Here is a 57,671-nt window from a genome sequence, read left to right as displayed (position 1 = left end):
ATGCATGTCATCATCCCAAATTTTTATAGAACAATTTGCTCTACGGCGAAGGATCTTCTGATGTGTGCATTTTATTTCCCATGCTGAAGATCCTCGCGCTGTTCGAGATAATGCTATCTGCTTGAATTAATTGCTCTCGATGTAAACTTCTTTTGTCATTAATCCTAAACCTTGTTTGTAGCTTTTACACGCAAGTGCTTCTTCACCCAGTTTTTCATGCAGTTGTCCCTGAATTTCGTAGGCAAGAGCCGTAGGTTCAATCTCATTGGATTTTTCAAGATAATATTTAGCTTTTCCCCACAATTTACGTTTCATGCAAATTTGTCCTAAACATAAATAGAGTGCTGCTGAATGAGCATGTTTTTTCAGTAATCCTTCAGCAAAAGTGAGTTGTTTTTCATCCGTGGGTAATAAACTATAAAGCCTAATCAATTGGGGGCTAAGGTCTTTACGTAATGCACGCCGCAATAAATCATTGGCGGTTGTGTAGTCTGCCCTCTTTATTAAGAAGCCAATGTATTCGGCGATGATATTGGGTTCATCGCTCAAACTTTTAGGTAGTGAATGAAAAAAAGTATGTACGGCTTCTGCCTGATTTTGCCTTACCAGATCAATCATTCTTTGTAAGTAAGCGGTATATTGCAATAAAGCAAACTCCTGGGGATTAACAACTTGGTATTTCTTTAAATCAGGGAGAATAGTAATGAGTTGCGGCCAGTCTTTTACCTCTTGATAAAGTTGCATGATAAGTTTTAAAACATAGGGATGACGTGGTGCGATATCATGTAAATGTTTTAAGGTTGCCAGAGCCTGTTCCCATTGATGATTTGCAAGTTGCAATTCTGCTTGCGTCAATTCCACCGCAATTTTGGCTTCAGGCATTGATTGCTGTGCTTCACGCAAATAATCATCGCGTAATTGGTTGTCGCCCATTTTTTGGGCTGCTCTGGCAGCCGTCAAATAATTAAGTAAAGGGGTATCCGTGTTGGGTAAGGCCTGAATTAAATGTTTTTTTGCTTTGAGCCAATAGCCCTCGCTGTATTCAATCAATCCTTTACGAGTAATGGCTTGTGCTTTTTGAGACAGACGCTTGGAATGCCATCGAGTTAATGCACTTGGAGTACGAGAAATTTGCTGGAATAAACGCAGAATAAGATACAAGATAATGAACAAAATAATCAGGCCAAAAGCAGCGACCCAAACCGTTGTTTCAATAGTCCAATGGTTGATTGCAACGAGTACGTAACCGGGATCTTTATTCAGTTGAATTCCTAAAGCTACAGCGCCCAGTAAAATCAAAAAAGCAAAGAGAAGACGAAGCATTATTGATTTCCTCCAGTGCTATTTTCCTCATTTGAGGATTGATTCACAGGTGTCCTCTTTGCGTCAATCAATTCATTGAGCATAGGGAGAGCCGAGCCCAGTTCTGGTCTTTTGGGAGTGATATTCACCTGCAGTAAATCAGTGAGCTTTTTGATTAAAGCAGCTGTATTTGGCGTATCTTTATTAAAATTCGTGCTCAGATTATTAATCGCCTGTTTGAGAACCAATTGGTAAACAAAGGCATTTTGATGAAGAACCGCCCATTGGGCTTCTTGGAGATTTAGACGGAGCTTTTCTTTGAGTATCGCCTCAAATAAGGGAGACATCAGAGGTTTTATCTCCTGATCATGGCGACGAATTACCACAAGTTTTTCCAGCACGCTCATACTGCTTTGTAAACGAGATCGCCAAGAAGAATTATTGGGTGAAGGCGTTGCATTTTTTGGAGCAGGCTTCTCCGAGACAGGTAATGGAATGCTCAAATCATTGATGCTGTTTTGAGCGGCATCCAATTGACTGAGTAAACCTGCAATATCTACAGAGGGCAAGGCTTGCATTTGTGCTATATCTTTGGCTATTGCCTGCCGTATATTAAAAATCTTAGGATTGTTTATTTGTTTTAAGAGCTGGTCGGCTTGCTCCAATAAAGCGACTGTTGCATCAACACCATTACTCCAATGCGCGTTGATTTGAGCTAATTCAAGATAGTAACGTGCTTTGAGAAGAATCCAATCCTGTTTTTGATAAAACCTTTGGCTCATTGCAGTTTGTACTTGTTTGCTCAAGTTTTCAAATTTAGTTTGTAATTGAGTCTGTGTTTCTTCGGCATTATTTGTTTTAGTATTGATTTGCTCTTGAGTTTGCTCTTGTTTTTGATCGAGTTGCTGTAACTGGGAGGTGATATTGCTTTGCGCTGTATTTAATTGATCGTGCAATTGTTTGTTGAGAGAAAAGGTATAGGAAGCAATCCCTAAGGCACCTAAGGCAACAATAAAAGCTAATGCGGTGATCAGATAGTTGTTTTTTGAAACAGAAGTATTGCTTTTTGGTTTTACTTTCTCAACTTGCGTCGTATTAGGTGCTTTTTTTGATTTTTGTATTTGTTCTTCGTTGCCGTTTGCCATAAATTAATCCTTGTTTACGTAGTCAAACAATGTATCCATCACCCGGCTAGGGTGGCATATCCTAATATTTCTTATACCCGATGAAGAGGCAACTTGAGCCAGACGCTCACTAATCACGAGCCATTTTTTATTACGGAGCCAATCATGGGCCTCTTTACCAAATAGTTTAAAAAGGTTATGCAGGGACTGTTCACTTGTTAACAGTATAATGTCCACTAAATCATCGCGCCATATCGATTGCACCAATTGAGTGCTGATTTGAGGAATAACTCGTTTATACACCTCGAGAACCAGCAAGTTCGTTCCTCTTTTTATTAACTGCTCCTCAATAAGTGGCCTGCCTCCTTCTCCCTTAAATAGTAGCACGTTTTGCTTTTCTGGTTGTTGTAACGTTTTTAATGCCAATAAATGCTCACTGTCAGGCACATCGGGAATTGCACTCACCTGGATGTTGAATTCGTGAAGTGCTGCCGCGCTTCCCTGGCCAATGGCAATGACTTGAATGGAAGATGGCCATTCAATCTGGTGTTGGTTTAATTGCGTAAAACAATAATGAACTGCATTAGCACTGATAAAAATAGCCTGGTCTATCGTTTTCAAATTGGGTAGTAAACTAATCCAACGAGTGTTGCTCGCTTTAATTTCTAAGGCGGGTAGCTCAATTACTGTGCCTCCTGCGTCACGGATGCTTTCACTCAACTGACTCGCTTGGCTACGTGGGCGAGTATTTAAAATACGTAAGCCATACAGAGAATTGTTCATTTTGGGACTGATGCAAGAAGATTTGCTGCACCTTGAGCCAGCAAAGATTGGGCGCAATGTTCAGCTAAGTGAGTTGCCTCTTCTAATGGCCCAGTTTGCATGCTCTGGATGATTTGTGAACCATCAACAGTTAAAATTTTTGCTTTTAAAGCAAGCTGATTATTCGCCATGGGTGAGCAAAAAACCGCTAAAGGTACATGACAGTTACCACCTAAGAGTGCATTGACCTTACGCTCCGCATGTACGCAAATAGACGATATGGGGTCGTTGAGTTCGACAAGGAGTGCCCGAATTTCGTCATCGTCGCTTCTGCATTCGATTGCTAGAGCACCTTGGCCACAGGCCGGGAGCATAATCTGAGCTGATAATTGCTCTGTGATGACCTCGGTGAAGCCCATACGCTCAAGACCTGCAGCAGCCAAGATGATTGCCTGATATTCTCCTGACTTGAGCTTTTCAAGTCGGGTATTGATATTACCTCGTAAGGATTTAACTTTTAAATCGGGCCGGTACGCTAATAATTGCGATTGTCGTCTCAGGCTCGAGGTTCCGACAATAGATTGAGCTGGCAACGTGTGGAGATCCTTATGCTGGTAACTGACAAAGACATCGAATGGGTTATCTCGTTTACAAATCGCAATGAGCTCAAGGCCTTGAGGGAATTCTGCAGGCATATCTTTTGAGGAATGAACGGCAAAATCAGCTCGCTTATCTAACAAAGCTTCTTCTAACTCTTTTACAAATAAACCTTTCCCGCCAATAACCTGAAGTTTATCCTTAAGGAACTTATCCCCAGATGTGCTCATGGGTAATAACTCTATTTGCAGATGGGGCCTTTTATTTAACAGTAAATCTCGAACATGGTTCGCTTGCCATAAGGCTAGTGGGCTTTGACGTGTTGCGATACGTAAAGTTCTTGAGCTCATAGGATACTGCATCAAAGAAAAGATGCAGTATCATACTATGTTCACTATATGGATGCACGCACAGAAAGAGCAATAAAAATATATGTCCAACCATTAATAATCATATCAATTGCAATGAACATTCCTATGACCCACAAACCACTAACTGGCCATTGCATGATGATTAGGATGCCGAGAATGATGGCGAGGATTCCTGCAAATAGGAGCCAACCCCATCCGCTTGCTTCTTTTAAAGATAAGGCCAAAATGATTCGTGTGATACCAATAACAATGAGAACGCCTGCCAAGAGTGCAGTAATCAACGTAGATGCTAAAAAGGGATCATAGAAGACAACCCCAGCACCAATCAGGTATAAAACCGCAATTATTGCTTGCCAGAATATACCCTTCCAGTCTCGGTGTTTAAAAATATCAATAAAATGAAAGAGTGCGGAGATAGTGAGCAAGGCCGCAAAGAAATACATACTGACCAATGTCAGGCCAATGACCATGCTCAAGCCGATGCAGCCTAGAAAAACAAGTAGTATTCCTAAGCCTAACAGCCAACCCCAATTACGTCTTATCGCGCTTGGAGTGTAGATTTCGTTCGTGTTTGCCATATCATTTCCTTATTGTGGTACATCCATAACAAATAATAACTAGTGAAATATAACCTAATTTTCAAGAAGTTGTCGAATGGGGCCATCGTGTTTTGTTGCATAGGATTTCGGTTGGGACCTTGGCCCAACCGACAGGCTCTAAGAGCAAATTATTTGTAACTGTCATAAATCGCATAAGGCTTTTGTTTGTAATAAGCCCAATATCGATCTCCATAAGACCAATGCCAATATTCATTACCGTAATTAACAAAACCAACAGCCTCTAACACCTGACTCATGATTTTCCGATTTTGCTTCGCTTCCTCAGTAATAATCTCTGAAGCAGTGAGTGATAGGGAGCCATCCAAATCCTCCATCCAATCTTTTGGGTGAATTCCCATTTCAATGGCTTCTCCTTGCTCATCGATTAAGTAAACGTCTATCGCGGCGCCGGTTGAATGAGGCGGAATATTGGGTGAACCGTCTTGGTTGATTACCGGGGAAACCATTCGAGTTGTTTCCGTAAAAATCTGTTCGGCAGACCATTCAGGATGTCTCTTTCTTACTTTCTCATGACGTGTATCAAAAAGCGATTTTTGTAGGGTGAGACTCCGATAACATTCATACAAACAAAAACGTAATCCTGCAGGTAACAAGGATTGAGCATTTTTTAATTTTTCATAAATTGTTTTGCGCATTTTGGTGTAATCAGTATTATTCGGTATTTCTGGAGAAGGGCCATAGCTAATTCCCGGATGATTTATTAAATCGATCATCGGCTCTTGATTATCAATTACCGGAATGGCGAGAATTCTCGGATCGGCAATGAGTAAAATAGGCTCCAGTGCAGCAAAATCTGACATATCTAATCCTTATAACTTATTTTGCCATGAATGAAAGGCATTGACTTAAAGACCCCTCATTATAGTTTGAAGCGTGTCTCAAGAAAATAACATGATTTTCCCCTCATTTGGTTTTAATCGTGCTGGAAAAAAAATTCACTTCTGGGTATTATCCTAAATTATTATCATGGGGTGTACGGGCATGAGGTTGCAGTTTTTAACGTTATTGTTTTGTTTTTCATTCGCGGTATATGCCTGTGGTGAAGTGAGCGAACGAGAAATACAATTAAGAATTCAACCTGTAGGGAAAGTCTCTGTACAAGGTCAAACTCAAGCTGATAACAACGCAGTGAGTCAAGTTGGTGCAAAAATAGAGCCTGGTGAAGAGACCTACCAAAAGTATTGTATTGTTTGCCATCGAGATGGTCTTGCGGGAGCACCAAAATTTAGGAATGAACAGGATTGGAAACCGCGTTTAGCCGGGAGAGAATTAAATGATTTACTGGCTTCTTCAATAAAAGGGTTGAATGCTATGCCTGCAAAAGGAACGTGTATTAAGTGTAGTGATGACGATCTGCGAGCCGCCATATCTTATATGTTGCCAAAATCATGAGAAAAATTACTTTTAAAAAAATTCAAACCTTCAATGCAGCTCTGACTGTGTTTGTCTTATTTGCTTCTTTTTATTTTCAATATATTGTCGGCCTTGTTCCTTGTCCTTTATGCATCATGCAACGGGTTTGTGTCTTGTTATTACTAGCGGTTATGGGATTTAGTTTTCGAACCTTAAAAAAGGCTCGTATTATTAGTGTCTTACAAATAATCATCGCATGTGCCGGCTTATATTTTTCCTTACGTCAATTGTGGCTCCAGTCCTTACCTGCAGGCCAAGCTCCCGCGTGTATGCCAAGCTTGGATATTTTAATGCGCTATTTACCATGGCAAACGGTAGTAAAAGCTTTATTTTTAGGAACTGGGGACTGTGCTGAGGTCACTTGGCGTCTTCTTGGAGTCTCAATGCCTGGATGGTGTGCGATGTACTTTTTATACATGGCTCTAATAGGATTTTTCTTATTTTGGCAGACTAGTTCACGCAGGTTTCGACAAGATAATTTCTAGTTTGTTGCACTGTGTAGCCTTAGTGCCCAGCGTGTTCATTTCTAATGTTGGGAGGCTTGTCCAGGGCTACACAGTGGTAATAGCCTTGCTTGCACTTCCGATGATGGCAAAAGATCCTAGCCTACCTTAGGCCGATAATTAAATCGTTTCTGACGTGTTGAATTGCTGATTTTGGCTAACAACCTCAGAGGGCTTTTCCTGTGCTCGCTCTGATAAATAGGGCGTGAGTTGATTTTTTTCCGGATAGGCAAAGCGAAGCATTTGATTTTTAAAATGAGTAATCCGAGCGACTGATTCCGATGATTGGGAGTAGGTGATTGTTTGTAATAATTCGAGTAATACTGGGCGTGGTTGGTGGCAGACGATCAACATATCACAACCCGCTTTAAGTGCTTCTTCAGCTCGAGTCATTAAATTCCCTATATCGGCACCAGTCATGCTCAAGCAATCACTTAAAATTAAACCTTCAAACTGGAGTTCATTGCGTAATATCTCTTGCAACCAAATTGTTGAAAAACCAGCAGGTTTGTTGGCATCAATTGCTTTGTAAGTGACATGCGCAGGCATGACCGCGTTGAGTAGCCTCTTATTGAAAAGCTCCATAAAAGGTTTTAAATCGTTCGCTTTCAGCTCTTCCATGGTGGCATAAGAAACGGGCATGGCAACATGTGAATCCGCATTGACGGAGCCATGGCCTGGAAAATGTTTGGCGACGGCCGGCATGCCGGCTGCCGTCATGCCTTCGATAAAGGCGCCTGCTAAAGCAATAATGACCTCAGGATCGTGGTGAAAAGCGCGATCCAGGCGAGCTATGACATGGCTTTGGGCATGTAAATCAAGCACTGGCGCGAGGCTTAAATCAATACCACAAGCTAACAAGTCTCTGGCCATAAGTTCGCCATATTGTCGTGCAAGTTTGGTGCCGACCTCGGGATTTAGGTCATATACATCACCATAAACCCGGGATGCTGGCAATGAACGAAATCCATGGCGTGAAAAACGTTGCACAAAACCACCTTCATGATCGGTTGCTACAAAAATATCGGGATTGATGTCACGGATTTGACGAATTAAACGTTCTAATTGCTGAGGATTTATAAAGTTACGCGTGAAAAGGATTACGGCTCCTACATTGGGATGTTTTATGATTTCCCGTTCAATATCTGAAAGTTCAATACCCTCTATGTCAATCATGAATAAATTAGCATTCGAACTGGACATATATTATCCTTTTTAGAATTGAAATGAATAGGACCGTGCTTCCATTGGTTTGCGCATAATATCATAGATTGACTCATTGTTAACATGACTAATGCTGGTAATCCATGTCTGACTTAGCTATTATCGCCATTTTTGAGCTATTTTTAGTAAATGAATACTTTTTCTTGCACGGTGTTACATAAACACGCCGCAACCCAAGCACGCGTGACACGTGTTACAACCGCCCATGGTGAATTTATTACCCCTGTTTTTATGCCAGTTGGGACTCGCGCTGGTGTAAATAATATGACTCCCGCAGAGTTGCGGGACGCACACAGCCAAATTATCTTAGGTGGGAATACGTACCATATGTTGTGTGCCCCAGGGATGGAAGTTATTGAAAAAGCTGGTGGGATGCATCCTTTTATGGGATGGCACGGCCCCATGTTAACAGATAGCGGGGGATTTCAGGTTTTTAGTCTTTCAAAGAACAAGGAAATTTGTACTATCGATGAGCAAGGAGCTCACTTTACATTACCTGGCAGCCAGCGATTAATTCATATGACCCCTGAAATGTCACTGGAAACGCAAAAGATCATTGGTGCGGATATTATTATGGCTTTTGATCAGTGTACGCCAGATAGTTGTACTAAAGATGAAGTTCAGCACATCATGAACCGGACCCATCGTTGGTTAAAGCAATCCATACAATATCACCACCAACATCCAAACTCACGATATGGTTACCAACAGGCGCTATTTGGAATTATTCAAGGAGGAACCTTTAAAGACTTGCGCCGGGAAAGTGCGGATTTTATCTCTTCAATGAATACCGATGGTATTGCAATTGGTGGAGAGACAATCGGTTTTGATATGAAAACTACCGTTGAAGTCATTCGGTGGGTGCGCGAGTATTTACCAGAAAACAAACCACGCTATACCATGGGTGTTGGCATGTCGCCACAGGATCTTTTAGATGTAGTTGCCGAAGGAATAGATATGTTTGATTGTGTCGCTCCAACACGTAACGCACGTCATGGTTCTTTATATTGTGGTGAGTTAATTCGAGAAGGCAATTGGTTACGTTTTGCCAGTGACTATGAGAATGAGCGAATTCAAATCAAGAAATCATGTTTTGCTGACGATATGTCGCCAATTATGGCACAGTGTTCTTGTTATACGTGCCAAAATTATTCACGTTCTTACTTACATCATTTAGCAAAACAAAAAACAAATTTATTTACTGCTTTGGCAAGTATTCATAATGTTCATGTAATGCACGATGTTTGTGATAAAATGCGCGAGTTGATAATTAACGAACGTTCGAATTAAAAGGCATCTTATGCCTGTTTACGTCATTAACGAAGACAATATCCATATAAAAAGCAAGGTTTTTTGTATGGGGTTCATCAATTAATCTAAAAAATAACAGGAGATAAAATGGTTGTAATCAGCACATCTAAAGGTGATATTCATCTACAATTAGATACAGAAAATACTCCAGCTACAGCAGAAAATTTTCTTAATTATGTGCGCAGTGGTTTTTATAATAATACAATTTTCCATCGTGTTATTGCCGGTTTTATGATTCAAGGTGGTGGACTGGACTCCGGTATGAAGCAGAAAGCTACGAATGAGCCTATTAAGAATGAAGCAAAAAATGCAAAGCCCAATAAACGTGGCTCGATTGCCATGGCGCGCACCATGGATCCTCATTCTGCAACAGCGCAATTTTTCATTAATGTTGCGGATAATGCATTCTTAAACTACAGTGGTGACCACATGCAAGGATATGGATATTGTGTCTTTGGTGAAGTCGTTGAAGGAATGGATATTGTGGATGCTATTGCCAAAGTAAAAACAGGGCAACGAATGGGCCATGCAGATGTGCCTGTTGAGGAAGTGAGCATCCTCGAAGTCAAAGAAGTGTGATAAGTAGTGCGAGTGTAACGCAGAAATTTTCCTTCTCCCCATTGGGGAGAAGGTGCTTGTTAGGGCGGATGAGGGAATTTAATCGCAGCTGCCTTAGCCGTATCCCCGCGACAGTCCTCTCCCTAGGAGTTCCGTTTCCGTTTTTTGATACTTTCTGAATAGTCAAATATGGGTATTTCAATATGAAAGAAAATAGCTAAAAGACGTGCTGTAAAAATGCTGATTAGTGTGATGATGATGTTGATATTTTCTGGGGTATGAAAATAATCGAGAACAATAAAAAGTAATGCACCAGCAAGAGCAATCACGGCATAGAGTTCTTTTCTTAACACCAGGGGGATATCATTGCATAAAATATCCCGCAACATGCCTCCACAAATACCGGTGAGCATACCACTAATAATAGCGATACTCGGGGATAAGCCATGATTTAGTGCTTTTTGGGTGCCAATAATGACGAAAGTAGATAATCCAAGCGCGTCAAGAATTAAAAATATTTTCATAATGCGAATCAATGAATGGGCAATAAATATCGTTAGAAACGCACATAATGAGGTATACAGCAGGTATTCAGGATGTGTTACCCAGGTCAGTGGATAAGTATTAAATAAGGCATCTCTTACTGTACCACCGCCTAATGCCGTAATACTTGCAATGAGCATGACACCAAAAAAATCCATTTTCTTGCGGCCGGCTGCTAATGCACCGGTGATTGCTTCAACACAAATGCCGATGATGAAAAGATAATGGAGTAACATATGAAGCTCAGAGTGTTTTTTTAAATTGCAAGTATACCACTATTGAGGCAAATGAAGAAATGTGGGACTGTGAACAAAGTGGCTTAATTGAATATCAATCTCTCAAATAATGGCTTAGGTAACCCCATGGCTAAAGTGCTTTACTGAAGCTAAAGCTAAATCAATAATTTTTTTAGACTGCCCTTCATCCGCATTAATTAGACTCAGGTCGTTAATTAATTCCATTAAGAAATTTGGTATTTCTTGTTCCGCGAGTGTGCTGTTATAAAGACATGATGCTCTGGAGAAGAGATAGTGAAGCAAATTTTTATTAACCGTTACTTTTTCTCGATCAGTTCCTTGATCATGTGGCGAGTTTCCAAATAATAGCCAACCTGGGGACACATGAAGTTTAGTCGCAATTTCCATCAATTTGACCGGTTCAGGGATGGCCTCGCCGCGGAGGTACTTGCGACATATTTGTAGGGAATATCCTGTAATTTCAGACAGCTTATGGATAGAGATACCTGAAGTAGATCGTTGTGAAGTAAATCCTGCTGCGAGCATGGCATCACGTAATCGATCAGCGAATTGTTTTGCCAGATTAACTTTTTCCATAGTGACTTGAGGAGATTTCATTTTATTGTAAAAAAAGTATAACAAAACGAAACCTGAAATTCAAAATAAGCACATTTGGAAACCATTGGTTTCCTTTGGAAATTTAAAGTTGACATTAATGGGTAAAAAAGTATAATGGCTTCGAAACCGAGGGAAAGGTTTTCTATTAGTCCCAAACAAGGAAGCCGGTGATAGAAGACGGAACAAATATCACCATCCAGTCCAACAGAAGAAAAAGTGGATAACTCATAGCAGTTAACCTCGCAAATTCATGGCTTGAATGGTTCCCCTCCATTTAAGCCTTTCTAGATGACTCCGCTGGGGAGTGTTTTGCGCACAAGCCCTGAGTTCAGAAGGGGTTACATTATTTATTAAGACAAAGTAATCTAAATGATTGCTTTATAATAGCACCTTATTATATACTTCACCCCAATGTATATGCAGGTCGTTTTATAGGCACGTAGCTCAGTGGTAGAGCACCACCTTGACATGGTGGTGGTCGGTGGTTCGATCCCACTCGTGCCTACCATGCACTAAATCGTATTCCAGGAGCGCCCACTTTCATTTGGGACGATGCTTGCTTGACTCCTCTTATTAAGGTTTAAGCCCTGCCATGCAGGGTTTTTTTTTGAAAAGAAGTGCTTACGGATAAAATTATGCCAAACATTAAATTACCTGATGGAAGTATCAAACATTTTGAAGCGCCCTTAACGGTCTATGATGTGGCTCATAGTATAAGCCCTGGCCTCGCTAAAGCTGCATTGGCCGGTCGCATTAACGATCGTTTGGTTGATACTTCTTTTCTAATTGAACATGATTGTGCATTGGTTATTCTTACTGAAAAACAAGAAGAAAGCCTTGAAGTCATTCGTCATTCTACAGCCCACTTATTAGCACAAGCAGTTAAAAGTCTTTTTCCTACAGCGCAAGTGACTATAGGACCTGTTATTGAAGATGGTTTTTACTATGATTTTGCGTTTCAAAGGGCATTTACTCCGGAAGATTTGGAGTCAATCGAAGCAAAAATGACTGAGCTGGCCAAGGCAAACTATCCTGTAGTGCGTAGAGAATTGCCCCGCAATGAAGCCATTCAATATTTCAAGAGCATAGGCGAGGAGTACAAAGCGAAGATTATTGCCGATATTCCTGAAAATGAAGTGTTATCGTTGTATAAGCAAGGTGATTTCGAAGACCTTTGTCGTGGACCTCATGTCCCTTCAACCGGCTTTTTGAAGGCATTCAAGCTGACTAAATTAGCTGGCGCATACTGGCGTGGTGATTCGAATAACGAAATGCTGCAACGTATATACGGTACTGCCTGGGCTGATAAAAAATCTTTGGCAGACTACTTATTCCGTTTAGAAGAGGCCGAAAAACGAGATCATCGTAAATTAGGGAAGAGCTTAGAACTATTCCATTTTCAGGATATTGCTCCTGGGATGGTATTTTGGCATCCTAAAGGGTGGACAATTTATCAAGAGCTCGAGCGCTATATGCGCAATCGATTGGTTGATTTTGGTTATCAAGAAATCAGAACACCGCAATTAGTTGACAAAGTTCTCTGGGAAAAATCAGGCCATTGGGCAAATTTTAGAGATGAGATGTTTGTTACTGAAACAGAAAATCGCCATTATGCCGTGAAGCCAATGAATTGCCCATGCCATGTGCAGGTGTTTAATCAGGGTTTAAAAAGCTATAGAGATTTACCATTAAGATTTTCCGAGTTTGGTAATTGCCATCGCTGTGAACCATCCGGCGCATTACATGGCTTGATGCGTGTTCGTAACATGGTGCAAGACGATGCACATATCTTCTGTACTGAAGATCAAATTCAATCAGAAGTCGCGATGATGCTTGAGTTGGTTCAGTCGGTATATGCTGATTTTGGTTTTAGTGAGATTAAGTACCGTCTGGCGTTACGTCCTGAAAAGCGAGTTGGTAGCGATGATGTTTGGGATAAGGCGGAAGGTGCTTTAAAACAAGCAATGAAAGACAGGCAAATTCAGTGGGTTGATGCTCCAGGTGAAGGAGCCTTTTACGGACCGAAAATCGAATGCTCATTAGCAGATTGTTTGGGCAGGATTTGGCAATGTGGAACCATTCAAGTTGATTTTTCCATGCCAGGCCGGTTGGATGCTTCATACGTCGCTGAAGATGGCAGTAAACAAATTCCAGTGATGTTGCATCGTGCAATTTTAGGCTCTTTTGAGCGTTTCATGGGTATTTTGATAGAGCACTACGCAGGAAAACTGCCTTTATGGCTATCTCCAGTGCAAACGATGGTTCTGACAATCAGCGAAAAGCAAAATGAGTACGCAAAGAAAATAACACAAATTTTGCAAAAAAGAGGTATTCGAGCTAACTATGACTTGAGAAATGAGAAGATTGGCTTTAAAATTCGCGAACATACTTTACAAAAAGTGCCATATCTCTTAGTGATAGGCGATAAAGAGGTCGAATCCAACCAAGTTGCTGTGCGCTCACGCGAAGGAGCAGACTTGGGTGTGATGACAATAGATACAATTTGTGATACCTTGACGCAAGAAATTGCTCGTAAAGGTCAATCAATTAATTAATAAGCAGGGGGGGTTAAACCATTAGTGCACCAACTAAGCGTGAAAATGATCGCGCACGAATTAATGAACAGATCAATGTACCTGAGGTACGCTTAATTGATGTCGATGGTAATCAGGCAGGGATAGTCCCAACACGTGAAGCGTTACGTGCAGCGGAAGAAGGTGGATTAGATCTCGTGGAAATATCTCCATCAGCCAAGCCTCCTGTATGCCGCATTATGGATTATGGCAAGTTTCTCTTTGAATTGAGTAAAAAACAAGCGGAAGCGAAGAAAAAGCAGAAGCAAATTCAAGTCAAAGAATTAAAATTCCGTCCTACGACGGAAGATGGAGATTATCAGGTCAAGCTACGCAACCTGATCCGTTTCCTTAATCATGGTGATAAAGTCAAAGTGACGCTGCGTTTTCGTGGTCGTGAAATGGCTCACCAAGAACTGGGTATGAAGATTCTTGAGCGTTTGCAGCAGGATACAGCTGAATTTGCGGTTGTTGAACAGCAAGCGAAACGTGAAGGAAGACAATTACTGATGGTCTTGGCACCCAAAAAAACCAAGTAGCTGAACAAATGCGGAGTATATTGTTATGCCGAAGTTAAAGTCACATCGCGGAGCATCTAAACGCTTCCGTAAGACAGCAAGTGGCGCGATTAAACGTCGCGGTGCTTATAGAAATCATATCCTCACCAAAAAGTCTACCAAGGCGAAACGTCATTTGCGCGTGGAAGCTGGTACTTTGAAGCCATGCGATGCACGTTTAGCAGAACGCATGTTGCACGGTAGTTAAGGGGGGAATGAAGAATGCCAAGAGTTAAACGTGGTGTGACAGCGAAAGCACGTCACAAGAAAGTTTTAGACCAAGCAAAAGGTTATTACGGAGCCCGTAGCCGTACCTACCGCATGGCGAAACAAGCAGTAATTAAAGCCGGTCAATACGCATATCGTGACCGACGTCAGAAGAAACGTCAGTTCCGTGCATTGTGGATTACGCGTATTAACGCGCAAGCTCGTGAGTGCGGTTTATCATACAGCCGTTTGATTGATGGATTGAAAAAAGCAGCAATCGAACTGGATAGAAAAGTATTGGCTGATTTGGCTGTTCATGACAAAGTAGCTTTTGCTGCAATTGCTGAACAAGCTAAGGCTGCATTGGCAAAATAATCTTTATTAGGTAGTGGCCTGGGTGAAGGCGCATCCATAACCCGGGAAGCCTGTTGCAGAAAACTCGGTTCTGCTGTGCTTCACCCAGGAGCTGTTCGAAAAATACTAAATAAAGATGAAATTTATTTAAGGAGGCTGCGGCCTCCTTTTTACTTGTGGGTATAATTATGCAGGATATCATCACCATACAAGAGCAGGCTTCTGAAGCAATTAACAAGGCACAAGATGTATCAGGATTGGAAGCAATTCGGGTTGATTTTTTAGGTAAAAAAGGCAAGTTAACCGAAATTTTAAAAAGCCTTGCCCATCTATCTGCCGAAGAAAAACCTAAAGTAGGTCAATTAGTGAACCAGGCGAAACGTGAAATCAGTGAATGGATTGAAACGAAAATGCTTGAGCTCAAAGAAAAACAATTATTAGAAAAACTCTCTGCAGAACGCATCGATGTTACTCTTCCAGGACGTAAAAAGGAGAGTGGTTCATTACATCCCGTAACCCAGGTGAAGCACCGGATTAATGAATTTTTTAGCCGCATGGGCTTTGATATTATCGATGGCCCCGAAATAGAAACAGAATTTTATAATTTTGAAGCATTAAATATTCCCGGACATCATCCAGCACGTGCTATGCATGATACGTTTTATTTTGGTGATGGCCGTCTGTTGCGTACGCATACTTCACCAGTACAAATTCGTGCGATGGAGCAACGCACTCCTCCGTTTCGTTTAATTGCCCCTGGACGCGTGTATCGTTGCGATTCAGATTTGACACACACGCCCATGTTCCATCAAGTTGAGGGGTTGTTGATTGACAAACAAGCCACTTTAGCCAGTTTAAAAGGGTTGCTCCAAGATCTTTTTGCTGATTTCTTTGGTCGAAAATTAGCATTACGGTTTCGACCTTCTTATTTCCCTTTTACGGAACCTTCAGCTGAAGTTGACATTGAATGTACCCAATGCAGTGGTAAAGGATGTCGCTCGTGCAAGTTTACAGGATGGCTTGAGGTTTTAGGTTGCGGTATGGTGCATCCCAATGTGCTAAAGGCAGTAAATATTTCCCCAGATGAATATCAGGGATGGGCATTTGGTATGGGTATGGATAGACTGGCGATGTTGTATTACGGAATTGATGACTTACGCATGATGTTTGAAAATGATCTGACTTTTTTAAGTCAATTTTAAGAAACGTGCGCTGTCGCCCTATTATTTTTAATATTAAAGCCCAATAGAAATGCGATGATACAGTTGCCTACTGGGCAATAAAAGTTTAATCAGGTGGTAAGGACTATAAATGAAATTAAGTAAATTATGGTTACGTGAATGGGTAAATTTCTCATTAACTGAACAAGAATTAGCACATCAACTGACCATGGCTGGCCTGGAAGTCGATGCAGTGAGTCCCGTAGCAGGAGAGTTTACTCATGTCATTGTGGCCGAAGTTCTTAGTACCAAACCTCATCCAAATGCAGATAAATTGACTGTATGTGAAGTGAATGCCAACACAGAAAAGCCTTTGCAAATTGTGTGTGGTGCTTCTAACGTTAGAGCCGGTTTAAAAGTGGCATTAGCAATGGTTGGTGCGCGTTTACCAGGTGGTTTTAATATCAAAGAGTCTAAATTACGCGGCGAACTATCACAAGGAATGCTTTGTTCTGTGAGCGAACTAGGCATGGCTGAGCACTCTGAAGGCATCATGGAATTAGAAAGTGATGCTCCGGTAGGGATGGATTTACGCGAATATTTAACCCTTGATGATCATATTTTTGATATTGATTTAACCCCTAATCGTGCTGATTGTTTTAGTGTATTAGGCATCGCCCGTGAGGTCGCAGTATTGAACAAATTACCTTTACTGGAACAGTCTATTGCCAAGGTGACGCCAAGCATTGATGATGTATTACCTATACAATTGAAAAACTCTGAAGCATGTCCGCGTTATTGTGGTCGCGTCATTCGACATATCAATCCTCAAGCAACAACCCCTTTATGGATGACAGAACGTTTACGTCGTGGTGGTATACGCACTGTACATCCCATTGTGGATGTCATGAATTACGTAATGCTCGAATTGGGCCAACCCATGCACGCCTTTGATTTAGACACCGTCAACGGTGAAATTAATGTGCGCTTTAGCAATACTCAAGAACAATTAGAATTGCTTGATGGTCAACAGTTAACACTAAATGAAAAAGTATTAGTGATTGCCGACCAAGAAAAACCTTTGGCGATGGCCGGAATTATGGGGGGGGAGGCGAGTTCTGTCCAAGCACATACGCAAAATGTATTTTTAGAAAGTGCCTATTTTAATCCCATTGTTATCGCTGGGATTGCAAGAAAGTTTGGTTTATTCAGCGATTCATCCCAGCGTTTTGAGCGAGGGGTTGATCCTGGTTTGCAGATGAAAGCATTAGAACGCGCTACGGCATTAATTTTATCAATTGCAGGTGGAGAGGCTGGGCCAGTTATTGAGGCTTTTGATCAAAAACATATCCCGGGAATAGTGAGTTTTTCTTTTGATACCGATAAAGTGAAGAAATTAACCGGCCTTAGTATTTCATTGCAAGAAATGAAAAGTTTATTAGGCGGACTCGGGATTGTTATTGGAAAAGAACACAATAATTGCCTTGATGTTATCATTCCCTCCCATCGTTTTGATATTCAACAGGATGTCGATTTGGTTGAAGAAATTATCCGTCTGTATGGGTATGATAATTTACATGCACAACCTACCTACACTTTGGCGCAGGCAGGAAAAACGTGTGGAAACGAGGAAATCGCGACCACACTTTCCCGATGGTTTAGCTGCAGAGGATATCATGAGGCGATCAGCTACAGCTTTGTTGACCCTGAGTTACAGCAAGCACTCTACCCGCATAAAGAATTTATGCAGTTACTTAATCCGATTTCCTCGGAATTATCGCAAATGCGTGCTGGGATGTGGCCAGGTTTGATTGCATCCATGATTTATAATGTTCATCGTCAACAACATGCCGTAAAAATTTTTGAAATTGGTGTGGTTTTTGATGTGAACAAAGGGCAGCTGGTAGAGCGCCCTTGCGTTGCAGGCTTATTAATGGGGCAGCAAGGCGGTGTAAATTGGAGTGAACCGACTCGCTGTTTTGATTTTTTTGATCTGAAAGGGGATCTGCAATCTTTATTTGCATCACTCAAATTAAAGCAAGTCGAATTCGTTGCTGCGGCACATGACGCCCTACATCCTGGACAATCAGCTCAAATCAAGATTAATGGAATGCCTGCAGGATGGATAGGCATGCTACATCCTCGTTTAACTGATGCTTTGGATTTACACCATGATGTGTTGCTGTTTGAAATCAATTTAGCGGCATTAATTGGACATGAGCAACCACGCTATAAAGCAATTTCCAAATACCCCCAAATTCGTCGCGACTTATCATTCTTGGTTGACGCGGATGTTAGTGTCATGCAAATTGAAGCAGTTGTCCGAGCAACGATCAATGAAAATTGGCTAAAATCCTTTGATGTGTTTGATGTATACACAGGAGAGGGTGTTCCCGAAGGAAAGAAAAGTCTTGCGGTGGCTATGACCTTGCAAGATGAAAGCCGGACATTGGTTGATGCCGAGATAAATTCTTTAATTAGTGCTATAATCAATACGTTAGAAAATAAATTTTCAATCATATTGAGGGAATAATCGTGAATGCACTAAGCAAAGCAATAATGGCAGAAACCTTAAGTGATGAATTAAAATTGTCCAAACCCGCATCAAAAGAAATGGTCGAGAATTTTTTTGAAGAATTGCGGCATGCACTGGAACATGGACATCATGTAAAATTATCTGGTTTTGGTAATTTTACTTTAAGGGATAAGCCACAAAGACCAGGAAGGAACCCCAAAACAGGTGAAGAAATTCCTGTAGTAGCCAGGAGAGTAGTAACCTTTAAACCGGGTTTGAAATTAAAAACAAAAATTGAGTCTATAGGAAAATAATTCATTGGCCTATTACAACAAACATGTCCTCATATGCACTAACCAAAAGGCTGCAGGCAAACAATGCTGCGCCAATACCGGCGGTGAAGCTTTTTTTGATTATATGAAGTCGCGACTCCTGGAGTTAGAGATCCATGGTCCAGGTAAAATTCGTGTCAGTAAATCAGGATGTCTTGGGCGTTGCAGCTCAGGTCCTTGCATCGTAATCTATCCTGAAGGTGTATGGTACTCCTATGCATCATTTGCCGATATTGATGAAATTATCGAAAAACATTTAATTGCTGGTGGTCTTGTTGAGCAATTGTTGATTGATCAAGAATAATTAACCTGCTCAATTGGCCTCGGGGTTGTGAGCGATACCTTAAGTACAGCCCGGTGTAGAACAAATAAAATGTAGGTCGGGCTTTAGCCCAATTTTTTTCTGAAGCGGATGACTTATGGAACTTTTATCAGTCCAAGGCTCAACCTGCATTAGAGCAAAAATAATTATGATTCTTGTATGAAATTTGTTATATTTACGCGGATTTAAATAATTGTTTATAAATTTTTATCCTTTTTTACTTGTAGGATGTTTCTGTTTTGGTTAAAATCGCCCGTCCATGATAGAAGATTACCAATTTAGGCGGTTCGGAGTTCATTTAATGAAGACATTTAGTGCCAAAAGCCATAAAGTCAAACGTGACTGGTTAGTGGTTGATGCCAGTGATAAAGTTTTGGGTCGCTTAGCTAGTGAAATTGCACGTCGATTACGTGGCAAGCATAAAGCTGAGTATACCCCTCATGTTGATACAGGCGATTACATCGTTGTTACCAACGCGGAAAAGGTTATTGTGACCGGCCGTAAGTTTACCAACAAGATGTATTATCGTCACACTGGATATCCTGGTGGAATAAAATCAGATAGTTTTGAAAAATTGCAGGCTAGAAATCCTGTTAGAATTATCGAACTTGCTGTCAAAGGCATGTTACCCAAAAATCCTTTAGGTAGAGAGATGTATCGTAAGCTCAAAGTATATGCAGGTAACGAGCATCCACATACTGCACAGCAACCCAAGCAACTTGATATTGAGGAATAAGTATTATGGCTGAAATGAAGCAATACTACGGCACTGGTCGTAGAAAAAGTTCAACAGCTCGTGTGTTTCTACGTCCAGGCAAAGGCGACATCAAAGTAAACGGTCGTACTTTACAAGAATATTTCTGTCGTGAAACCTCTTGCATGGTTGTTATGCAGCCATTAGAAACCGTTGATCTTGTGAATAAGTTTGATGTGTACGTTACAGTTTCTGGCGGTGGAATTTCTGGTCAGGCAGGCGCTGTCCGTTTAGGTATTGCCAGAGCGTTAGTTGCTTATGATGAAACTGGATTGGCAGAAGATGCTGAACCAAATCCCAATTCTGTTCGCAGAAAACTTCGTGCACGTGGCTTGCTAACTCGTGATTCACGTCGTGTTGAAAGAAAGAAAGTGGGCTTGCACAAAGCACGTCGTGCAACTCAATACTCAAAACGTTAATCGTTTTTTGGTTAAAAAGCCCCGCACCCGCGGGGTTTTTTGTTTGGCGTTGTTATATTACTATTAAGCCTTAAGGGCACCGAGCCCAAAGGGGAAAGGTTCATTGGCGGTATTTATACGCCATCCGCCCCTGATGGACACTCTTCTCCCCATAGTGAGAAAGTGCGTTGAATTAATTTTGATGACGGTAGCACAACAAGGCTACAGAAATATCAGCTATGGAAAATCAAATTATTGAACCTGAGCAGGATAAATGCGACCGTGTAGATGAAGATCGCCGTCGATTTTTGTTGACCTCAACTTGTGTATTGGGAGGAATAGGCGCTCTTTGCGCTTTAACACCCCTTGTTGCTTCGTGGCTACCTAGTGCCAAAGCTCAAGCAGAAGGCGCTCCCGTGCAGGTCGATATAAGTAAATTGGAGCCAGGTGAACAGGCAGTTGTTGAATGGCGTGGTAAACCAGTATGGATAATTAGACGAACTCAGGAAATGTTGCAACGGTTAACTACAGGTTCTTCAAAGTTACGCGATCCGAATTCGTTGACCCAACAACAACCCTCCTATGCGAAAAACGAGCATCGATCGATTAACCCTGAGTATTTAGTCCTTATAGGTATTTGTACCCACCTGGGATGTTCTCCTAAATACAAGCCTAATCTAGGTGATTTAGGACCTGACTGGCCAGGTGGTTTTTTTTGTCCTTGCCACGGCTCAACTTTTGATCTTTCTGGTAGAGTGTTTAAGGATGTTCCTGCACCAATTAATTTGGAAGTCCCGCCCTATTATTTTCTCAATAAGCATACTCTTGTTATTGGCGAGGATAAGGCATAAATTTTTTGTGTTGGGCGTGATGGTTATCGGGCAAGGGTCGGCAGTGGACATGAGCACGAGAATGAGGTGCGGCAGCGCTCTTTTTTCAGAACAGCATACGGTATGCATGAATCAATTGACCGAGCGTGTCCATGTCCGATAGAAGGCTACATGCCAGGCTCCAAAACAGGTAATAGAAAAAAGGCTAGAGTAAATGAATAAACTCCTTAATTGGATTGATGAGCGTTTTCCACTGATGAGCACTTGGAAAACATATTTCAGTGCCTATTATGTTCCCAAAAATTTAAATTTTTTTTATTTTTTTGGTTCATTAGCACTTGTCGTTTTAGCCAATCAATTTATTACAGGTTTATGGCTTACCATGTTTTATACCCCAAGTGCAGAACAGGCTTTTTCTTCCATAGAGTACATCATGCGTGATGTAAACTTCGGTTGGTTATTGCGTTACATGCATTCCACCGGCGCCTCCGCATTTTTTATTGTTATCTACTTACACATGTTTCGCGGTGTTCTATATGGGTCGTACCAAAAACCGAGGGAATTAGTTTGGCTTTTGGGAATTTTTTTGTATCTTTTACTTTTGGCGGGTGCTTTTTTTGGTTATTTATTGCCTTGGGGGCAAATGTCCTATTGGGGGGCTCAAGTAATTACTTCGTTGTTAAGTGCAATACCCTATATCGGTAAAAGTCTTGTTGTGTGGTTAAGAGGTGATTACACTGTTGGCAATGCTACGTTGCAACGGTTTTTCGCTTTACACGTTATCGCGATTCCCTTTTTGCTCTTTATGTTGGTCTTTTTGCATGTGGTTGCCTTGCATAAGGTAGGATCTAATAATCCAGACGGAATCGAAATCAAAAAGCAACTGGATGAAAAAGGCGAGCCTGTAGATAAAATTCCTTTTCATCCTTATTACATTGTGAAAGATCTATTGATGATCATTGCTTTTCTCGGCCTGTTTTTCGCTGTAGTGTTTTTCGCTCCCGAAATGGGGGGATATTTTTTAGAGCATAATAATTTTGCACCCGCTAATCCCTTAATTACCCCAGATCATATAGCTCCGATGTGGTATATGTCACCGTATTATGCCATGTTGCGGGCTATTCCAGATAAATTATTAGGCGTAATGTGTATGGGGCTTGCCATATTAGTTCTGTTCTTTTTACCATGGCTTGATCGCAGTCCAGTCCGCTCAATGCGTTATAAGGGTAACTATTCACGAGCTATGTTGTTTCTATGCGTCATCGCATTTGTACTTTTGGGATATCTAGGAACAATCCCTGTAACGCCAGGGCGTTTATTTTTGGCTCGTGTTAGTACGGGACTCTATTTTGCGTATTTTATCTTGATGCCTTTTTATACTCGTTTTGAATCATCACGCCCATTACCTGCACGCATAGGAGGGCGATAATGCAAAAAAAAGCATGCGTTTTATTCTTGTTGGCATGGTTTTCGGGTTTGCTTGTCAATCCCATTGTTTTAGCGTATCCCGTCAATGTTAATGTACAAGATAAGGAGAGTTTGCAAAGAGGCGCTCGTTTATTTATGAATTATTGTTCTGGCTGCCACTCTTTAAAATATTTACGCTATAATCATCTAGCCAAAGGATTAGACTTAACCCAGTTTAATGGTCGAATTAATGAAGATTTATTAAAAAATAATCTGATTTTTACCCAGGCAACCATTAATGATCCAATTCGTATTGCTTTGCCCCCGGAAGATGCAAAACAATGGTTTGGAATAGTACCTCCGGATTTATCTTTGGTTGCTCGAGAAAAAGGTACGGAATGGCTGTATGGTTATCTCAATGGTTTTTATAAAGATGATGCTCGACCCTTTGGGACCAATAACCGACTTGTCCCTGATGTTGCAATGCCAAATATTTTGGAAACGATGAACCACGAATTACCCGAGGAACAATTTAACACTAATTTACATGATTTGGTGACTTTTCTTGCCTACGTTGGTGAGCCAGTCCAACCACTGCGCTACCACATGGGGTTCTTTGTCGTAGGCTTTTTATTTATTTTATTTGTTGTTGCACTGGGTTTAAAAACAGTTTATTGGCGAAAAATCGGCATAAAGTAACCCAAACAGGTAAAAATGTGGTAAAGTGCGAGTTTTGTGTGTGAACTTTACCTTTATCTAGGTTTTATGAATTAAATAGGAGTTGCTCATGGCAATTGTTGCGAAGCGCACTATCATGTCTTTATTTTCCGATACGGATGATGTCTACAGTCATCAGGTGCGGATTGTGTTGGCTGAAAAAGGGGTGAATGTAGAAATTCTCGTCGCAAAACAAGCTGAGCCCAGCGCTGATCTTTTATCGGTTAATCCCTATGGAACTGTTCCAACTTTAATCGATAGAGAGCTTGTACTTTATGAGCCACGTATCATTATGGAATATTTAGATGAGCGTTTTCCTCATCCGCCTTTATTACCAGTATATCCTGTAGCACGCGCTGAAACACGAAAAATGATGCACAGAATAGAACATGATTGGTATTATTTAATGAACCGTATTTTGAGGGATGATAACGCGGAGCAGGCTAGAGCAAATTTATTTGAAAGCTTAACCGCTCTTGATCCTGTATTTGCAGATAAGCCTTATTTTTTGAGTGATGAATTTTCTCTATTGGATTGCGCATTAGCCCCTTTATTGTGGCGTTTGCCTCGATTGGGAATTGAAATTACACCAGAGTTTAAAGGAATAATTGCTTACATGCAGCGCTTGTTCAAACGTGAATCGTTTCAAGCAAGTCTGACTGATGCTGAGCGCCAATTAAGAGCGGCATAAACATATGACAATGACATCAAATAAACCTTATTTAATTCGTGCAGCCTACGATTGGATAGTAGATAACGAATTAACACCTTATATCCTGGTTAATGCGGCATATACAGGGGTACAGGTACCCAACGAGCATGTGAACCATGATCGTATTGTGTTAAATATTTCTCCGGCAGCAACTCGCGGTCTTTTATTAGAGAACGATCGTATTATTTTTACAGCTCGATTTTCAGGAAAAACGGAACAAATTTTTGTTCCTCCTGGAGCGGTATTAGAAATTTATGCGAAAGAGAATGGTAGAGGCATCGCTTTTGCCATAGAAGATGAAGAAGAACCACCTCCAGCTGCTTCTAGTGGTGAATCTGAGGGCTCAACTACCTCTAAAAGTAAGCCTTCGTTAAAATTAGTCAAGTAAATGGAAGTAGCTTGGGTGAAGGCGAAGCCGAAACCCGGGAATGCTGATGCCTGGGTTTTATACACTACATCCTAGACTACATATAAGAAACGTGTTCAAACTAAGCCCTGTTCCAATTTTGCTGACTTGAGCCAAGACAGTACAATGAAACAGGCCTTAATAGATTTGGAGCACAAGGTGACCATACCAGCAAATTCCCTTTATCGTTGTGAACAAATTAGATCTTGTGAACAACAAGCAACATCTTTGTTTCAATTAGATGAAAATGAATTAATGTCACGGGCGGGAGCCGAGGCTTTTTTACTGATAAAAAAGCTTTATCCGCATGTGCGCCACATTGCCGTATATTGTGGTGCAGGCAATAATGCAGGCGATGGATATGTAGTTGCACGCCTAGCGCATGAACAGGGAATATTGGTCACAATTTACCAATGCAAGGCCGTCGCTGATCTGCCTTTCGCCGCACAACATGCTGCCTTAATGGCGATCAATGCAGGGGTTGAGTGCCAAGCTGCGGATGAATCTTTAGATAGTGAAGCCGAGTTAATTGTTGATGCTCTGTTAGGGATAGGTCTGAGAGGACCGGTACATGGAGTTATTGCATCGGCGATCCAGCAGATCAATGCAAGCGGACTACCTGTTGTTGCTCTGGATATTCCCACCGGTCTTAATGCCGATACAGGAACGGTTGAAAACCTTTGTGTCAAAGCCAATACGACCGTAACGTTCATTGCCCAGAAAGTGGGGATGTATACTGCAGATGGTCCGGATTATTGTGGTGATATTCATTGTTGTTCGTTACAACTTGAGCCCTGTGTGTCCAAGCTCATTCCTGCAGCACGTCTGCTAAGCTCTGCCACGCTATCTTTACCGCTTGCCGAGCGTAAAAAGAATTCGCATAAGGGCAATTATGGTCATGTTTTAATAATTGGCGGAGGTCCAGGCATGCCTGGCGCGATTAGTTTGGCCGCGAAAGCGGCGATGCGAACTGGGGCCGGCGCAGTTACTGTCGCAACTTGGCCTGAACATGCAAAAAATGCCTTACCATTAATTCCAGAAGCGATGGTGAGCGGGGTAAAAACTGCTAAAGAGTTAATGCCTCTTTTAGGCCGTGCTTCAGTCTGTATTATTGGGCCTGGCCTAGGGGAGAGTGAATGGGCGATTAACCTATTTTTGACTGCCATTACGTCACAATTGCCTATGGTTATCGATGCATCCGCATTAAGATTGTTATCCGAGCACGCACAAGTTGATGATAATTGGATTTTGACCCCCCATCCTGGTGAAGCGGCTTGCCTGTTGTCTTGTTCGACTGATTTGATTCAGAAAGATAGATATCAAGCAGCAGCAAACATCCAACAACAATATGGTGGGGTCGTTGTGTTAAAAGGTGCCGGGACAGTGATTCAAACTGCTGAAAAAGATACTTTTGTTTGTCCTCGGGGTAATCCAGCAATGGCTAGCGCTGGCATGGGTGATGTATTAAGCGGTATTATTGCAGGCCTTTGTGCTCAAGGATTTTCTTTAGCTGATGCAGCGCAGTGTGGTGTTTGGGCGCATGCAGTTGCTGGAGACCAGGTAGCCAAAGAGCTGGGAGGCGCTGGATTATTGGCCAGCGATTTATTTGATGTGTTACCTCATATTTTAAATTACCCTGAATGATGATAAATAGCGAATTAGATACAGCAAGATTAGATTTACCGGATGAAAAGGCAAGTGAACAGTTTGCTGCTCGATTGGCAACGTGTCTTTGTCCTTCCTTAATCATAACTTTTAGTGGCGATCTGGGTGCTGGTAAAACCACCATTATTCGCGCCATGTTAAGGCAGCTTGGGGTCCAATCTGCGATTAAAAGCCCAACTTTTTCGTTAGTAGAGAGCTATATATGCAATCATTTGACCATTCATCATTTTGATCTCTATCGAATACATCATGAAGAGGAGCTAGAATATTTAGGATTCAGGGATTATTTTACGCAAGGGAGTATTTGTTGCATTGAATGGGCTGAAAATGCAGGAAAAGCATTGCCTAATGTGGATATTCGTTTTAAGTTAAGTATTAAAGGGGCTGGACGTGAAATGCAAATAATGGCATTGAGCACAGAGGGTAAAAGAATTTTAGCTCGCCTAGCAGGTGAAACATGATAGTTCGCTCATGGTGTTTTGTGGTACTGTGTCTTTTTTCTATTGCCACATTTAGTGCTCAACTTAAGTCCATTTTCTTGAAACAACAAGGAAATCAAACGTCGCTTTTTCTAACAATCAATGGACCATTTACACATAAATTGTTCTTTTTAACTAATCCCGAGCGCGTTGTATTGGATTTAAAGGAAACACAACTCGCTGTAGATTTAAATCAACTGGGGTTAATCAATGGGTTGGTACGACAAGTTCGCAGCGGGCGTTCTGATTCGCGCACTTTACGATTAGTTTTCGAGGTCAATCAACATGTACAACTCCGCTCAGCTCCTTGGAAGCCTAATGGGGCTTTTGGTGGTGTACGGGTTGATTTATTGCATAGTGGCCGTGTTGCTCAGCCAATTGCAGTAAATAGTGCTCCCAAGAGTGCTCCCGTGTTGCCCCAAAAAGCCAATATAAAGTATAGACAACCTGCAAAAGTGGCTGTACAAACTGCACCGAAACAGCCAGTCCATCCTATTCTGGCAAATCAACAACCGATTAAAGTAAGCGGTAAGCCTTCAAAGCTGCGTGATGTGATTGTGGTTTTGGATGCCGGCCATGGAGGCAAAGACCCTGGGGCTCGAGGTCCTCATCACAGCAGGGAAAAAGACGTTGTTTTGGCAATTACTTTGAAGTTAAAACAATTAATTGATAAGCAACCGGGGATGCGTGCCGTATTAACCCGCTCTGGAGATTATTATGTAGGGCTGAGACAGCGGCTGGACATTGCCAGAAAATATAATGGGGATATATTTGTCGCCATTCATGCGGATGCATTTAATAATCCTCATTCAAACGGTGCTTCCGTATTTGCTTTATCACAACGAGGGGCAACGAGTGAGGCGGCACGCTGGCTGGCAGAAAAAGAAAACTATTCCGAGTTAGGTGGCGTGAATTTAGGTGATTTGGATGATCAAAATGGTGTAGTACGCTCGGTTCTCATTGATTTGTCACAAACAGCAACAATTAATGCAGGGTTGCAAATGGGGGGGCGCGTTTTAAATCAACTGGGTAATTTTACCAATTTACATAATAACAAAGTGGAGCAGGCTGGTTTTGTGGTGTTGAAGTCAGCTGATATTCCTTCCATTTTAGTGGAAACAGGGTTTATTTCAAATCCCATAGAAGAACGTAATTTAACAAACCCTAGTTATCAAGCGCGTTTGAGTCAGGCTATTTTTCAAGGGATTAAGGGATACTTCTGGGAAAATCCTCCTCATGGATCTCGCATCGAGGCAATGACAACAAACAATGTCCATTTAGTTCGTGCTGGGGAAACGTTACCCGCCATAGCCGCACGCTATCATGTTTCGGTTGCAGCCCTCCAATCCACAAATCATTTACGCGGCATTACCCTGCTTAAGCCGGGGCAGAAATTGGTGATTCCTCCGGCATGGGCATAAGAATTCAGCAACTACCACCGCTTATCGCCAATCAAATTGCTGCGGGCGAGGTTATAGAGCGACCTGCTTCGGTAGTAAAAGAACTATTGGAAAATTCTTTTGATGCAGGGGCTGACACCATCACCATCGAAATAGGTTATGGTGGACTCAATCAAATTAAGATCAGTGATAATGGAACAGGAATCCTAGCAGAAGATTTACCTTTAGCAATTGCCGCGCATGCGACCAGTAAAATTAATTCATTGGATGACTTGTATGCGATTGATAGCATGGGATTTCGTGGTGAAGCATTGGCCAGTATTGCCTCCGTAGCAAAAGTTACAATCAGTTCTAAACCGGAACACCAAGAGACGGCTGCTATGTTACGTGTACAAGGAACTGAGCGGTCTATTTCACCCTGTGCACGCAATGTAGGAACTACAGTAGATGTGGTTGATTTATTTTTTAATGCACCGGTTCGGAAACGATTTCTGAAAAGTGAAAAACTGGAGTTTCAAGCGATAGAAACTGTTGTGAAACGATTTGCTTTGAGTGCGCCCCACATTGCGCTTACCCTCAAACATAATGGAAAACAAATTTTATCGTTGCCTGCAGCAACAAACGAACAAGCTTGTTTAACACGTATAACCCGGATATTGGGGCATGCTTTTATTAAAGATTCCATTTATCTTGATGTAGCGCATGGAGCAATGAAACTCAATGGATGGATCAGTGGTCCCAATTTTCAGCGCAGCCAGAATGATCGACTGTGGGTTTATATTAATCAGCGCATGGTTAAAGATAAGTTGGTAAACCAGGCCCTAAAACAGGCTTATGATGGTTTGTTACATCCTGGACGATTTCCTGCATGTGTATTGTACTTCACGATGAACCATGCGGAGGTGGATGTGAACGTACATCCAACCAAGCATGAAGTACGCTTTCAGCAACCACGGTTGGTATTTGATTTTTTTACTTCCCAATTGAGTGCGGCATTGAAAACAAAACATGATATGGAGGATGCCGCTTCATATGTATTATTCCACCCATCAGCGCAAGGTCAAAATCAAGAGATTTATGAACCTTATCCTCAATTGAGCGAATTCAAAAGACCACGTGATTCTTCGGAAACTGAATTACCTTGGGTCATTTTAACCAATAGGTACATTTTAACATTTATTCATCAGCAACCGCATGTTATTGATGTGGTGGCGTTACATCAATATAAGCTGGAAAAGCAAATTTCCCAATTGGTTTTGCCTCTAGCGAGTAGGCCTTTATTGGTGCCGATTCGCTATTCTCTTCCTTTGAAACTCCAAAACCACAAAGAACATTTGGAGCAGGGCCTCAAACAGTTAGGAGTGGGTCTTGAGTGGATTGGAGAGCATGAAGTGCAGATTCGCAGTATTCCTCTATGTATGCCCTATTTGGATTTGCGTTTGTTCTTGGATTCTGTTGCGGAATGTGGTGTAGTTCAGCAGAGCACATTAATGGAGTTAATGAGTCGCTCACAATTATTTGATCCTAGACTGCTTAGTTTAGAGGAAAAAATCGATTTAAATGAGTTGCTGTTGCATATTTATCAAGAGGGACATCAGCAGCCAGGATTGTTTAAAGCATTAACAAATGAAGCATGTAGAAAGCTAGTGGGGGCATAGTCATTGCTGATTTTTATCAGGACTGATTACAACCCTCACCCCTACCCCTCTCCCATGGCTTGGGAGAGGGGATTCTCTCTTAAAATAAATTAAAATCCTTATCTCACCAGTAGGGATAAGATGAAGCTCTTTCTCACCGGTGGGGATTAGATAAAGCTCTTTCTCTCAGGTAGGGATAAGATAACTTTTTCTCACATGCAGGAGCACGATAAAAATCCCTTTTCCCTGCAAGGGATAAGGTGCCCGCAAGGGCGGATGAGGGTAATCTTATGATTGTTTTATTGAGAACTTGAATGGTTAACTTAATTTTTTGTTTAATGGGACCTACTGCATCAGGGAAAACGTCTTTAGCGTGTGAATTAATAACACGTTATCCTTTTGAAATTATTAGCGTTGATTCCGCAATGATTTATCGGGGTATGGACATTGGAACGGCCAAACCAACTCCTGAGGAGTTGCATAGTGCGCCACATCATCTAATCGATATTAAAGATCCTGTTGAGTCCTACTCTGCTGCTCAATTTTGTACTGACGCCTTATCTTTATGTGACACAATTTTCAAAAAAGGGAAAATTCCTCTTCTTGTAGGGGGGACGATGATGTATTTTAATGCGCTACAAAAAGGGTTATCTCATTTGCCCGAAGCGGATCCAGTTGTACGCCAGCAGTTAGAAGAAGAGGCGGCTTTATGCGGTTGGGCTGTTCTCCATCAAAAATTAGAACAGATTGATCCAGAATCTGCTGCACGGATCCATGCTCATGATGCACAACGAATTCAACGTGCCCTAGAGGTATATTATGTGACTGGTAAGACTCTGTCTTCCTTTCTTGTTCAACCGAATGAAAAAACGGACTATCACTTTGTGAATTTTATTCTTTTCCCTGAGCAAAGAGCATGGTTGCACGAACGGATAGCTCAACGCTATGATCAGATGCTTACTGAAGGCTTTATTGAAGAGGTAAAACAGTTACAGCAAAAATGGAATCTAACCATGAACTTGCCAGCCATGCGTTGTGTAGGGTACAGGCAGGTACTCGAATACTTGCAAGAGAATTGTGATTATTCCCTCATGCGTGATAAAGGGATTGCAGCGACGCGGCAATTGGCGAAACGCCAGTTAACCTGGCTTAGGCATTGGGGAGAGGCATTCTATTATGATCCACAAAATGAGGCTTTTCGCGATGAGATTATAGCGAAAATTGGGGAAATATTAGATAATCCTACCAAACACGTATCAAAGGAACATCATGTCAAAAGTTAAAAAAGAACCAGCAAGTACAGAAAAAAATTATATAGTCCATCGTAATGAATTACCTTTGAGTTGTCCAACAAAGGATATGGTTGTGTGGAATGCTCACCCTAAGGTTTATTTACCTATCGAAAAAACTGGAGTAGAAGTTTGTCCTTATTGTGGTTCGCGGTTTGTTTTACAGAATGATTAAATCTATTTGTATAGTACGTTTATCTGCATTAGGTGATGTTCTAATGGCTGTTCCGCTCATTAGAACGTTGCAAGCCAGTCTCCCACAAGCCAAGTTGACTTGGATCATTTCCAAGCCTGCTTTTGATTTGGTGGAAGGGATGGATGGTGTGGAGTTCATTTTAATCGACAAGCCGAACAGTGTTTTGGATTATTGGCGCTTTAAAAAACAAATGAAAGGGCGCACTTTCGATGTATTATTAGCGCCACAAGCAAGTCTTAGGACTAATCTACTCTATCCCCTGATTAGAGCAAAACGAAAAATAGGTTATGACGAGCACCGAGCCAATGATGCTCATGGTTTATTTGTTAATGAACGAATTACTCCGGGCTTAGAGCATACCTTGGATGGTTTTTTAAAATTTGCTCAGGCACTAGGAATAAAGGAGCGTGTTATTCGCTGGGATTTACCTATTGCTCCTGCAGACTATGAATGGGCGGATGAGCACCTACCCAAACAAGGCCCTATTTTGATCATTAATCCCGCCGCCAGTAAACCTGAGCGTAGTTGGCCTATTGATCGATATATTGAAGTCTTGCAACGAGCCCAGGAAAAATGGAACGTGCAAGTGGTGATCACTGGAGGGCCGATTGATTTTGATAAACATTTGGCAGAACAAATAGCTCAAGTTATCCCTGCAATCAATCTCGTTGGCAAAACGAGACCCAAACAATTATTAGCGCTCATAAGCAAAGCGACCGTTGTTCTTTGCCCTGACACGGGGCCTTCACATATGTCCACTGCGGTAAATACCCCAGTTATTGCGTTGCACGCCGTGACTAACCCGCTTATATCTGGTCCCTACCTTTTTCAACATTTAGTGGTCAATCGCTATCCTGAGGCAGCAGAAAAAATTCTGGGCAGCAAGCGAATTGAAGATGTTTGGGGTCAGCATGTACACGGTGACGAGCCCATGCAATTGATTTCCGTGGATGAGGTAATGGAAAAATTAGCAGTTGTTTTAGATGGTTATCGTCCATAGCAAATAAGTGAGTGGACTAGGACGTCAACTTCATTACCCCCAACCTCATCCACATACCTGACTTGAGTGAAATTCGAGTTTCAATCGTCCCTAGGTCGTCCTTAGTTGCAGCAATTGTTTGAACGCTTGCCATTTGTTGTCTCTACCACGCTACTGCGGTGCTGCTTTATTGGCTCTTACTAATGTATTTTTTTATTGAAAGCCATCTCTGAATGATTTTCTAAATCAGTGTCAAACGAGGGGCACTCCACGTCATTACCTTCCTTATTAAAACAGCTGTCCCAAAAAAGAAATGTGGTTGCTTGCTGTTGTTTCGGTCGAGTATATGGGGGCTCCTCATCACAAACCAGTTCGCTTTGATAACCAGTGGGGGTGTGTTTGTGGATTCTTGCATGAGATGATTCGATAGGTGAGCTGGCTTCCTGATATCGCTTGGCCTCTTCTTGCAAATGTTCTAGAGGTTGTTCTTTAAAGCGATAGACATTCATAAAAATCATGCATGCTTGAAGAATCATTAATGTGACGCCAACTACTGGATTAAGGGTCAAACCCACTGCAACCAATAACCCGCCAGATACCAAGATGGAGCCGAGATTGTAGGCCAGGCTCATGGCTAGATTTTGATTAATATTGGATACCGTTTGTTTGGAGATTGCAAAAACTGAAGCGATAGGCAGTAGCATTCCTTTATGAATGACCGCTCCTGCTGCCTCTTGCGTTAAAACATCACTGCTGTCCGATATTACGGCTATGCCTAAGTCACTGACCTTCATTCCAGGGGTATCATTTCCCGCATCGCCTACCATGGCTACTTTATGTCCTTTCCTCCTTAAAGCGAGGATACGGGAAGTTTTGGACAGGGCATTTTCATGTTGATCATTTTCTTCTAGAGAAGTGGGTTTGCAGCCGGCATAAACGTTTTCGATGCCAAGCGCTCTAGCATAACGAATCGCTGTTTCTTCATCTGCTCCAGTACACAAGCAGATTTCTTTTCCCATAGCCTTTAATGTACGAATAGTACAATAGGCATCTTCACGTAGCGGATCGGTGATTACCATGAATCCGATCACAGAATTCTCGCGCGCAACATAGACTACCTGATCCCCTGCTTCTAATTTTGGTTGTTTGAATTTAGCGGGAATGGCGATCTTTTTTTCTTTAATTAGCGTCATGCTGCCAATAGTATATTTTTTATTCCTTATTACCCCAGAAACTCCAGAATGATGAGAGTCATCTAGATCCGTAACTTTATAATGTGCCAGCTGATGTTGATTGGCAAACGAATAAATCGCTTGTCCTATGGAATGAGTTGACTTTTTTTCTAGGGCCGAACAATAGGAGAGTAACTCTGATTCGGTAAGTCCACTCTCATCAAATAGATACAGTTCTTTGATATTAGGAACCCCTGTTGTAAGGGTGCCATTCAAATCAAAAATTACCGTGTCTATTTGTTCTGCATGTTGTAATGTTTTGGCACTATTAAAGGTCACTCCATTTTCTGCTGCTTTGTGCATTCCTGTTTTTACCGCAAAAGGCGTAATTAACCCTAGAGTACAGGGGCAAGCACTTACTAAAACCGATACGGCGCACTGAATTGCGATAGCGGCGGGATAAAAGAGGCCGATAATGATTCCAGAGGCCACTGCTAATGCAATGACGGTTGGGATAAAATAAGTTAATAGTTGTTCGGTTTTTAATTCAATGGGTGCCGCTTCCAACGCCGATGCTTCTATTGCCTTATCGAGCCGTGCCAGGTAGGATTCTTTGTGATTTTTTGTGACACGAATAGCTAAAGGGTTTGCATGGTTCGCTAAGCGCATGCCAGCCACTACTTTTGCTTGTGGAGGAAAATAATGAGGAAGGGTAGCTCCGGTAATGATGGTATTGTAAATGATACTTTCATTTTCACAGGTGCCATCAAGAGGTATAACTTCCCCTGGATGCACAATAATCACGTCGTCTTTATTAATCAACTCTAAACTAATTTCATCAAAGCCATCAGTGTTCTGTTTTCTTACAACTTTAGGGACTCGGTCCTGAAACTTAGTGGTGCCAATTTTTTCTTTAATGGTATCTTCTATCGCAATACCTATATGTCTAAAGCCATAAATAAGCAAACCGGCTTCAAACATCATCGGAAGCCAAGGTACAAAGAGTGAGGCGATTGAGCAAACTATGATGGAAGCAGTACTGAGCGCAAATAAACTGTCCATAGTTAATTTTTTGCTTTTGGTCAATTTTATCCAAGCGTCATAATAGGAGTTATAACCAAGTAATAGGGTTAATAAACTACTAAAAACAGCAAGAGACGCCATCACAGGAAGTGAGAGTCCGCCGGTTGCAAGACAAAGGATAAGTACTGCCACTCCTGACACGCATCCGACTGCACCAAGAAGCCAATGCGAGTTAAAAAAATTTTTGATTTTATTGATGGTTTGCTTAAAGGGTGTTAGTTGCTCCGCCGGTGCTTGCGGTGCGTCCTTTTTATCGGGTTGATATTCATATCTTCTACATGTAAAACCGACCTCTTCAATATGGTTCTTAAGTTCCAACCAGATTTCCTGATCAACTCGTTTTTCTTCATCATCCTCTTTAACAATTACGGTTACTTTTTTAGGATCAGGTGTAGTGATGTCTGCGTGAAAATGTATCATCCTGTTAGATAGTTGGCCTTGCAGATAACTTCTAATAGTCCCACTGCAGTTAGCACAGGTCATCCCATCAACATAAAAAATATAGCTTCTGGATTTAGGCATATAGGCTCGTCAATTAAGAGTTATTTTATTAAGACTTGATATTTTTCTTATTGTTGTTAGGTCCTGAATTTTCTGGCTTAATTGCTCATATTTTCTGAGACAGCTCTGGCTTAGTCTTTGAAAAAAAAGAGGTTTTACTTAGGTCTATAAAACATCAAGCCTTAAGTTTATTAAAAAACAGAAAGTTATAATATGCGTGAAATCATATCACATGCATCATTTTTTGCACCATCTTTTTAAAAGTGCTTAGGAGATGACTCGAAGTCGTCTTTGAATTGATAAGAAATTCAAAGGCTGGCGATGAAATGATTGAGCTAAAATAAATCAGGGTGAAATGGCTCTTTCACCCTGAAGGGATATTAGGGAGTTATTGTCCTGCATTCAGATCTGCATTTGGTGCGCCGGAACGAACGCTTTGTAACAACAAGATGCTATTCGTCATTAAAAGACGCTCATGGATTTGACGATCTAAATAAAGTTGATAATTAATCTCAGCGAGTAAGATCGCAATTTCTTTTTCTACAGTAGCAGGAGCTGCCGTGTTAAGTTGAGTTATCCATTGGCTACCACCTGATTGGCCAGTACCGCTTGATCCAGTACCAGTAGTTCCAGTACTACCAGTGCCAGTGGTACCGCCCGCACCAGCATTAGGGAATAACCGCCAAGTCGCCATATTGTATTCACTTAAGGCTTGGCTCATTGGAGTCAGATTTTGACCTTGCTGACTTCCCTGTGCATTCTGAGGGGGCGATTGAGGCATTCTTTTCGACATAATAAAGTAGAGGTTACTTATTCCTACTGAGCTTTGAGCTGCGTAAGTACGTAAGCTTGCAAGATATTTAGAAATTGTTTGTGTCGCCTGAACTTGCTGCGGAGTAGGAGCGCCGCCGCTGTTGGATGAGCTGGGAATCGTCTTCTGTACCAATTGATCATAGTCATACCATTTGGGTAATTTTATAGGAACAATACTCCCGGTAACGTAACGTATAAAATTGTCGGCGAGTTGTTCTTGATTTTGCGCGGTGAGGCCATTATTTGTCCCGGTACCCACCCCAAGACTATCAGTTGAATACATTAATGGTCCAGTTAATGCGTTACTGTTAAGCTGATTTAAAAATTGTGAAATGTATTGGCCGTTAAAAAAAGTAGTCGCGTTGGGGATGTATGCTCCTATTGCATTAGCAGATACTAAAGTGCCATACAGGTAGCCGCAATTCTCAGTCATGGTAGTTGGGGACTGGTCATATTTCATACAGTAACTGATATCCGGTGTTCCTAAAATATTGAGTACTGCTTGGCTAATTGGCTCTTGTTGAAAAGATCCCTGACCTTTACTCCCACCTTGTATTTGATTGAACAATGGGTTCGCAGTGAATCCTAGGGCACTACCACCTGATTGATTCGATTGAACTGATTGATCGAATAATGGATTCGCTGTAACTGTTGACTGACCAGAGGAACCTGAAGAGCTCGAACCATTAAAGCCATTAAATGTATTATTAACCAGCTGATTAATCGCCGAAGCAGTCGGAATATTCGTAGGCACTAACTGAGAGAAGGGGGTTGCGGCACTTTCATTGCCTCCGCTATTCTGATTACTACCACTTGTAAACGTATTGACGGGAATCGCACCTAGATAAGTATAAAGCATATAGGTTTGCGCCAGTTGTGCAACAGGTAGGTTAATTAGATTGTAGTTGAGTATGTAGGTTTGGGGATTTTGAGGCTGTTGCGTTACATCAAAACCCAAATAACTACCAAAATTTTGGAAATATTGGACGAGTTTTCGGGTATTCGTAGACGTTTCTTGTTGATTGTATAAATTGGTTGTATTGTCTGCTGCAGCAGAAAAAACAGTTAAACAAAGCAGATTTAGCAATACAAATTTGGACGACGATAATTTCATTTATTCTTCCCCTTCAAGTGCACGTAAAACAAGTTTTAGCCGGTACTGGCAAAAAACTCGCGACAACAACCTTAAACGCTCAAATACAATATTTCTTTTGAGAAAAACTCCGGCTGAATCATGACTTCCTGTACTTGTTTCTTCAGCATGGATCAAGACTCGTGAGGCACTGCCCGGATGGACTGTATCAATTGCCTGCAGGAGACGTAGGCCTCTGCCTGATTTGATATTACCCACGATGCGAATAAACTTTTCTTCTTCGGCTAACAGCCCCATGTCTATTTTTTCTATGTCGTCAAGTTCTCTGCCTAATTGCTCCATGGCCTGCTCAAACTCTGGATTTCCATCAAGAGTCCAATCCTCCACACTTTCCATAAAAGTAATCACTCTATAGATCATAGGATCAATATATTCAAACCAGTATTGTGCGGATGCTTCGTGACTAAGATCTGGCATTTTTTACTCTTTCTTTACTTATAATTAGCGGATGGACGAAACCATTACTTACTACTATAGTATATTATGAAAGGTAAAAGAAAGAAGTAAAATATATGAAAAAGCGGTCAAGAATAATTAAGCTAATTTCATCGATCCTTAATGTCCGTAGGTGGTTCGATTGGGAACGAATGAGGGCGTTTACTTTATATTTGGGAAATGGATTTAAACGCTTATTTGTGCCACAGAAAGCACCAACCGAGGGTGAATCATTCAGTGAAGCGATGAAGCTTCTGAATCTTAGCGAAGAGAGTATACTCACGAAACAAAAATCATTGTTTCGGTTAAGTATTCTTATGGTATTCGCCGCTGTTTTGATTTTTGTATATGCTGGCTATCAGCTTTTTTACGGTTCGATAAGAGCGTTTCTTGTGAGTATTATTGTTACTATGATTGCACTAGTTTTAGCCTTCCGTTACCACTTTTGGTACTTTCAAATGAAAAATCGTAAGTTAGGGTGTACTTTCAATGAGTGGTATAGGCAGGGGTTGTTGGGAGAGAAGAAATGAATAAGTTGTTAGTTACTCTACTCCTCCTTTTATTTCCTGGATTGGTTTTAGCGGATAGTAGCGGTGGTGCTTTAAGTTTTGCTCCTCCAGCGAGTGATTATTCTGTAGTATTTCTTGGCAATTTATTCGGTGTTGTTGATGGTGTTCTAAGTGGTACTGGCAGCCAAATTATGGGCAACATGTTTGCCGTATTTAACGCGGCTGTTTTGGCATTAGGTGGTATCATTATTATGTATACCCTTCTGGTTGCCACCATGAATACGGCTCACGAAGGGCAGATGCTCGGACAAAAGTGGTCCTCTATTTGGATTCCAATTCGTTCTACTGTTGGTTTAGCATTATTGATCCCAAAGACCTCTGGTTATTGCTTAATGCAGATTTTTGTCATGTGGGTTGTTGTGCAAGGGGTTGGTGCAGCCGATAAAGTATGGAATGCAGCTTTAAGCTATTTGAACCGTGGTGGCGTTATTATTCAGGCACAACAGATTAATCCGGCCTCTGAGTTGACCAATACCGGAACCACAGGGATTAGTGGTATAGCAAGTGGTGTCGTCAATATCCTTGCGGGCCAAGTATGTATGCTGGGATTGCAGACTCAACTGACGACTCAAAGACAAGCCCTGCTAGATGCCCAAGCGCAAAAAACAGGAGCGTGTTACTCCGCTGCTCAGGGATCAAGCATGCAGCAATTTTGTAATAATGTAGTTCCAGATTTCTTAGGCTCGGTCAATGCAGTTGCGGTTCAAAATGCTGCTCCAACTAGAAGCTCTTGGAGCGTTGACATGCCTAATTTTGATTCCAGTTCCCCCTATAGTTTTCTTAATGGAATCTGTGGCACCATCAAATGGAACAGTATTACCACCCTAAATTCTAACTTTGGCACCCTACTGTCTGGAAGTGCTAGTCCTAAACTGGATCAAAACGGTAATCCTGTAATCGGCAAAGATGGTCAGGTTGAAATGAATTATTTCACTGCAGGAAATAACGTGAAAGTTGGAAATAACACGTTAACTCCTGGAGAGATTGCGGCCACGCAGATGTCTCGCGCTATTGCAATCCAGCAAATGTATTCGGATTTGTCACCTGTGGCTCGGTCTATGATAACTAATTCTCCAGGAATACCATTTAATCAAAAACCAAACCCCGATGCTTATTCTGCAGTGGCAACGGAGCAATTCGGTGTACCCTATAAAAAAGATGGAACAGTGTGTGATAATTACAGCAGCAGCACTCCGCCAGATGATCGATGCGTGATTTGGGGGCCAGTGCCAGGTTCTCCTATGGGTGGAACTTTGTTAAATGGTAATGAATTAATCAATGCGATCAATGACTACAATGGCATTATGATGCCTACGGTAAATCTATCGCGCCTGATTAACAATGCATCAGACAATGCTAAGGCCACAGACTTTATCAATAATGCCGAGATGCAAGGCTGGATTATGGCCGGTGCTTACTTTTTTAACTTGGTGGAGATTCAGGGAACGTCATCCATTGCGAACTCAAGTCAAACCGATTCAGGCACAGGACTGGATGGAAGTACGTTCAATCCTCAGGCGATAACGAGTCCGTTTGTAATTGGCACCAATGGCACGAGTGTTACTTGTGGTCCTGGAAACATGACGGCTCAGGGTAAAGATTTTACCACATTATGTACTTGGTTTAATCAAGATAATGCTCCATTAAAAGCGGTGCAAGCGTTAATAACTTCCAGCGATACAGATAAAAAGCCTTCCTGGTCATCCTCGATGACAAGTGATAAAACGCAGTCTGCATCCACGGTGTATGGTTTTATTAACAATGGATTGATGATGCAAACTCCTGGCCAACCAGGGGTACAGCAACTCACTTTTGCAAACAGCATCAACTTCAGCGTGAATACGTCGTTGTATCGATTACAACGGCAAAACTTTTCTTGCGGTGAAGTAAAACCGTTCTTCTCTATTTGTTTAGGACAAATTCTCGGAAACATATTTTATAATATTATCTTAGTGACCGTATATAACCTGTTCCTTGATATCTTTGGCCAGATTATCAACAGTGTAGTTATGGCCTTCCTGATGATTCCATTACAAGGAATGGCAACAATCTTCCAGCAAGGGCTTCAGATTATCTCGCAACCCGGGGTAAACCCAGTTGTTGCATTAGCGAATATGGGAAATGAGTACATCAATTTTGCGGGCAACTTATGGATGCTTCTATTGAATATGGCGGTATCGAGTGCGTTAATCCCTGTATTTGGTATCTTTATCTTTGCGATGATGTCTTTGGCTATGCCGCTGGTGATCGCCTGGGTGGGGGTCATGGTCAGTGTAGGCTTTACAACCGCCTATTATATTCCCATCTTACCGTATATGATTTTTACCTTCGGTGCTCTGGGCTGGTTAATCTCGGTTATTGAAGCAATGGTTGCCGCACCTATTGTTGCATTGGGCGTGACCCATCCTGAGGGACATGACGCTTTTGGTAAGGGTGAGGCTGCGATCATGATCCTGGTTAATGTCTTCCTAAGACCTTCGATGATGATTATAGGGTATATTTCTGCCATCGCATTATCTTACGTAGGCGTATGGGTTCTGAATGCAGGGTATGACCAGGCTATCGCATTTATACAACGACCTAATCAAGATCCAGCGCATCTCGCGGCTGGATTCTGGTCGACTGGTGGTTCAGACTCGCCTTCTGGTACCGGTGGATATACAGATTGGGCGGGAATTTATGCATTCTTCTTCTCCATATTAACTTATACCTCTTTGTACTTAGTGATAATTCAAAAGGCATTTACACTGATATCCTATCTGCCAGATAAAGTGTTGCGATGGATTGGAGGTACTCCTGAAAGCTTGGGTCAAGAAACCGCACAATGGGGTGAGGAAGTAAAAGGTAAGACTCAAGAAGCCGGTAAGGAAACCCAGACCGCACAAGGGCAAATCGATAAGACATTGGGTGGTTATGGTGTGAAGGGTGTTGGTATGGCTAAAGGTCTTTTGGGCAAAGCCGGTGGCGGCGGCGATGTGTCTGCTCAGGGTAATGCGACTCCGAGTAGTGATAAGGATAATGAAAGCAAAAAAAAGTCTAGCTCTCCTAAGTCTGGAGGTAATGATTTGGGTGGTGCCGAGACGCCTGTGGCTAAATAATAGTGCTGAAAAAGATTATTACTTCATTGTTAATGTTGAAAGTTTTAAAAGCGCATTGTGATATAATCTAGATACATTTACACGTAAGGTTGCTTGCATCATGCCAGAACTAACTGCTCCTAAAAGTACTCCAATGAGCCAGAGCGATATGGCTCAAGATAAACTTAAAGGTTTGCAAAAAGCGAAAATAGATGAAGATCGATTTTTCCAAGAGTTATTTCTGTTTGTGCAAAGGATGCTTTCTTCAATTTTAAAACTTCAAGTTGATCCCAAAGCTGAATTAACGGATCTAGCCAAAGATTGTGGCTATCAAGACCTGCCTACTGCTTTAAATTCTGCAAAAAATGCACGCGGACAGTCTCCATTAACTCAAGCGTTGCAAAACCAAGATTTCTCGCTGGCGCAAACTTTGCTTAATTCAGGCGCAAAATATGATGTTCAATCAATGGATGAATATGATATTGCAATTAAAAGCGAGCGAGGACAACAGGCGATTCAACAAAAGACGATTACTCCTCCTGAGGGGGGGTATCAATCTCGTCCAGATAAATTGCACCGAGTGAAGGAATATGGTCTGGTGTTGGGTATCGTCATGGAAAGCACCGATAAAACCTCCTCACAGCGTGCGCATGTAGGCCCTGCGTATCACATGATGTCTGATGCCATCAGGGAATATAGTCAAGATTGCAAAAAAGAGCCGGCTAAAAAAGACTTTGGGCAAATTGCAGATGCCTTTGCTTTTGCAAATAAAGAAGCGAAGTTTGAATACAGTACTCCTGAAGGAAGCCCTAAAGCGGGGAAAGCACTTTCTGATCGAGTACAAGAAGGCAAAGTAACCTCGGTTCCCATTAATTGTAAGGGACATGCTATGGGGTTATCTTTTGTGCCGGTCGAAGGAAATCCTGATAAAACTTACTTAGTGTTCACCAATCGAGGGGAAGGGGCAAAAGGAAAGTATGGAACGCAAATTTATGAAGTAAACACCAAGGATGTTACTCCTGACTTTATAAATAACGTGATGAGCGGCCACGATAAAGGGTTATCACACGGACAAGTTATGGCGGAAATTCAGAAAGTCACTCAAGGTAAAGAGCCTATAAGTACTATCGAGCAAAAACCTCAAAAATACGATAATTGTACGGTCGCAAATACCCGTGCAAACATTCATGGCGTTTTACTGTGCCAAGAAGCAAATCGCAGAGGTGGCTTTGATCAAGTGACTCAAGATGTTAAAGATGAAGTCAAAGGACGTTATAAAGAGTTTACAGGTGATATGAGAGATAAAAAGATCCAAAAGTTGGAAAAAGAAATTCAAGCCAATCCAAGCGATCCCGATTTAAAAGCGCTGGCTAAAGGATTTTTGGAAAAACCCAATCATAAGCATTCGGATATATTGCAATCTGCAGTTGCAGAAAATACTCCTACGAGCTCGCTCAAATCGTGAACTTGTTTTATTCTTTAAAGGGAGCAAACCTAATTTTTAGGTAGATAACTTATGCTTGCGAGATCCGAAATGCCACGGATAAATTCAGACATTTCGATCGGTTCTTGGCCTATCTTTAATGCACTACGGACAAAATTAGCAGCCTTCAATACCTCTTCCAAATTGTATTTTTTTAATTGAATCGAATGTAAATAAGCAACAAAAAACTCAGTCTTTAGATTCCCAGTGCCTTTACCCATTCCCGCTAACGATGCATCAATAAAACGCACCCCTGAATTTATGGCTGCCAAGGCATTGGCTTGAGCTAGACCAAGATTATCATGAGCATGAAAGCCAAATGGGAAAGGGTATTTACTGACGTATGGTTCATAAATTTTTTGAGTACGCGACGGTAATAAACTGCCATTTGAATCGGCAAAATAAATGATATCTGGATTATATTCACTGATTTGTTTGATCGAGTCATTAAGCTCCTTTTCTTGGTAATAAGAGATATGCATCAGATTTACCGAAACATCCATATTCGCATTTTTTATCATTTTGATTTTAGGTAAGGCTGAGGCCAATTCATTTTTAGCAATACAGACTCTTAATAGATCAACACCACACTCCTTCAATTCCATGAGATCTTTTTGAGTGATGTTATTTGGAAAAATCATAACCACCATTTTGGCTTTTTGGATTAACGATCGACAAAGAAGCAGATAATCTTTTGCACACAATCCTGCTCTGCCTAAATTAGCGGGAGCTGGCATCCCATGACGATAGCCAATTTCAATATATTCAATACCTGAATCATCGAGTGGGCCAATGATTTTTTGCAAATGAATGTCTTCGAAATGGAAATTAGTTCGGTGCCCACCATCTCTTAATGAGGCATCCAAAAGCAGGATTGGATCGTTCATATAATTCCTAAGTACGGGTAAATAAAAAAACATACCTGTCCCATAAAATTATTATAGCTAAAATTAAAGCTTAATGGCTGAATCCCTCGAGAACGGTGTAAAATACGAGGTTAATTTAAATAACAATTATCAGACTGGTGTTTTACAGGGTATGGTTCAAGCTTCTGGGATGAGTTCTATTGCTGATATTCTTTAGCCCCAGCAATAATCAATTTGTATACCCGCTCACTAATAATGCCCTGTTCAAATTTCGCTTTGGCATCCCAGGTCATCAGTTGACCCTTTTGGCGTACTAACTTACGGGTAGCAGAGGTTACATCATTAGGATCGCTTTCAAGTAGAATATCGCGGACTTCTTCATCAAATACCAGATATTCTCGTAATGCAACTCGTTTTTCATCAACGGTAGGCACCAGTTTTTGCCAAATACATAATCGAATCGTTTCCAAAATATCAATCGTTCTTCCTAAACGTTCTTCGCCAGAGAATGAGGTGACTAGACGGCGCATGGTTTCGGCAACACCCGAGGTATGCAGAGTGGTGTATACTGGATGTCCAGTGAGAGCAGCTTCTAATGCCGCACTGATTGTTTCTGCATCCCGACACTCACCCACCATAATTAAACGCGGCTTACGACGTAAAGCGTTTCTTACTCCATCAGCAAAGCTAGGCAAGTGGCGAGGAATTTCTGACTGACTTACTACGGCGGATATGGTTTCAATTTCATCATAGACAAATTCGATTGGAGATTCATAGGTCAATACTTTACGGTTTGAATCTTCGGTTTCAATTAAGTCACGAATAATTGATGCCAATAGTGTCGATTTACCTGAACCCGTTGCACCTGTTATGAAAACAATTCCTTCTTGAGGAGCAATTGCTTCCAGCACATTGTCGGGTAGATTCATCGTCTCAAGTCTTGGAGGGGTGGTAGGAATCGTTCTTAAAGTAATCTGGATTGCATCATGGCCTTCCACAAGACATGCCGTTCCATTGACCCGGTAACGGTATCTGACCCCACGATTTGGACGAAATTCATAGTGAGTATCAATGTCTTTACCTGAGAGAAGTTGGGTCGTGGCATTAGGACCATAGATTGCATTAATTAAATCACCAAGTTCCGTATTGGATAAACGACGATTCGTTATGCGTAAGAGTTTTCCATAAACTTCTGCGTAGATGGGTTCGCCGGTTTGAATAGTAATATCAGAAGCATTTAAACGCTCAGTATGTTCCAACATTTTATCCATAAACAGTGGAGTAAAACGTGTTGGCTCATCAGGCATTAAATAAGTTTTATCATTCATACAAAAATCAGTGAATTCTATTGTTGTCGTTAACTGGGGCAATCGTTGGTTGCCAGGATTTATCCGTTATTATAATTTTAGAACGATTTGCCAATTTTTCCATATTTTTGAATTGTTCAAGCGCATTTTCATCCTTAGAAACCGCGGCTCGCCACTGTTCGCTATTTATATTAAGAGCTGGCAATGCAGTAATTCTTAGAACCCTGTCATCAATATGAATTTCGGACGCGTCGCCGGTGATTCCCAAATCGGTGTGCGAGACAAATGGGGGGGATACCATATTCATTGCTAATAACTTACGGTAAAGGATCATGCCACTGAAATCTTCTTTGAGACGGGCAATGTTCTCCTCAAGAATAGTGTTGGCTTGATCAATACCATTTTTCCAGCCCTTAGCTACATAAAGACACCACATCTTCTTCTCTACTTTAGTCTTAGGCAGTAGGGTATAGTGCGGGTATTCCGGTTTGACATAATCCAGCCATAAGTATTGACGCCAAGTGGGTGGAGTCGTAACAAAATGGGCTTGTTTCGCAACTTTATAGGAACGATCGGAAATGCGTATCGTTTGCGCATCAGCAAGATTAAGGGTATTTCTTCCTTCTAATAATACTGGAGGTAGGATGTTGTGCTCTAGAATCAGTGAATTAAAATCATAAATCGAATCAAGCCTGCGTGATTGTCTTATAAGATGCTCATCAATGACCTTTGCACGAGCTGCCAAACCTGCTTGCGCCCCAAGGCTTAAAGCTGTTTCTCGCAGTGCTGTTTGACGAATTTTACCCTTTTGCCTCTGATTTCTTTCCTTCTGGTTTACATTAGCCATAGCTTGTAGCCCGGCTAATGAGGTCGTGTCACCCATATATTTTGATGAGTGACAACCAATGAGTAACGCAGACAATACAACTATTAAACTAGGAATAAATTTTGGCATAGCGCAATTCAACAACCTGACTGTTAGGATAGACGTGAATATTGGCCTTTTGACCAGCTTGGTAATCAATATCACGCAGGATTTCAGCTAAACTTTGATCTTTGACATTAAGGCTAATTAAAACCGGAATTGAAGGAGCCTTCCCTAAAACACGGAGCCTGAAATGCGCAGATTTTGCAATGCGAGCAGTTAATTCTTCGATAGGACCAGACCAGTCTACACTTGCTCTGGCTTGGAGATTATACGCATTAGGTATAGTCAATGTATTATCTACTGGTGGTGGTAAAATTACTTTTTCAACGCGCGCCATTTCATGCATGGAATCGCTTACAGATACCGCTGCCTCAGCTAATTTAATTGTAGCATCATCACTAGGGTTGTTAACTGGTGGTTTTTTAAAGAGAACGCCACCATGTTTACACCCTGAAAGCAGGATTGAGACAATAAACAGCATGACAAGCTTGTTGTTCATTCAATATTCTTAAATGTCTGGAATTATTCGTTTGATTGAAACAGGAGCCAGGCTGCTTGTCAAGCCTATCGATGAGGAATTATATGAATTAATGATGTAAAAAATTAATTGAGTTTCTCAAATAAGGCATAGACAACTTGTCCAGCTTGTTTTAGTTTTGTTTGCTTCCACTTTTTTTCATCCATGTGAATCACTGCAGGGGATTCGACATAAACTAGGCCTCCAGGTTTGAGAATATTACTTTGCGCTATAGATGAAATGCATTGAGGAAGATAGGTTTGCGCAAAAGGTGGATCCAGAAAAATAATATCAAACTCTTCTTTACTGTGCTGAAGATAGTGTACCGCATCGGTTTGGAGGAGTTTAAGCTTCGGATCGTTAAATGTGGTCATTATTTTCTGTAAGTTGGCATGAGCTTTGGGAGACTGCTCCAGGAAAACAACGTGAGCAGCCCCTCGAGAGAAGGCTTCCAGACCTAAAGCACCACTCCCTGCAAAGGCATCCAGGCAGTGTGCTTCTCTGATGTCATGCATAAGCCAATTAAACAGAGTCTCACGCACGCGATCTGGGGTAGGGCGCAGGCCTTCTATATCTGGGAAATGTATTTTTTTTCCTCGATATACCCCTCCTATAATGCGCACGACCTGCTTCATGATTTACCCACAGTAACCAATAACAATTTATCGGGATTGACTTGCTGCTTGAATGCTTGCTTCACTTGCTCACTGGTTATCTCATTGACCCGAGCAGTATAGGTATCAAGAAAATCTTCCGGTAAATGATAAAAATTCATTCGCAATAAGAGGCTTGCAATACTGCGATTACCGGATAAAGAAAGTGGGAAACTTCCAGTGAGGTATTGTTTTGCTGCATTCATCTCTTCATCAGTTGGACCCTTATCAATGTAGGCTTGCAAAACACTCTGAATCACATCTAATGTTTCGTGAGTTTGTTTATTTTTGGTTGATAAGCTGATAAGAAAAGGTCCATATCCTGACATAGGAGCAAACTGGCTTTCTATACCATAAGTTAAGCCACGTTTCTCCCTTACCTCTACAGCAAGCCGTGAAACTAACGCTCCACCTCCCAAAATATAATTTCCTACAGTGAGAGGAAAATAGTTTGGATTATGATGATCGATACCGACTTGGCCGAGGCGTATTACGGTTTGCGATGATGGAAATGGAATATTTATTGTTTCTGCCTTGGTTAGTTGGGTGGCTTTAGGAATCGGTGGCGCTGCTTGTCCTTCCGGCAGTTCCTGAGTCAATTGATCGGCAAGCTGATGTGCCGCTTGACTATTAATTGCGCCCACCATAACTAAAATTGCGTTTTTTGCTACATAATAGCGTTTATTAAACTCAATCACTTGGCTTTTACTGATTGCATTAACCGTTTCCGCTGTCCCACGAACAGGATGTGCATAGGGATGCTGTTGGTATAAAGCCTGGAAAAAACGAAGCTGGGCTACGTCTTCCGGTGATTCTTGAGTCTGTTCGATGCTCATGAGCTGTTGTTTCTTTTCTCTTGAAAAAGCTGCATCTGGGAAATCCGGATGGTTAATGATTTGAGTGAAGGTATTTCCCGCTTTGTTCATCGCTTCCTGGCTAACTAAAGTCCTAAGACTGAATACCACCATATCTCTGTTGATTTCGACCTTATATTGAGCACCTACATCAGCGAGCGACTCAGCTATTGCTGTTGCGTTTAGGCCAGCATTACCTTGATTCATCATGCTGCTGGTTAAGGCACTGAGTCCATATTGGTTTTCGTCATAGGCCGATCCTGCTGCAAAAGCGATGCTGACATCAAGCATAGGAACTTCCATAGCGGGATAAAAAACAACCCGAACACCATTTTTAGTGATCCATTTTTCGGTTTTGAAAACAGTCGCTGTCGCTGTTTGTGACAGTCCAATCGTTATTGCGAAAATACACGCGGTAAAAATTCTCATGGTGCCACCTTTTGTGTTTTAGGTTCTAAGATTGCTGTAGTCATGTTCTTGTCTTGAAAATAACGTTGTGCGGTTTGCTGAATTTGTTGGGGTGTAATTGCATTGATTGCCTGGGAGTACTCTTTGCTTTTTTCCCAACCCACACCGATTGTTTCTAAAAGGCCTAATTCTGAGGCTTGTCCGAAAATAGAGTCTTTTTCAAAAGTTTTTTGTGCAATGATTTGATTTTTAATCCGTTGTAATTCAATCGCACTCACTGGATTTTTTTTCAAATCATCCAGCTCATTAAGAAGCCCACCTTGTAAGTCATTAATTGTATGATTTTGGTTAGGAGAACCATAGACTATGAACTGAGTTTGATATCTTGTGTAGGGGTTATAATAGGTATCCGCGCCATTGGCAACATGCTTGCCTCGAATGAGTTTTTTAGAAAAACGAGCGCTGTCCCCCGCGTCTAAAATTCCAGCGATGATTTCCAAAGCATAGGGCTCATAGGCTTCTTTTGCAGTGACCACACTAGGGACTGAGTAGCCAATCATGAGTAAAGGTAATTTTGCTGCGGCTTGAATATGAACAATCTTCTGACCAAGCTCGGGTGGTTCTTTTTTTAATTTTCGTTCAGGTATAGGCTGTTTGGGCAAAGCGCCAAAATAATTCTCTGCTAAAGCACGAACCTGTTCTGGGTTAACATCCCCTACAACCACCAGCGTTGCATTATTGGGCGCGTAATATTTTTTATACCATTCCCTGAGGTCTTCAACGGTCATCTGTTTCAGATCACTCATCCAGCCAATAACCGGATGATGATAAGGAGCGCTTAAGTGTGCCGTAGCCAAAAAGCGTTCGAAGGCAAGTGCCTGTGGATTATCATCGGTGCGCAGACGCCGCTCCTCCTGGATTACTTTAATTTCTTTGGCAAATTCATTCGCATCAAGAAGTAGATGATTCATACGATCCGCTTCCAATTCAAAGCTGGTAGCAAGTTTTGAAGCATCCGTTTTTTCAAAAAAAGCGGTATAATCATTATTGGTGAATGCATTCGCTTGGGCACCAATTTCAGCTATGGTTTTCGAAAAGACGCCTAAAGGATATTTTTCAGTACCTTTAAACATCATATGTTCCATGGCATGTGATATACCGGTAATTCCACCGGGTTCATCTGCGGAGCCGACGTTATACCAGATCATTGATACGGCAATTGGAGCTCGATGATCTTCTTTAATTAAGATTTTTAATCCATTATTCAAGATAAACTCTTGAACTTGGCTAAAGGTCTGGCAAGATAGTACCATGAGTAAAGTAAAGAGTATTTTGCGCACAACTTAACCTCAAAGTAAAAAAGATGATAGAATTTCATATTTTTCAGGATTTGTATACTATATGATTAAATGGTTTAAGCGAAGTCATGATTCCACCTCTGCAGAGGCCGATCATTCACAAAGTGTTACTGACTCGATGCCTGAAGTTCCTGAGGAAGTCATTGAACAGGAACAAGAGCCTGCAAAAGAGGGGATTTTTGCACGTTTCAGGAAAGGACTGAGTAAAACACGCCATCAGCTAGGCGATGGAATTGGGCGATTACTGCTCGGTAAAAAGGAAATCAGCCAAGAGTTGATGGATGAGCTAGAAACTCTTTTGATCAGCGCTGATTTAGGTATGGAGACCACTCAAACTGTATTAAATCAGTTGGCCGAAAGCTTAGCTCGTAAGCAGTTATCCGATGGGAATGCAGTTTATGATGCGCTGAAATTTCATTTACAAGCAATTTTGAGTCAAAACAGCCACGCTCTAACTCTAGAGACCGCAGATCATTCTCCATTTGTTATCTTAATGGTTGGAGTTAATGGTGCTGGTAAAACCACTACCATAGGGAAACTGGCGAAACAATTTCAGCAGCAAGGCAAGAAAGTCATGTTGGCTGCGGGAGATACTTTTAGAGCCGCGGCAGTGGAGCAATTGCATGTCTGGGGCGAGCGTAATGACATCCCCGTGATTGCACAGCATACCGGAGCAGATAGTGCCTCGGTGATTTTTGATGCGTTGCAAGCAGCAAAAGCACGCAAAATAGATATTTTAATCGCTGATACCGCGGGTCGGCTGCATACGCAGGGCAATCTAATGGATGAGTTAAAGAAGGTAAAGCGAGTTCTTCAGAAACTTTGTCCAGAGGCTCCTCATGAAACGATGTTGGTATTGGATGCAAGCATAGGGCAAAATGCTTTAGTTCAGGCTCGACAATTTCACGAAGCAGTCGGGCTGACGGGAATTACCATGACTAAATTAGATGGCACCGCTAAGGGTGGGATTTTGTTTGCCATTGCGAATGAGTTAGGAATACCCTTTCGTTATATAGGGATTGGTGAAGGGATAGAAGATTTACGACCCTTTGATGCAACACAATTTGTTGGTGCACTATTCAATGATCACATTTGACCAAGTAACTAAACGTTATCCAGGTGGTTTTGAAGCGTTAAGCCAGGTGAATTTCTCCTTACAAAAAGGAGAAATGGTGTTTCTTACTGGGCATTCAGGAGCGGGAAAAAGTACCTTACTCAAATTAATTGCTCTTTTAGAATGGCCCACTTCTGGCCAGTTAACTGTAAATGGATTGCGTTTGAATCAGTTAAAAAAGCGCGATGTCGCGGCGCATCGCAGTCAATTGGGAATTACTTTTCAATCACCTTACTTACTGAATGATCGTACCGTATTTGACAATGTCGCTCTACCGTTACAAATTCAGGGGATGCCCTCTCCCATGATTGCCAAAAGAGTGCATGCTGCCTTGGATATGGTGGGATTATTAAGCAAGGAAAAAATGCTTCCTGTCCATTTATCTGGTGGAGAGCAGCAACGCGTGGGGATTGCTCGTGCAGTTGTTCATAAGCCCTCATTGTTATTGGCTGATGAGCCAACAGGAAATCTTGACCCCAAACTTTCCACGGAAATCATGGCTATTTTTGAGCAGTTTAATCAAGTGGGCGTCAGCATATTAATTGCCACCCATGATTTGGCATTAATTGCCGGAATGAAACATCGTATTGTCATGCTCAAAGGAGGACGAATGTGTTAAAACAAGCACAAGCCATCCTTTCTTATCATCTGCAGGCGGCGGTACAAAGCTTAAATTTATTATGCCGTAAACCATTGGCAACGATGATGACTTCTATAGTGATCGCTATTGCCTTAGCTTTACCGGCTCTCTTTTGGGTATTTTCAGATAATGTTGCTAAATTAACTGCAAGCTGGCAGCGTGGCGGGCATATTTCTCTTTATTTAAAGCCCGGTTTATCTGAAGCAGAACAACAGCTTGTTCTACAAAAAGTCCGTGAGACCGACGGTGTGGCCCAAGTTTCCTTAAAATCCTCTACCGATGGGTTATCGGAATTAACCCAGCAAGAGGGGATGCAGGATATTATGCGTTATCTTCCGGAGAATCCGTTGCCGGCATTGATCGACGTAGTACCTGCGTTAATCATTGATTCACCGGCTAAATTGGATTTATTAGCACGCCAGTTGCAAACTCTATCACAGGTAGACAATGCAAAAGTTGATATGGAGTGGATAAGTCGCTTGCATGCGGTCCTAGGGTTTGCCGCTAAGTTTGCTGACGCATTACTGGCTCTATTGGCAATGGCCGTCATTATGATTGTTGGCACTACTTTACGCTTGGCACTTCATAGCCGACAAGAAGAAATCCAGGTTTTAAAGCTAATTGGTGCAAAAGATCCTTTTATTTTGAGGCCTTTCTTGTATTCAGGTGTTTGGTATGGCGCATTAGGCGCTGTTTTTGCGGTTTTTATGGTGAATATTTTTATTTTCAGTCTAGGCTCGGCGGTAAATCAGTTGGCAGTTGCTTATCAAATGCACTATCCGTTAACCGGTTTGTCAATGCGTCAGATCTTGCTACTTGTTTTATTTGCAATTATACTAGGATGGATGGGGGCACGTTTATCTGTAAAACGTCAATTGGCTTCCATTGAACCACAATTGTAAGGTTTCGTCTTATTTTTCACCTTATTTCTATCGCGAAATGTTAGAGGAAAGAAGTATGAGTCAATATTTACAACTTGCCGAAATGAATTTACCTGTGGGCAGTCTTGATTCTTACATTCACAGGGTTAATCAAATTCCTATGCTCTCTTTAGAGGAAGAGGTTGCTTATGCTGAGCGCTTTCATTCTGAGGGAGATCTTGAGGCTGCGCGACGTTTAGTTCTTGCTCATTTGCGCTATGTTGTTCGCGTTGCTCGCGGTTATTTGGGATATGGCTTGCCTCTGAACGATTTAATTCAGGAAGGTAATATTGGATTGATGAAGGCGGTCAAACGATTCGACCCGAAGATGGGAGTACGTCTGGTCTCCTTTGCTGTGCACTGGATCAAAGCAGAAATTCATGAATTCGTTTTACGCAATTGGCGTATTGTTAAAATTGCTACGACTAAAGCACAGCGTAAGTTATTTTTTAATCTCCGCCAAATGAAAAATCGTTTGGGATGGATGAGCCGTGAAGAAGTGACTGCGGTAGCAAACGATTTAGGCGTAAGTTGTGAAGATGTTTTAGTGATGGAGCAGCGCCTGAATGCGATGGATACCCCTTATGATGCTCCTGATGCAGATGATCATGATGAATTTTATACGGCTCCTGAGCGTTATTTGTTCAATGCAAATGATGATCCTTCCGTCCTGTTAGAAAAAGAAAATACAGGCGATCAAGGCCGTGAACATTTGATGCTTGCGCTAGAGCAATTAGATGAGCGCAGCCAGGATATTTTACAACAACGTTGGTTAGCTGAAGATAAGCTGACGTTACATGATTTGGCTAAAAAGTATGGCGTATCTGCTGAGCGGGTTCGACAGCTTGAAAAAAATGCAATGAAAAAATTGCGACAATATATAGAAAATCTTTAATACACGTGTGTCGGGCCTTTCCCGACACACAGTGAGTCCCTTAAGAGTCATTCTGCTGAGCAAGCTATTAGCCTCCAAAGCATAACCTCTCGCTTATGTTGCTAATCGTTTATTCCAAAAAGTCACTTACCAAGCGTTCTACTCGCTCATCCAATAATACACTCACGTGATTTGCTTCTGGAAGGAGGCAAAGTTTGGCATCTGGATATTTTTTACAGAATTCGATCGATTCTTTAGTACTAATCGTTTCGTCAAGCTCCCCATGAATGCATAAGAAAGGAATATTAGGTGATTGGGAAATGAAATGGTGAAGACGGACCAGTTTAATGTCGAAGCGCGCTTGCTGCCTCATCACTTGGCGTAAATACAAGTACCCGTGTCCACTCAGTTTAAACTTTTTGGCAATGTGGTTAACGGGGCTGCGCATTTGTGTGGGTGATGCAATTAAAATCGCACGTTCAGGTTTATATTTTAATTGCCATTCGGGCAGTTGACCTGCCACGTTCAGGGTATTGAGTAACATAGAACCGCCAAAAGAATGTCCAATAACTGCATAGAAAGGACCGTATTGATTGATGGTATCCTTCAAAATAGCAACCGCATCGGTCCAAGGCAGCTGTAGCCCTTTAGCTTCACCATGAGCAGGAAAATCAAGTGCGTATACTTCATATCCTTGTTGATGTAACACATGGATTAAGCGAGCCATGTATGCGGCGCGAGATATCCATCCATGGGTGATCAGGACTTTTCTTCCTTTTGAATTTTTCTGTGGGGCAAAACGATGCAATACATGATGGCGTGGGAATTCATTATGTATCACTTCGGTGCGTCTTGCCTCGATAAATTCACAAGCCAATTTTGCAAAATCCCGATATTCTTTATCCAAAGGTAAAAAGATAGGAGTAATAAATGCCTGATAACACAATTGGGCGTGTAAAATGTCTCGTACATGGAGTAATGATGAAGTGATCATGATTATATCCCCTTCACAGTTTTAGTTTAAGTTTAGTATAAATTATTGTTTATTGGTTTTTTTTAATCCTTGTTTAGCGGGTAATAATGAGATAGATTCCTAAAAATGAGGCAAAATGGACGATGGGCAGGTTAAGGCGCCAGGCTAAGATAATCGTGAGCGACGAAATAATACTTAATTTATTTCGTGACTTAATCTCTCTAGCCCAATTTTATACACTAGGTCTTAAAAGAATTTAATGGCTTATTTAGGGAGCTGCAATGCATACTTTAAATCATATTTATCATGATAACGGACAGGAACTTCATGGCTTCTTAGCGTACGACAGAGCTCTTGCTGGCCCCCGTCCTGCAGTATTAGTTGTTCATGATTGGAGCGGCCGTAATGAGTTTGCCTGTGAGAAAGCAAAGTTATTGGCTCAAATGGGCTATGTTGGTTTTGCTGTAGATATGTATGGCCACGGCCAACTTGGTTCCACTACAGAGGAAAAACAAGCGCTCATGAATCCGCTGGTTGCTGATCAACAATTATTACGACGACGCATTCAAGCAGGATTGACCGCTGTGTGTTCTATGTCAGAAGTTGATAGTCAACGAGTTGCAGTCATTGGATTTTGCTTTGGAGGCATGTGCGCTCTTGAGTTGGCACGTTCTGGAGCAGATATTAAGGGAGTAGTCAGTTTTCATGGCTTGTTGCGTCAACCTGGAAATCTAAAATCTGAGCCCATCATTGCCAAAATTTTAGTCATGCATGGCTATGACGACCCGATGGTGCAGCCTGATCAGGTGCATGAGTTTTGTAACGAGATGACCGAAGCTAACGTGGATTGGCAAATGCATATGTATGGGCATGTGCAGCATGCTTTTACTAATCCGCTTGCGCATGATACGCAATTAGGGACTATCTATAATGAGGTTGCTGCGCAACGATCCTGGCAAGCGATGACCAACTTTTTACAAGAAATTTTTAAGTAAGCTTCCCTTTTCCTCCAATAAAGAGGACCATGGAAAATTGGATTAGATGAAACGAAGAAAAATTGAAGCATTTTAGAACGGCTGGCTTCGTTTCATTAAGACACCATATCATCTGTTGTTAAAGAAATACTTTGGAGATTAGAACCAGGAATAAAATTAGAAAAATAATTTCAAATGGGCTCGATTGTAATAGGACAAACAATTATAATCCCCGAAAAATAATCTTGCTTCTGTGTTTTTTTCCATAAGCCTTTTACTATTGATGTTAAATATAATATATTGAGAATATAGGATCTTGCTCGCTTCTTTTTTATTAAAAATAAGCAATAAAATCAATTAAACTGTGGAAAAATGGCGCAATTAGTAGGAGTCAACCAATTTGAGTTTTTCACCCGGTTATAACACTATGCAATTGCATCATTTTTTTGAGCTATCCGCTGATAATTATTCAAGTAATATCGCATTGATTTGCGACAATGCATTTATTTCTTATCAAGAATTAGAAAATCGTGCCAATCAATTAGCTCATTTTCTTTATGAAAACGAAATATCCAAGGGGAGCATTGTCGGCATTCTATTAGAACGTTCTATAGAATGTTATGTTGCTATACTCGCCACGTTAAAATCAGGCGCCGCTTATGTGCCTATTGAAGTAGATTATCCAGATGAGCGGATTAACTACATTTTTTCGGATCTCCCTTTTGATGCAGTGTTAACTTCTTCTCTGCAATTGGCCCAAAAAAAACTGGCATGGCCAACTACTTATGTGATTGACACACTGGCTGAAGAAATTTCGAAACGTCCCACACACAGATTAATTCAAGATGGTTTGGGTCCTGATGACTTGTGTTACATCATTTACACTTCAGGCTCAACAGGAAAGCCTAAAGGCGTGGAAATTACGCAACGCAGCATTTGTCACTATGTACAAACTGCAAGTAAACTTTATGGTATAACCAGTGATGATAAGGTATATCAAGGATTTTCCTTAGCATTCGACGCTTCTTTAGAAGAGTTTTGGATGGCCTTTGCTAATGGTGCCGCTCTAGTTGCCTGCACTGCCAAAGAGGTGCGTTCCGGTTTAGGCTTAATTCCGTTTTTACAACAGCATCGCGTCAGTGTTTTTTCAACAGTGCCAACTCTATTGTCTGCTTTAGAGGGACATTTGCCTGATCTGCGGCTTTTAATTTTAGGTGGGGAAACGTGTTCTTCTGCTCTAGTCAAACGGTGGAGTAGAGACGGACTGAGAATCCTCAACACCTATGGGCCTACTGAGGCAACGATTATTGCAACTTATGCAGAGTGTCATCCCGACAAAGAAATCACTATTGGCCAGCCATTACCTGGTTATGAAGTACTTATCCTTGATGAGCAATTGCAGGAAGTGGCGGATGGTGAAGAAGGAGAATTGTGTATTGCTGGGGTTGCTTTGGCTCGTGGTTATGTCAATCGGCCAGAGAATACTGCAGAAAAATTTATTTTAAATCCAGCAAATAAGAATCAGCGCTTGTATCGAACAGGCGATTTAGTTTCCAGAGCGCCTAATGGTGACCTACGTTTTGCTGGGCGTGTGGATGATCAAATTAAATTGCGTGGATTTCGCATTGAATTAAGCGAAATTGAAACGGTAATCATGCAATATGCTGGAATTAAGCAGGCAGTTGTTAGTTTACACGCATTGGAGCAACCCACATTAGTTGCTTATTTGCTCCTTGATACAAATCATGTCCTTGATGTAAATGAACTGAAAGACTTTTTAAAATCACGCTTGCCCGATTATATGGTACCCGCATTAATCGAAATCCTAGAAGCATTTCCAGTATTAGCCAGCGGTAAAGTAAATCGGAAGGAACTGCCTAAACCTACACAACAAAAGACCGAGACACATTATAAAGAACCTAAAACTGAATTGGCTCGCGAAATTGCTCTTGTCTGGGAAAAAGTATTTGATTGTAATAATATTTCTGTAAATGCAGATTTTTTCTACGATCTAGGTGGACACTCATTACATGCGGCGAAAGTGATCTCTAACTTACGCAAAATACCTGTCTTAAAAAATATATCAATTCTAGATTTATATAAAAATCCAACAATTAGCCAGTTGGAAGAGAAATTTAGTGCACTTAATGCCAATTCTCAGGTAAGTGAAGTGCCAGCGGCTAAGAAAAAATATAGAGCACCTCAGTGGAAGTATTATTTATGTGGTGTTGGTCAATTTTTTGGATGTTTATTGCAATATGCAGTAGGTACCTTACAACTATTGGCTGTTATTTTGTGTTACAGCTGGGTGAGTTCTGAGTATTCGATTATTTCTAGAGAATCACAACTGGCGTTTTTAGCATTGTTTTTATCTATGCCCATCATTTCGTTATTTATCACGATTTGTTTGAAGTGGATTTTACTTGGCAGGGTGAAAGCTGGTGAATATCCGCTTTGGGGGTGGTTTTATTTTCGATGGTGGTTGGTGCAAAGACTGCTCAAGAATTTGTTTTTAGCTAAATTTTTGGTCGGCTCACCGTTAGCGGCTATCTATTATCGATTGTTAGGCGCCAAAATAGGAAAAAATTGTTATTTGGGCTCCATGCAGGTTTCTGCACATGATTTATTAACTGTAGGGGATAATACTTCTATAGGTTCTGATTGCAGACTTAATGGCTACATAGTTGAAGATGGCTGGTTAAAGATTGGCTCTATCAACATAGGCAATAATTGCTATGTGGGCTCACGAGCAGTGGTGGGTTTAAATACCCAGATTGAAGATAATGGGGTTTTGGATGACATGTCCATGCTTCATGATCAAGGTTTAATTCCTCAAGGAGCCTATTTTGCCGGTTCTCCTGCATTGTCTGGTACTGCCCCTGCTGACCATGTTACCCGGAAAAAAATTGCGGTTGAAGAATCGACTAT

56 protein-coding genes and 1 tRNA gene (2 of these 57 only partly in view) are annotated in these 57,671 nt (G+C 41.5%); 37 read left to right on the top strand and 20 right to left on the bottom strand.

Annotation, left to right across the window (positions count from 1 at the left end):
* On the top strand, positions 1-29 hold the 3' portion of the coding sequence (locus OQJ13_RS07115) for a cation diffusion facilitator family transporter (RefSeq protein ID WP_265710178.1). Its footprint begins 898 nt before the window's first position; 29 of the gene's 927 nt are visible here — the last part of the coding sequence; its start codon lies beyond the left edge, outside the window; its stop codon occupies positions 27-29.
* Between the two features lie 97 nt (positions 30-126).
* Here OQJ13_RS07115 and OQJ13_RS07110 read toward each other — a convergent pair whose 3' ends face one another.
* From OQJ13_RS07110 to OQJ13_RS07085, 6 genes are all read right to left on the bottom strand, one after another.
* Positions 127-1,323, bottom strand: a complete 1,197-nt coding sequence (locus OQJ13_RS07110) for a heme biosynthesis HemY N-terminal domain-containing protein (protein ID WP_265710177.1) — start codon at positions 1,321-1,323, stop codon at positions 127-129.
* Positions 1,323-2,447 carry a uroporphyrinogen-III C-methyltransferase gene (locus OQJ13_RS07105; RefSeq protein WP_265710176.1) on the bottom strand — a complete coding sequence of 375 codons (1,125 nt, stop codon included), beginning with the start codon at positions 2,445-2,447 and terminating at the stop codon, positions 1,323-1,325. Before OQJ13_RS07105 ends, OQJ13_RS07110 begins: the two co-directional genes overlap by 1 nt.
* A 3-nt stretch (positions 2,448-2,450) precedes the next feature.
* Entirely contained in the window at positions 2,451-3,209 is a 759-nt protein-coding gene (locus OQJ13_RS07100) for a uroporphyrinogen-III synthase (protein ID WP_265710175.1), read from the bottom strand.
* Positions 3,206-4,135 carry a hydroxymethylbilane synthase gene (gene hemC, locus OQJ13_RS07095; protein ID WP_265710174.1) on the bottom strand — a complete coding sequence of 310 codons (930 nt, stop codon included), beginning with the start codon at positions 4,133-4,135 and terminating at the stop codon, positions 3,206-3,208. The genes OQJ13_RS07100 and hemC overlap by 4 nt, the downstream gene beginning before the upstream one ends.
* A 44-nt stretch (positions 4,136-4,179) precedes the next feature.
* A complete protein-coding gene (locus OQJ13_RS07090) occupies positions 4,180-4,734 on the bottom strand; it encodes an HdeD family acid-resistance protein (protein WP_265710171.1) in 555 nt (184 codons plus the stop codon).
* A gap of 149 nt (positions 4,735-4,883) precedes the next feature.
* Complete coding sequence (locus OQJ13_RS07085; protein WP_265710170.1) at positions 4,884-5,576, bottom strand: M15 family metallopeptidase; 693 nt, start codon at positions 5,574-5,576, stop codon at positions 4,884-4,886.
* Positions 5,577-5,757: 181 nt separating this feature from the next.
* Here OQJ13_RS07085 and OQJ13_RS07080 point away from each other — a divergent pair, with 181 nt between their 5' ends.
* On the top strand, positions 5,758-6,168 hold the full coding sequence (locus OQJ13_RS07080) for a c-type cytochrome (protein ID WP_265710169.1): 411 nt from the start codon (positions 5,758-5,760) through the stop codon (positions 6,166-6,168).
* Complete coding sequence (locus OQJ13_RS07075; protein ID WP_265710167.1) at positions 6,165-6,674, top strand: disulfide bond formation protein B; 510 nt, start codon at positions 6,165-6,167, stop codon at positions 6,672-6,674. Before OQJ13_RS07080 ends, OQJ13_RS07075 begins: the two co-directional genes overlap by 4 nt.
* A 138-nt stretch (positions 6,675-6,812) precedes the next feature.
* Here OQJ13_RS07075 and nagZ read toward each other — a convergent pair whose 3' ends face one another.
* The gene (gene nagZ / locus OQJ13_RS07070) at positions 6,813-7,895 is read right to left on the bottom strand and encodes a beta-N-acetylhexosaminidase (RefSeq protein ID WP_265710166.1); all 1,083 of its coding nucleotides are present in this window, start codon (positions 7,893-7,895) and stop codon (positions 6,813-6,815) included.
* A gap of 150 nt (positions 7,896-8,045) precedes the next feature.
* Between nagZ and tgt the strand changes: the two genes are divergently transcribed.
* Positions 8,046-9,206 carry a tRNA guanosine(34) transglycosylase Tgt gene (gene tgt / locus OQJ13_RS07065; RefSeq protein ID WP_265710164.1) on the top strand — a complete coding sequence of 387 codons (1,161 nt, stop codon included), beginning with the start codon at positions 8,046-8,048 and terminating at the stop codon, positions 9,204-9,206.
* A gap of 108 nt (positions 9,207-9,314) precedes the next feature.
* Positions 9,315-9,806 (top strand): peptidylprolyl isomerase, encoded by a 492-nt coding sequence (locus OQJ13_RS07060; RefSeq protein ID WP_265710163.1) that lies wholly within the window; start codon positions 9,315-9,317, stop codon positions 9,804-9,806.
* A 122-nt stretch (positions 9,807-9,928) separates the two neighbouring features.
* On the opposite strand, the gene OQJ13_RS07055 is transcribed toward OQJ13_RS07060, so the two are convergent.
* Together OQJ13_RS07055 and OQJ13_RS07050 are read right to left on the bottom strand one after the other, a co-directional pair.
* A complete protein-coding gene (locus OQJ13_RS07055; RefSeq protein WP_265710162.1) occupies positions 9,929-10,564 on the bottom strand; it encodes a trimeric intracellular cation channel family protein in 636 nt (211 codons plus the stop codon).
* Positions 10,565-10,678: 114 nt separating this feature from the next.
* Entirely contained in the window at positions 10,679-11,161 is a 483-nt protein-coding gene (locus OQJ13_RS07050; RefSeq protein ID WP_265711907.1) for a helix-turn-helix domain-containing protein, read from the bottom strand.
* Between the two features lie 454 nt (positions 11,162-11,615).
* Here OQJ13_RS07050 and OQJ13_RS07045 point away from each other — a divergent pair.
* The 23 genes from OQJ13_RS07045 to OQJ13_RS06935 all read left to right on the top strand — a co-directional run bounded on the left by OQJ13_RS07045 (position 11,616) and on the right by OQJ13_RS06935 (position 32,092).
* Positions 11,616-11,690 (top strand) — tRNA-Val (locus tag OQJ13_RS07045).
* A gap of 127 nt (positions 11,691-11,817) precedes the next feature.
* Positions 11,818-13,737 (top strand): threonine--tRNA ligase, encoded by a 1,920-nt coding sequence (gene thrS / locus OQJ13_RS07040; RefSeq protein WP_265710160.1) that lies wholly within the window; start codon positions 11,818-11,820, stop codon positions 13,735-13,737.
* A gap of 20 nt (positions 13,738-13,757) precedes the next feature.
* Positions 13,758-14,294, top strand: a complete 537-nt coding sequence (gene infC, locus OQJ13_RS07035) for a translation initiation factor IF-3 (protein WP_035900696.1) — start codon at positions 13,758-13,760, stop codon at positions 14,292-14,294.
* A 25-nt stretch (positions 14,295-14,319) separates the two neighbouring features.
* Complete coding sequence (gene rpmI, locus OQJ13_RS07030) at positions 14,320-14,520, top strand: 50S ribosomal protein L35 (RefSeq protein WP_019234612.1); 201 nt, start codon at positions 14,320-14,322, stop codon at positions 14,518-14,520.
* Between the two features lie 14 nt (positions 14,521-14,534).
* Complete coding sequence (rplT, locus tag OQJ13_RS07025) at positions 14,535-14,894, top strand: 50S ribosomal protein L20 (protein WP_028380708.1); 360 nt, start codon at positions 14,535-14,537, stop codon at positions 14,892-14,894.
* A gap of 167 nt (positions 14,895-15,061) precedes the next feature.
* Positions 15,062-16,075 (top strand): phenylalanine--tRNA ligase subunit alpha, encoded by a 1,014-nt coding sequence (gene pheS / locus OQJ13_RS07020; RefSeq protein WP_265710157.1) that lies wholly within the window; start codon positions 15,062-15,064, stop codon positions 16,073-16,075.
* 109 nt (positions 16,076-16,184) lie between these two features.
* A complete protein-coding gene (gene pheT, locus OQJ13_RS07015) occupies positions 16,185-18,566 on the top strand; it encodes a phenylalanine--tRNA ligase subunit beta (protein WP_265710155.1) in 2,382 nt (793 codons plus the stop codon).
* A 2-nt stretch (positions 18,567-18,568) separates the two neighbouring features.
* On the top strand, positions 18,569-18,862 hold the full coding sequence (locus OQJ13_RS07010) for an integration host factor subunit alpha (protein WP_028380711.1): 294 nt from the start codon (positions 18,569-18,571) through the stop codon (positions 18,860-18,862).
* Between the two features lie 4 nt (positions 18,863-18,866).
* Positions 18,867-19,184, top strand: coding sequence for a (2Fe-2S) ferredoxin domain-containing protein (locus tag OQJ13_RS07005; RefSeq protein WP_028380712.1), 318 nt, complete (start codon positions 18,867-18,869; stop codon positions 19,182-19,184).
* A gap of 319 nt (positions 19,185-19,503) precedes the next feature.
* Positions 19,504-19,938, top strand: coding sequence for a 50S ribosomal protein L13 (gene rplM, locus OQJ13_RS07000; RefSeq protein WP_265710154.1), 435 nt, complete (start codon positions 19,504-19,506; stop codon positions 19,936-19,938).
* A gap of 5 nt (positions 19,939-19,943) precedes the next feature.
* The gene (gene rpsI, locus OQJ13_RS06995) at positions 19,944-20,375 is read left to right on the top strand and encodes a 30S ribosomal protein S9 (RefSeq protein WP_028380714.1); all 432 of its coding nucleotides are present in this window, start codon (positions 19,944-19,946) and stop codon (positions 20,373-20,375) included.
* 218 nt (positions 20,376-20,593) lie between these two features.
* Positions 20,594-21,205 (top strand): ubiquinol-cytochrome c reductase iron-sulfur subunit, encoded by a 612-nt coding sequence (petA, locus tag OQJ13_RS06990; protein WP_265710151.1) that lies wholly within the window; start codon positions 20,594-20,596, stop codon positions 21,203-21,205.
* Positions 21,206-21,398: 193 nt separating this feature from the next.
* The gene (locus OQJ13_RS06985) at positions 21,399-22,613 is read left to right on the top strand and encodes a cytochrome b (RefSeq protein ID WP_265710150.1); all 1,215 of its coding nucleotides are present in this window, start codon (positions 21,399-21,401) and stop codon (positions 22,611-22,613) included.
* Positions 22,613-23,290: a cytochrome c1 gene (locus tag OQJ13_RS06980; protein ID WP_265710148.1), complete on the top strand. Its 678-nt coding sequence runs from the start codon at positions 22,613-22,615 to the stop codon at positions 23,288-23,290. Before OQJ13_RS06985 ends, OQJ13_RS06980 begins: the two co-directional genes overlap by 1 nt.
* An 88-nt stretch (positions 23,291-23,378) precedes the next feature.
* The gene (gene sspA / locus OQJ13_RS06975; RefSeq protein ID WP_265710147.1) at positions 23,379-23,999 is read left to right on the top strand and encodes a stringent starvation protein SspA; all 621 of its coding nucleotides are present in this window, start codon (positions 23,379-23,381) and stop codon (positions 23,997-23,999) included.
* Between the two features lie 4 nt (positions 24,000-24,003).
* A complete protein-coding gene (locus OQJ13_RS06970; RefSeq protein ID WP_265710146.1) occupies positions 24,004-24,408 on the top strand; it encodes a ClpXP protease specificity-enhancing factor in 405 nt (134 codons plus the stop codon).
* 144 nt (positions 24,409-24,552) lie between these two features.
* A complete protein-coding gene (locus tag OQJ13_RS06965) occupies positions 24,553-26,070 on the top strand; it encodes an NAD(P)H-hydrate dehydratase (protein ID WP_265710144.1) in 1,518 nt (505 codons plus the stop codon).
* Positions 26,067-26,552: a tRNA (adenosine(37)-N6)-threonylcarbamoyltransferase complex ATPase subunit type 1 TsaE gene (gene tsaE / locus OQJ13_RS06960; protein WP_265710142.1), complete on the top strand. Its 486-nt coding sequence runs from the start codon at positions 26,067-26,069 to the stop codon at positions 26,550-26,552. The genes OQJ13_RS06965 and tsaE overlap by 4 nt, the downstream gene beginning before the upstream one ends.
* The gene (locus OQJ13_RS06955; protein ID WP_265710140.1) at positions 26,549-27,991 is read left to right on the top strand and encodes an N-acetylmuramoyl-L-alanine amidase; all 1,443 of its coding nucleotides are present in this window, start codon (positions 26,549-26,551) and stop codon (positions 27,989-27,991) included. Before tsaE ends, OQJ13_RS06955 begins: the two co-directional genes overlap by 4 nt.
* Complete coding sequence (mutL, locus tag OQJ13_RS06950) at positions 27,982-29,628, top strand: DNA mismatch repair endonuclease MutL (protein WP_265710138.1); 1,647 nt, start codon at positions 27,982-27,984, stop codon at positions 29,626-29,628. The genes OQJ13_RS06955 and mutL overlap by 10 nt, the downstream gene beginning before the upstream one ends.
* 293 nt (positions 29,629-29,921) lie before the next feature.
* Complete coding sequence (gene miaA, locus OQJ13_RS06945; protein WP_265710136.1) at positions 29,922-30,890, top strand: tRNA (adenosine(37)-N6)-dimethylallyltransferase MiaA; 969 nt, start codon at positions 29,922-29,924, stop codon at positions 30,888-30,890.
* Complete coding sequence (locus OQJ13_RS06940; RefSeq protein WP_028380725.1) at positions 30,877-31,071, top strand: zinc-finger domain-containing protein; 195 nt, start codon at positions 30,877-30,879, stop codon at positions 31,069-31,071. The genes miaA and OQJ13_RS06940 overlap by 14 nt, the downstream gene beginning before the upstream one ends.
* Positions 31,064-32,092, top strand: coding sequence for a glycosyltransferase family 9 protein (locus OQJ13_RS06935; protein ID WP_265710134.1), 1,029 nt, complete (start codon positions 31,064-31,066; stop codon positions 32,090-32,092). Before OQJ13_RS06940 ends, OQJ13_RS06935 begins: the two co-directional genes overlap by 8 nt.
* Before the next feature lie 179 nt (positions 32,093-32,271).
* Here the strand turns inward: OQJ13_RS06935 and OQJ13_RS06930 are convergent, their stop codons facing one another.
* From OQJ13_RS06930 to icmW, 3 genes are all read right to left on the bottom strand, one after another.
* Positions 32,272-34,848, bottom strand: coding sequence for a heavy metal translocating P-type ATPase (locus OQJ13_RS06930; protein ID WP_265710133.1), 2,577 nt, complete (start codon positions 34,846-34,848; stop codon positions 32,272-32,274).
* A 367-nt stretch (positions 34,849-35,215) separates the two neighbouring features.
* On the bottom strand, positions 35,216-36,754 hold the full coding sequence (gene icmX, locus OQJ13_RS06925; protein ID WP_265710131.1) for a type IVB secretion system protein IcmX: 1,539 nt from the start codon (positions 36,752-36,754) through the stop codon (positions 35,216-35,218).
* Positions 36,755-37,210 (bottom strand): type IVB secretion system protein IcmW, encoded by a 456-nt coding sequence (gene icmW / locus OQJ13_RS06920; RefSeq protein WP_028380728.1) that lies wholly within the window; start codon positions 37,208-37,210, stop codon positions 36,755-36,757. It abuts the gene before it with no gap.
* A gap of 95 nt (positions 37,211-37,305) precedes the next feature.
* Between icmW and icmV the strand changes: the two genes are divergently transcribed.
* The 3 genes from icmV to ankD all read left to right on the top strand — a co-directional run bounded on the left by icmV (position 37,306) and on the right by ankD (position 42,339).
* Entirely contained in the window at positions 37,306-37,758 is a 453-nt protein-coding gene (gene icmV, locus OQJ13_RS06915; protein ID WP_265710130.1) for a type IVB secretion system protein IcmV, read from the top strand.
* On the top strand, positions 37,755-40,895 hold the full coding sequence (gene dotA / locus OQJ13_RS06910; protein WP_265710129.1) for a type IVB secretion system protein DotA: 3,141 nt from the start codon (positions 37,755-37,757) through the stop codon (positions 40,893-40,895). Before icmV ends, dotA begins: the two co-directional genes overlap by 4 nt.
* Before the next feature lie 100 nt (positions 40,896-40,995).
* A complete protein-coding gene (gene ankD / locus OQJ13_RS06905) occupies positions 40,996-42,339 on the top strand; it encodes a Dot/Icm T4SS effector AnkD/LegA15 (protein WP_265710128.1) in 1,344 nt (447 codons plus the stop codon).
* Positions 42,340-42,368: 29 nt separating this feature from the next.
* On the opposite strand, the gene OQJ13_RS06900 is transcribed toward ankD, so the two are convergent.
* From OQJ13_RS06900 to OQJ13_RS06870, 7 genes are all read right to left on the bottom strand, one after another.
* Positions 42,369-43,244 carry a 4-hydroxy-2-oxovalerate aldolase gene (locus OQJ13_RS06900; protein ID WP_265710126.1) on the bottom strand — a complete coding sequence of 292 codons (876 nt, stop codon included), beginning with the start codon at positions 43,242-43,244 and terminating at the stop codon, positions 42,369-42,371.
* A 176-nt stretch (positions 43,245-43,420) separates the two neighbouring features.
* The gene (dotB, locus tag OQJ13_RS06895) at positions 43,421-44,551 is read right to left on the bottom strand and encodes a Dot/Icm type IV secretion system ATPase DotB (RefSeq protein ID WP_265710125.1); all 1,131 of its coding nucleotides are present in this window, start codon (positions 44,549-44,551) and stop codon (positions 43,421-43,423) included.
* A gap of 7 nt (positions 44,552-44,558) precedes the next feature.
* A complete protein-coding gene (locus OQJ13_RS06890; RefSeq protein ID WP_265710124.1) occupies positions 44,559-45,485 on the bottom strand; it encodes a type IV secretion system DotC family protein in 927 nt (308 codons plus the stop codon).
* A complete protein-coding gene (dotD, locus tag OQJ13_RS06885; RefSeq protein ID WP_028380735.1) occupies positions 45,466-45,957 on the bottom strand; it encodes a type IVB secretion system lipoprotein DotD in 492 nt (163 codons plus the stop codon). The genes OQJ13_RS06890 and dotD overlap by 20 nt, the downstream gene beginning before the upstream one ends.
* A 104-nt stretch (positions 45,958-46,061) precedes the next feature.
* On the bottom strand, positions 46,062-46,610 hold the full coding sequence (gene rsmD / locus OQJ13_RS06880) for a 16S rRNA (guanine(966)-N(2))-methyltransferase RsmD (protein WP_265710122.1): 549 nt from the start codon (positions 46,608-46,610) through the stop codon (positions 46,062-46,064).
* Positions 46,607-47,911, bottom strand: a complete 1,305-nt coding sequence (locus OQJ13_RS06875) for a M16 family metallopeptidase (RefSeq protein ID WP_265710121.1) — start codon at positions 47,909-47,911, stop codon at positions 46,607-46,609. The genes rsmD and OQJ13_RS06875 overlap by 4 nt, the downstream gene beginning before the upstream one ends.
* On the bottom strand, positions 47,908-49,230 hold the full coding sequence (locus OQJ13_RS06870; RefSeq protein WP_265710119.1) for a M16 family metallopeptidase: 1,323 nt from the start codon (positions 49,228-49,230) through the stop codon (positions 47,908-47,910). Before OQJ13_RS06870 ends, OQJ13_RS06875 begins: the two co-directional genes overlap by 4 nt.
* A gap of 61 nt (positions 49,231-49,291) precedes the next feature.
* Here OQJ13_RS06870 and ftsY point away from each other — a divergent pair, with 61 nt between their 5' ends.
* From ftsY to rpoH, 4 genes are read left to right on the top strand one after another with little or no spacing between them, the layout of a single operon-like run.
* Positions 49,292-50,344 carry a signal recognition particle-docking protein FtsY gene (ftsY, locus tag OQJ13_RS06865; RefSeq protein WP_265710117.1) on the top strand — a complete coding sequence of 351 codons (1,053 nt, stop codon included), beginning with the start codon at positions 49,292-49,294 and terminating at the stop codon, positions 50,342-50,344.
* Positions 50,331-50,981 carry a cell division ATP-binding protein FtsE gene (gene ftsE, locus OQJ13_RS06860; RefSeq protein WP_265710115.1) on the top strand — a complete coding sequence of 217 codons (651 nt, stop codon included), beginning with the start codon at positions 50,331-50,333 and terminating at the stop codon, positions 50,979-50,981. Before ftsY ends, ftsE begins: the two co-directional genes overlap by 14 nt.
* On the top strand, positions 50,975-51,904 hold the full coding sequence (ftsX, locus tag OQJ13_RS06855; protein WP_265710113.1) for a permease-like cell division protein FtsX: 930 nt from the start codon (positions 50,975-50,977) through the stop codon (positions 51,902-51,904). Before ftsE ends, ftsX begins: the two co-directional genes overlap by 7 nt.
* 55 nt (positions 51,905-51,959) lie before the next feature.
* Complete coding sequence (rpoH, locus tag OQJ13_RS06850) at positions 51,960-52,817, top strand: RNA polymerase sigma factor RpoH (RefSeq protein ID WP_265710111.1); 858 nt, start codon at positions 51,960-51,962, stop codon at positions 52,815-52,817.
* Positions 52,818-52,926: 109 nt separating this feature from the next.
* On the opposite strand, the gene OQJ13_RS06845 is transcribed toward rpoH, so the two are convergent.
* Positions 52,927-53,790 carry an alpha/beta hydrolase gene (locus tag OQJ13_RS06845; protein WP_265710109.1) on the bottom strand — a complete coding sequence of 288 codons (864 nt, stop codon included), beginning with the start codon at positions 53,788-53,790 and terminating at the stop codon, positions 52,927-52,929.
* A gap of 260 nt (positions 53,791-54,050) precedes the next feature.
* On the opposite strand from OQJ13_RS06845, the gene OQJ13_RS06840 reads away from it, so the two are divergent.
* The gene (locus OQJ13_RS06840) at positions 54,051-54,764 is read left to right on the top strand and encodes a dienelactone hydrolase family protein (RefSeq protein ID WP_265710108.1); all 714 of its coding nucleotides are present in this window, start codon (positions 54,051-54,053) and stop codon (positions 54,762-54,764) included.
* Positions 54,765-55,143: 379 nt separating this feature from the next.
* Positions 55,144-57,671: the 5' portion of a Pls/PosA family non-ribosomal peptide synthetase gene (locus OQJ13_RS06835; RefSeq protein WP_265710107.1), read on the top strand. Its footprint extends 1,477 nt past the window's final position; 2,528 of the gene's 4,005 nt are visible here — the first part of the coding sequence; the start codon lies at positions 55,144-55,146; its stop codon lies off the right edge, out of view.

The organism is Legionella sp. PATHC035 (assembly GCF_026191115.1).
GTDB lineage: Bacteria > Pseudomonadota > Gammaproteobacteria > Legionellales > Legionellaceae > Legionella.
Note: the sequence above shows the minus strand (reverse complement) of the source record. Positions and strands in the feature narration are given on the sequence as shown.

Excerpts from the sequence above, each read along its gene's own strand:
- OQJ13_RS07110 (WP_265710177.1), bottom strand. The coding sequence starts at position 1,323 with ATGCTTCGTCTTCTCTTTGCTTTTTTGATTTTACTGGGCGCTGTAGCT.
- OQJ13_RS07105 (WP_265710176.1), bottom strand. The coding sequence starts at position 2,447 with ATGGCAAACGGCAACGAAGAACAAATACAAAAATCAAAAAAAGCACCT.
- OQJ13_RS07100 (WP_265710175.1), bottom strand. The coding sequence starts at position 3,209 with ATGAACAATTCTCTGTATGGCTTACGTATTTTAAATACTCGCCCACGT.
- hemC (WP_265710174.1), bottom strand. The coding sequence starts at position 4,135 with ATGAGCTCAAGAACTTTACGTATCGCAACACGTCAAAGCCCACTAGCC.
- OQJ13_RS07090 (WP_265710171.1), bottom strand. The coding sequence starts at position 4,734 with ATGGCAAACACGAACGAAATCTACACTCCAAGCGCGATAAGACGTAAT.
- OQJ13_RS07085 (WP_265710170.1), bottom strand. The coding sequence starts at position 5,576 with ATGTCAGATTTTGCTGCACTGGAGCCTATTTTACTCATTGCCGATCCG.
- OQJ13_RS07080 (WP_265710169.1), top strand. The coding sequence starts at position 5,758 with ATGAGGTTGCAGTTTTTAACGTTATTGTTTTGTTTTTCATTCGCGGTA.
- OQJ13_RS07075 (WP_265710167.1), top strand. The coding sequence starts at position 6,165 with ATGAGAAAAATTACTTTTAAAAAAATTCAAACCTTCAATGCAGCTCTG.
- nagZ (WP_265710166.1), bottom strand. The coding sequence starts at position 7,895 with ATGTCCAGTTCGAATGCTAATTTATTCATGATTGACATAGAGGGTATT.
- tgt (WP_265710164.1), top strand. The coding sequence starts at position 8,046 with ATGAATACTTTTTCTTGCACGGTGTTACATAAACACGCCGCAACCCAA.
- OQJ13_RS07060 (WP_265710163.1), top strand. The coding sequence starts at position 9,315 with ATGGTTGTAATCAGCACATCTAAAGGTGATATTCATCTACAATTAGAT.
- OQJ13_RS07055 (WP_265710162.1), bottom strand. The coding sequence starts at position 10,564 with ATGTTACTCCATTATCTTTTCATCATCGGCATTTGTGTTGAAGCAATC.
- OQJ13_RS07050 (WP_265711907.1), bottom strand. The coding sequence starts at position 11,161 with ATGGAAAAAGTTAATCTGGCAAAACAATTCGCTGATCGATTACGTGAT.
- thrS (WP_265710160.1), top strand. The coding sequence starts at position 11,818 with ATGCCAAACATTAAATTACCTGATGGAAGTATCAAACATTTTGAAGCG.
- rpmI (WP_019234612.1), top strand. The coding sequence starts at position 14,320 with ATGCCGAAGTTAAAGTCACATCGCGGAGCATCTAAACGCTTCCGTAAG.
- rplT (WP_028380708.1), top strand. The coding sequence starts at position 14,535 with ATGCCAAGAGTTAAACGTGGTGTGACAGCGAAAGCACGTCACAAGAAA.
- pheS (WP_265710157.1), top strand. The coding sequence starts at position 15,062 with ATGCAGGATATCATCACCATACAAGAGCAGGCTTCTGAAGCAATTAAC.
- pheT (WP_265710155.1), top strand. The coding sequence starts at position 16,185 with ATGAAATTAAGTAAATTATGGTTACGTGAATGGGTAAATTTCTCATTA.
- rplM (WP_265710154.1), top strand. The coding sequence starts at position 19,504 with ATGAAGACATTTAGTGCCAAAAGCCATAAAGTCAAACGTGACTGGTTA.
- rpsI (WP_028380714.1), top strand. The coding sequence starts at position 19,944 with ATGGCTGAAATGAAGCAATACTACGGCACTGGTCGTAGAAAAAGTTCA.
- petA (WP_265710151.1), top strand. The coding sequence starts at position 20,594 with ATGGAAAATCAAATTATTGAACCTGAGCAGGATAAATGCGACCGTGTA.
- OQJ13_RS06985 (WP_265710150.1), top strand. The coding sequence starts at position 21,399 with ATGAATAAACTCCTTAATTGGATTGATGAGCGTTTTCCACTGATGAGC.
- OQJ13_RS06980 (WP_265710148.1), top strand. The coding sequence starts at position 22,613 with ATGCAAAAAAAAGCATGCGTTTTATTCTTGTTGGCATGGTTTTCGGGT.
- sspA (WP_265710147.1), top strand. The coding sequence starts at position 23,379 with ATGGCAATTGTTGCGAAGCGCACTATCATGTCTTTATTTTCCGATACG.
- OQJ13_RS06970 (WP_265710146.1), top strand. The coding sequence starts at position 24,004 with ATGACAATGACATCAAATAAACCTTATTTAATTCGTGCAGCCTACGAT.
- OQJ13_RS06965 (WP_265710144.1), top strand. The coding sequence starts at position 24,553 with ATGAAACAGGCCTTAATAGATTTGGAGCACAAGGTGACCATACCAGCA.
- tsaE (WP_265710142.1), top strand. The coding sequence starts at position 26,067 with ATGATGATAAATAGCGAATTAGATACAGCAAGATTAGATTTACCGGAT.
- OQJ13_RS06955 (WP_265710140.1), top strand. The coding sequence starts at position 26,549 with ATGATAGTTCGCTCATGGTGTTTTGTGGTACTGTGTCTTTTTTCTATT.
- mutL (WP_265710138.1), top strand. The coding sequence starts at position 27,982 with ATGGGCATAAGAATTCAGCAACTACCACCGCTTATCGCCAATCAAATT.
- miaA (WP_265710136.1), top strand. The coding sequence starts at position 29,922 with ATGGTTAACTTAATTTTTTGTTTAATGGGACCTACTGCATCAGGGAAA.
- OQJ13_RS06940 (WP_028380725.1), top strand. The coding sequence starts at position 30,877 with ATGTCAAAAGTTAAAAAAGAACCAGCAAGTACAGAAAAAAATTATATA.
- OQJ13_RS06935 (WP_265710134.1), top strand. The coding sequence starts at position 31,064 with ATGATTAAATCTATTTGTATAGTACGTTTATCTGCATTAGGTGATGTT.
- OQJ13_RS06930 (WP_265710133.1), bottom strand. The coding sequence starts at position 34,848 with ATGCCTAAATCCAGAAGCTATATTTTTTATGTTGATGGGATGACCTGT.
- icmX (WP_265710131.1), bottom strand. The coding sequence starts at position 36,754 with ATGAAATTATCGTCGTCCAAATTTGTATTGCTAAATCTGCTTTGTTTA.
- icmW (WP_028380728.1), bottom strand. The coding sequence starts at position 37,210 with ATGCCAGATCTTAGTCACGAAGCATCCGCACAATACTGGTTTGAATAT.
- icmV (WP_265710130.1), top strand. The coding sequence starts at position 37,306 with ATGAAAAAGCGGTCAAGAATAATTAAGCTAATTTCATCGATCCTTAAT.
- dotA (WP_265710129.1), top strand. The coding sequence starts at position 37,755 with ATGAATAAGTTGTTAGTTACTCTACTCCTCCTTTTATTTCCTGGATTG.
- ankD (WP_265710128.1), top strand. The coding sequence starts at position 40,996 with ATGCCAGAACTAACTGCTCCTAAAAGTACTCCAATGAGCCAGAGCGAT.
- OQJ13_RS06900 (WP_265710126.1), bottom strand. The coding sequence starts at position 43,244 with ATGAACGATCCAATCCTGCTTTTGGATGCCTCATTAAGAGATGGTGGG.
- dotB (WP_265710125.1), bottom strand. The coding sequence starts at position 44,551 with ATGAATGATAAAACTTATTTAATGCCTGATGAGCCAACACGTTTTACT.
- OQJ13_RS06890 (WP_265710124.1), bottom strand. The coding sequence starts at position 45,485 with ATGCCAAAATTTATTCCTAGTTTAATAGTTGTATTGTCTGCGTTACTC.
- dotD (WP_028380735.1), bottom strand. The coding sequence starts at position 45,957 with ATGAACAACAAGCTTGTCATGCTGTTTATTGTCTCAATCCTGCTTTCA.
- rsmD (WP_265710122.1), bottom strand. The coding sequence starts at position 46,610 with ATGAAGCAGGTCGTGCGCATTATAGGAGGGGTATATCGAGGAAAAAAA.
- OQJ13_RS06875 (WP_265710121.1), bottom strand. The coding sequence starts at position 47,911 with ATGAGAATTTTTACCGCGTGTATTTTCGCAATAACGATTGGACTGTCA.
- ftsY (WP_265710117.1), top strand. The coding sequence starts at position 49,292 with ATGATTAAATGGTTTAAGCGAAGTCATGATTCCACCTCTGCAGAGGCC.
- ftsE (WP_265710115.1), top strand. The coding sequence starts at position 50,331 with ATGATCACATTTGACCAAGTAACTAAACGTTATCCAGGTGGTTTTGAA.
- rpoH (WP_265710111.1), top strand. The coding sequence starts at position 51,960 with ATGAGTCAATATTTACAACTTGCCGAAATGAATTTACCTGTGGGCAGT.
- OQJ13_RS06845 (WP_265710109.1), bottom strand. The coding sequence starts at position 53,790 with ATGATCACTTCATCATTACTCCATGTACGAGACATTTTACACGCCCAA.
- OQJ13_RS06840 (WP_265710108.1), top strand. The coding sequence starts at position 54,051 with ATGCATACTTTAAATCATATTTATCATGATAACGGACAGGAACTTCAT.